Here is a 57,671-nt window from a genome sequence, read left to right on the forward strand (position 1 = left end):
AGCGCGCAGCGGCTGGAGATCCCGGTGATGCACCCGGGGCGGGCGGACGTGATCGGGGCGGGCGCGCTGGTGCTGCGGGTGATCATGGAGCGGGCCGGGATGCCCTCGGTGATCGCCTCCGAGCACGACATCCTCGACGGCATCGCCTGGACCCTCCAGCCGCCCTCGAACTAGTCGGCCTCAAGGCGTTGATCAAGAGGTTTGCGTCAGGAATCTCGCGGCGGGTGACGCAAACCTCTTGATCAACACGGCTGGGCGAGGCAGGGCGGCTGGGCGAGGCAGGGCGGCTGGGCGAGGCAGGGCGGCTGGGCGAGGCAGGGCGGCTGGGCGAGGCAGGGCGGGCTTGGGTGGTGCGTTCTTGACGGTACTGCGCATTGCGCAGTAGTGTGTGATGCGTGGACACCACACAACTGCTCAAGGGTGTGCTCGACCTGGCCGTGCTCGCCGTGTTGCGCGACTCCGACGGTTACGGCTACGACATCCTCCGCCGGCTCCGCGAGGCCGGCCTGGAGGAGGTCGGCGACGCCTCGGTCTACGGCACGCTGCGCCGACTCTTCGCCGCCGGCCTGCTCACCACGTACGTGGTGCCGAGCGAGTCCGGCCCGCACCGCAAGTACTACGCGCTCAACGCCGCCGGCCGTGACCAGCTCACCCGCTCCGGCAAGACCTGGCGCGCGTTCGCCACGACGATGGACCAACTGCTCGATGATCGGGGGATGGCGGCATGACCGTCAGTGGGCAGGAGATAACGGACTACGTGGAACGGGTGCGGGCCGCGCTGGCCGACCTGCCGCCGCAGTCCCGCGACGAGCTGACCGAGGACCTGCCGGAACACCTCGCCGAGGTCGCCGCCGAGGCCGACGGCTCGCTGGTCGACCGGCTGGGCACCCCCGAGGCGTACGCGGCCGAGCTGCGCGCCGCCGCCGGGGCGGGTGACCCGACGGCCGGCCGGCGGGCCCTGGAACGGCGGATCGCTGCCGCCCTGGGGCGGACCCGGGCCCGGGTCGCCCGGGTCGACGCCCGGGTCGGCCCACTGCTCGGGTACGCCACCGCGGGCGAGTTCCTCCGCCTGCTCCGCCCCGCCTGGTGGGTGGCCCGCGCCTACCTGGCCGCGATGCTGGTCACCGGCATCAGCACCGGCGGCCCGTTCGGCCTGTTGCCCCGGGTCGACGACAACGTGTTCGTCGGCCTGGCGCTGCTCGCCGGCCTGGTGTTCGTCTCCGTGTGGCTGGGCCGCCGCGCCGCCGAACTGCGTACCTGGCGGCGCTGGGCGTTGCACGCCAGCTCCGTGGGGTTGGCGCTGTTCGCGATCGGCGCGGTGGCCAACGTGGACGGCCACGCCCGCTCCGGCTCCGGCTACGGCTACGAGTCGATCTCCGTGCAGAACCCCTACGACCAGGTGCAGGACGTCTACGTCTACGACAGCGAGGGCCGGCTGGTGGAGAACGCCCGGCTCTTCGACCAGAACGGCACCCCGATCCGGCTCGGCTGGCCGGCCTGCGACGATCCTGCCCTGCCGGACGTCAACCCGGTGCAGCGCGGCTACCCGTACTGCCCGGAGCAGGCGCCGTTCCGGCCGCGTCCGCCGGCCGTCGCCCCGCTGCCGCCCGGGTGGACCAGCGCGACGGCCGACCCGAGTGCCTCGCCGACGCAGGCCCCGCCCCGGGTGCTCCCGACGACCACCGACCCGGGCGCTCCCGCTCCCACCGGGACGACGGCCTCGGTGAGTCCGTCCGCGACGCCGTCGGTGTCCGCGCCGCCGGCCGAGCCCACGGCCACACCCACCCGCTGACCGACCCTTCCTGGGAAATAGCTGAACGGACGATAGGAACGGGACAGCGCGCGCTGATCTTCGTCGCTACGGTGTCGTCTGCTCATTCACCCCTCGGAAGGAAACCCCGTGTCAGAGCAGGCCGCAACGCCCCCCGCCCCGCAGGCCGGGCAGCCCGAGCCGGTCGCCCCGGTGCCCGCCGTCGAGCCGCAGCCGGAGCAGCCGCAGCCGCAGCAGCCGGAGCAGCCGAAGGGCGGCGGCGCGAAGAAGGCGCTCGGCATCATCGTCGCGATCGTCGCGTTCCTGGTCGTCGCGGCCCTGAAGTTCGGTGTGGGCACGGCGATCGGCAACTTCCTCAACCCCGACGAGACGGCCGAGGCGAAGGCCGGCGACTGCATCGCCGAGCTGCCCGAGGTGACCGGCACCGAGGAGCGCTCGGTCAGCGACGCCAAGGTGGTCACGTGCACCTCGACGGAGGCCGTCTACAACGTGGTCGGCCGGGTGGACGACCAGACCGAGGCGCAGGCCAAGACGGGCAAGGCGTGCGAGCAGTACATCAAGGAGGGTGACGACGGCTACGTCTTCTACAACATCGCCCCGGGTGGCAAGGGCTACCTGCTCTGCCTGACCAAGAAGGTCTGACCGGCTGATCAGGAAGGCCGCGGAGCGGGCCGGAGCGGCGGCAACCGACGGCGGCGCGGAACCCCCGCGCCGCCGTCGACGTGTCCGGGGCTACCGGACGGTGAACGCGAGGTATATGCCACTGTTCCGGCATCTTCCCGGCGCGCTCACGGCGTGGCAGGCTACCGGCACGTAGGAACACCCTGCGACCAGCCAACGATGACTGACCGACAGGAGGACGGGCCGATGGGCGAGATGGTGAGCTACCGCAGCAACGGGGGAACCAGCGAGGGGTATCTCGCGATACCCGCCAGCGGTGCGGCCAGCCCGGCGGTCATCGTCATCCAGGACTGGTGGGGCCTGGTGCCGCACATCCGGTCGGTCACGGACCGTTTCGCCGAGGCGGGTTTCGTCGCCCTGGCCCCCGACTTCCGGCACGGCCAGCCGGCCAGCAAGCCGAGCGAGCCCCGGCAGATGCTGAACAGCACCCAGATGGACGAGGCGGCGGCCGACATCGCCGTCGCAGCGGAATACCTGGCCGGGCGGCCCGAGGTGACCGGCAAGGCCGGCTGCGCCGGGTTCTGCGCCGGTGCCAGCCTGGCCCTCTGGGCGGCCACCCGATCGGAGCGGATCGTCGCCACCGCCGCCTTCTACCCCCGTCTGCCGTGGGAGGGCATGGCCACCGAGTGGGCCGACTACGCGGGCAAGGCCGCCGTCGTGCACTGCTCCGAGGCCGACGGTCTGTCCGCCGCGGACGGCGTACAGACCGTTCGCCGGGCCGTCGAGCACGCCGGGGGCACCTGCCAGACGCACGACTACCCGGGCACCGCGCACGCGTTCTTCAACGAGGACCGGCCGGAGAACTTCGACCAGCGGGCCGCCGCCACCGCCTGGGCCCGCACCCTGGAACTCTTCCGGGCCAAGCTTGGCTGAACCCCGTACCCCCGACGAGGTGGTCGCCCGCGCCGCGCGGGCGACCGACCTGACCGACCTCGACGGCGCGGTCAGCGACTGCTTCGCCTGCCCGCGCCTGGTCACCTGGCGGGAGGAGGTCGCCCGGACGAAGCGGGCGGCCTTCCGCGACCAGGAGTACTGGGGCCGGCCGGTGCCCGGCTTCGGCGCGCCGGACAACCGCACCGGACCGGGCGGATCGGGCGCGCCCGCCGCGACGACGGCGGCCCCCCGGATCGCCATCCTCGGCCTGGCCCCGGCCGCGCACGGTGGCAACCGGACCGGGCGGATCTTCACCGGGGACCGCTCCGGCGACGTGCTCTTCGCCGCGCTGCACCGCGCCGGGCTGGCCAACCAGCCGACCAGTGTGGCCGCCGACGACGGTCTCACGCTGACCGACACCCGGATCTTCGCCGCCGTCCGGTGCGCGCCGCCGGACAACCGGCCCACCCCGGCCGAGCGGGACACCTGCGCCCCGTGGCTGCACCGGGAGATCGCGCTGATCCGGCCTACCCTGCGGGTGGTGGTCGCGCTGGGTGCCTTCGCCTGGGCCGCCTGGTGGCCGGTGCTACGCCAGGTGTACGGAATCCGCCCGCCCAGCCCGCGACCGGTCTTCGGCCATGGGGCACACTGGTCCGGGTCGGCCGCCCCCCAACTGCTCGGTTGCTACCACGTCAGCCAGCAGAACACCTTTACGGGACGGTTGACGCCGGAGATGCTGGACGATGTGTTCGCCCGGGCGAAACAGCTCGCCGGGGCGGACTGAGCTGCGTGGGGCGGTGGCGATGGACCTCGGCGTACTGCGCAGGTGGTGGCCCGTCGCCGCGGTGACGCTGCTGCTCGCCGCCGCCGCGCTGGCCGCCGGGCACTCGTCGATCGGGGCCAGCCGCATCCCGCCGGCCGCCGACAACATCCCGTACGTCCCGGACTACCCCACCGGTGAGCCGGCCGCGTCCATTCCGGTCGAACCACGTACCGGCGCGGAGCAGACCCAGCCGAGCGTGCCGCAGTGGATCGCGACGGCGGCGATCGTCCTGCTCGGGCTCGCCGTCCTGGCCGCCTTCGGCTACCTGGCCTGGACGCTGGTCCGGGGCGCGCTGCGCCGTACCACCCGGGCGATCCCCGCCGCCCGGGCCCGGCGTACCGCCGAGGGCACCGCCCGAGAGGTGGTGGCCGCCCTCGACGCCGGCCTGGAGGAGTTGGACGACGCCGACACCGACCCGCGCACCGCGGTCATCGCCTGCTGGGTCCGGCTGGAGGAGGCGGCCACCGAGGCCGGGGTGCCGAGGCGTACCGGGGACACCCCGACCGACCTGGTCACCCGGCTGCTGCGCGGCGACCCGGCGGCCGGTGTGCCCGCCATCGCCAGCGCCGACGTGCTGGACGGCTTCGCCCACGTCTACCGCGAGGCCCGGTACGCCACCCACACCGTCGACGCGCGGATGCGCGACCAGGCCCGGGCGGCGCTGCGCCGGCTGCGCGGCGAACTCACCGCCCTGGCCACCGCGGCCGGGGAGGCGCCGGCGTGACCGCCCGTGAGACCGGCCCCGGGGAGGTGCCGGCGTGAGCGAGCGGACCGGTCTGGACGACCTGCTCAGCTTCGAGGAGGAGCCGCCGGCCGCACCGGGGCGGGCCCGGGGCGGACGGGCCCGGTGGGTGTTCCGCGTCCTCGCCACCGCCGCCGCGCTGACCGCCGTGGTCCTGGTCTGCCTGCGCGCGGTCGGCCTCCAACTGTCGATCTGGATCGTGGTGGCCGGCGTGCTGGCGGTGCTCGCCGTCCGCCGGGTCACCGGCGCGCTGGCCCCGCCACCGCCGCCCCGGGCCGGCGGTCGGGCCCCCACCGGAGAGGAACCCGGCGCGTACAACTGGGGTGCCCGGGACGCGCTGCGCGCCGCCATCAACGGCTGGGAACGACCGCTGGACTGGTCCTCGGGCAACCGGGAGCGGTTCACCGAGCGGATCCTGCCCCGCCTCGGCGAACTGGCCGACGAGCGGCTGCGCCAGCGCCACGGCCTGACCCGGGACTCCGACCCGGCGCGCGCCCGCGCCCTGCTCGGGGACCCGCTGTGGAGCTTCCTGAGCACCCCCTCCCGCCGTCCCCCGTCGCCGCGCGACCTCGCGGCGATCGTCGCCGAACTGGAGAAGATCTGATGAACGACGTGGACCGCAGCATCCCCGCCACGGAGGTCGGCCACCTGGCCCGGGCGGTGCTGGACGCGGTCGGCACGGTCGTGGTCGGCAAGCGGGAGTCCCTGGAACTGGTGCTCGCCGGCATCCTGGCCGGCGGGCATGTGCTCCTGGAGGACCTGCCCGGGTTGGGCAAGACGCTGACCGCGCGCTCCTTCGCCCAGGCCCTCGGGCTGGACTTCCGCCGGCTCCAGTTCACCCCGGACCTGCTCCCCGCCGACGTCACCGGCTCGTTCCTCTACGACCAGCGCAGCGGCGACTTCTCCTTCCGGGCCGGCCCGGTCTTCACCAACCTGCTGCTCGCCGACGAGATCAACCGGACCCCGCCGAAGACCCAGTCGGCGCTGCTGGAGGCGATGCAGGAGAAGCAGGTCTCGGTCGAGGGCGTCACGTACCGGCTGGACGAGCCGTTCCACGTGCTCGCCACCGCCAACCCGATCGAGTACGAGGGGACGTACCCGCTGCCCGAGGCGCAGCTCGACCGGTTCCTGCTGCGGGTGTCGTTCGGCTACCCGGAGCGCGAGGAGGAGTGGGACGTGCTGCGCCGGCGGATGGCCCGCCGCCGCGAGGAGGCCGAGATCAAGCCGGTGGTCGACGCCGCCACCCTGCGGGCCATGCAGGCGGCGCTGGAGGACGTGGTGGTGGAGGACTCCGTCGGCCGGTACATCGTGGAGTTGACCGCGGCCACCCGGGAACACCCGTCGGTGCTGGTCGGGGCGTCCCCGCGCGGTTCGCTGGCGCTGCTGCTGCTGGCCCGGGTCCGGGCCGTCTTCGCCGGCCGCGACTACGTGGTGCCGGAGGACGTCAAGGAGGTGGCCGCCCCCGCGCTGGCGCACCGGATCACGCTGCGTCCGGAGATGTGGCTGCGCCGGGTCGACCCGTCCTTCGTGGTCGGCGAGGTCCTGGCGCAGACCCCGGCCCCGGCCAGCGGCGCGCTGCCCAGCCACGCGGCCGGCCGGTCGGGGCGCTGATGGTCGTGGCTGACCGTCCGGAGCCGGCGGCGGGCTGGGCGCCCACCTGGGCGCTGGGCCGCGCGGTGCTGCTCACCGGGTTGCTGCTGATCGCCGCCGTGCTGTTCGGCCGGGTCGACCTGGTCGTGCTGGCCGCGCCGTTCGCGTTGGGCACCGCGTACGCGCTGCGCCGCCGGCCCACCGCCGCGCCGCAGCTCGACATCGTCGCCGACGACGCGCAGTTGGTCGAGGGCGGCGCGCTGTCCGGCACCGTCGTGGTCGGCAACCCGGACACCGTGTCGTACGACGTGGCGGTGGTGCGTACCCGGATCTCCCCGTGGCTGCGGGTGCGGCGGGCCGGGTTCGGCGGCACCGGGGTGGACGTCAGCCGCTCCGGTGGCGCGGACCGGCCCTTCGTCACGTCCATCCCCACCGGCACCGCCGTCGACCTGGAACTGGCCGGCAGCGCGCTGCGCTGGGGCCGGCATCCGATCGGCCCGGCCGGCGCCCGGGTCGCCGCCGCCGACGGGCTGCTGCTCTCCCGTGCCGTGATCACCGAGCCGGTGCGGATGCGGGTGTACCCGAAAACCGAGCCGTTCGAGGCGGTGGAGGCGATGCCCCGGGCGGCCGGGCTGGTCGGCGCGCACCACTCCCGCCGGCCGGGGGAGGGCGGCGAACTGGCCGGCGTCCGGGTCTTCGGGCCGGGGGACCGGCTGCGCCGGATCGACTGGCGGGTGTCGCTGCGCGCCCGGCAACTGCACGTGGCGGCCACCCTCTCCGACCGGGACGCCGAGGTGGTCGTCCTGCTCGACGTGCTGGCCGAGGCGGGCCGCTCCGGTGGGGTGGGCGGCGCGGCGTCGGTGCTGGACACCACGGTCCGGGCCGCCGCCGCGATCGCCGAGCACTACCTGCACCGGGGCGACCGGGTGTCCATGTTGGAGTACGGGCCGGCGGCCCGCCGGCTCCGCCCGGCCACCGGACGCCGGCAGTACCTGACCGTCCTGGAGTGGCTGCTCGACGTGCGCGCCGAGTCCTCCCCGCACGAGCCGTACGACCAGGTGTTCGGCCCGCAACTGCTCTCCGCCGACGCGCTGGTGGTGGTGCTCACCCCGCTGCTGGACGAGCGGTCCGCGCAGATGCTGGCCCGGCTGGCCCGGGGCGGCCGGTTCGTGGTGGCGGTGGACACCCTGCCGGCCGACCTCTCCCCGCCGGGGGACCGGGGCTGGGCGCCGGTGGCGTACCGGCTGTGGCGGTTGGACCGGGACACCATGATCGCCCAGCTCCGTGAGCACGGCGTGCCGGTGGTGGGCTGGGCCGGCGCGGGCAGCCTGGACCAGGTGCTGCGGGACGTGGCCCGCCTGGCGACCGCCCCGCGGGTCGGTGCCCGGTGAGCGCGCGGAACGCGGTGCCCGCCGCCGCGACCGAGGACGGCTGGCGGTGAGCAGCATGGTGGGTCAGCTCACCGAGCGGGTCCGGGCGCTGCGGACGGCCGTGAACCGGGTGGCTCTGGTCCCGCTGCTGGTCCGCGGTGGCGTCTTCCTGGTGACGCTGTCGGGCCTGCTGCTGGCGTACCCGGTGCAGATGTTCAGCGGCCGGTCGCTGCTGCTGCTGACGGTGGTGGCGGTGCTGCCGGCGACGGCCCCGCGCCGGGTGTGGCCCACCTTCGCCGCCCTGGTCACGGTCGGTGGTTGGGTGATCGCGTCGGCCGGCTACGACCGGCCGATCGCGTTGTGGCGGCTGCTGGCCGTGGCGACCCTGCTCTACCTGGCGCACACCCTCTGCGCGCTGGTCGCGGTGCTGCCGTACGACGGGGTGGTCGACCCGGACGTGGTGCTGCGCTGGCTCGGCCGGGCCGGTGCGGTGGTGCTGGCGAGCGCGGTGATCGGCGTCCTGCTGGCCTGGTTGGGGGACTTCGGCCCGGATGACGGTTTCCAGGCGGCCACCGTGGCCGGACTGCTGGTGGCGGTGGGCCTGAGCGGGTTGCTGGGCTGGCTGCTGCGTCGCAGATAGCGGGACGCGCACGGGACGTCGTGCAGGTCACAGGTGTTGTGCTCCGTCACAGATGGGGGTCTCGAACGGGATTAGCGGAGCCGCCCGGGGAAAGATAGATGGCGTGAATCCGAAGCGGATCCTTGTCGTGGGTGCCGGGCACGTGGGCCTGTACGCCGCTCTGCGCCTGTCCAAGAAGCTGAGCTCCCGTGAGGCCGAGGTCGTCGTCGTCGACCCGCAGCCGCACATGACGTACCAGCCGTTCCTCCCCGAGGCGGCGGCCGGCAACATCTCGCCCCGGCACTCCGTGGTGCCGCTGCGGCGCGAGTTGCGCAAGTGCAAGGTCGTGGCGGGCACGGTGACTCGGATCGACCACGCCCGGAAGACCGCGGTGGTGCAGCCGATCGCCGGCCCGACCCGGGAGATCCCGTACGACCACGTGGTGGTGGCCCCCGGCTCGGTGTCCCGCACCCTGCCGATCCCCGGCCTGCACGAGCACGGCATCGGCTTCAAGACCATCGGCGAGGCCATCTACCTGCGCAACCACGTGCTGGACCGGCTCGACGTGGCCGCCGTCACGCCCGATGCGGACGTTCGGCGGTCCGCGCTGACGTTCACGTTCGTCGGTGGCGGCTACGCCGGCATCGAGGCGCTCGCCGAGATGGAGGACATGGCCCGGGACGCGCTGCGCTACTACCCGGAGTTGGAGCCGGCGGACATGCGCTGGGTGCTGGTCGAGGCGACCCAGCGGGTGCTGCCCGAGGTCGACCGGGACATGGGCGCCTACACCGTGCAGCAGTTGCTGAAGCGGAACATGGACATCCGCCTGGACACCCGGCTGGAGTCCTGCGTCGACGGCGTGGTGAAGCTCTCCGACGGCGACAGCTTCCGGTCGGACACCATCGTCTGGACGGCCGGCGTGAAGCCGTCGCCGATGCTCGACAAGACCGACTTCCCCCGGGACGAGCGGCGGCGGGTCACCTGCCTGCCGACCCTCCAGGTGGTGGACGGCGACCGGGTGGTCGACGGCGCGTGGAGCGCCGGCGACTGCGCCGCCGTGCCGGACCTGACCAAGGAGCCGGGGAACTACTGTTCGCCGAGCGCCCAGCACGCGGTGCGGCAGGCGGCCCGGATGGCCGACAACATCGTCAACGTGGTCCGGGGTCGTGAGCCGGTCGACTACAAGCACAAGCACGCGGGCAGCGTGGCCAGCCTCGGCCTGCACAAGGGCGTCGCCCAGGTGTACGGCGTGAAGATGAAGGGCTGGCCGGCCTGGTTCATGCACCGGACGTACCACATGAGCCGGATCCCGTCGTTCAACCGCAAGATCCGGGTCGTGGTCGACTGGTCGCTGGCCTTCTTCCTCAAGCGCGAGGTGGTCGCCCTCGGCCAGCTCCACGACCCGCGTGAGGAGTTCGCCGAGGCGTCGCAGCCGATCGCCGTCATCCGCAAGGCGGCCTGACGGCCGCAGCGGTCGTGGAAAGCCCCTCCCCGGACCGGGGAGGGGCTTTCGGCATCACCCGGCGGTCGGCCGGCGCGGGCAGGCCGGTGGCCGGGTCGCGGTCGGTCGCCGTCCGGGCGTGCCGCGACAGCGGTCGCGGGGTACGCCGGGTCGGCCCGGAACGGCTACGGTGACACTGCACCGTCGCGTGTCGACGCGGTGCGGCACCCCGCCCGGGTGGTGGAACGGCAGACACGGCCGCCTTAAAAGCGGCTGCCGCAAGGCGTGCGGGTTCGACCCCCGCCCCGGGCACCCCACACTCTCAGCTTTCCCACAGCTTCCCGGTCGTACCGGCCTGGACGCGGCCGTTTACCCTGGAAGCGCACGTTTGCGTGCGACGAGACCCCCTGAGGGAGGCCTGACAGTGAAGACCTCGAACCCGGTGCTCGCCCGGCTCGGCCAAGCGGCCGAGCGGGAGCGTTCCGCCGGGTACGCCCAGCCCGGGCCGTCCGGATACGGACAGCCCGGCATTCCCCAGCAGTATCCGGGGCAGCCCGGGTACCCGGTCGCCCCGACGGTGTCGGGCACGATGACGGTCGACGACGTCGTCGTCAAGAGCGTCGCGCTCCTGGCCATCCTCGGCGTCTCCGCCGCAGCCGCCTGGATCATGGTGCCGGACGCGCTGCTCGGCGTCGCCTGGATCGGCGCCGCGGTGGTCGGCCTGGTCCTCGGCCTGATCATCTCGTTCTCCCGGATCGCCAACCCGGCGCTGGTCGTCGCGTACGCGATCGTCGAGGGCGCCTTCGTCGGCCTGGTCAGCAAGGTCTACGAGACCGCCTACCAGGGCATCGTGCTCCAGGCCGTGGTGGCCACCTTCGGCGTCTTCTTCGTGATGACCATGCTCTACAAGGCCCGGGTCATCCGGGCGACCCCGAAGTTCGTCAAGGGCATGATCGCCGTGATGGCGGGTCTCTTCGCCGTCATGCTGATCAACCTCGTGCTGTCCCTCTTCGGGGTCAACAGCGGCCTGCGCGACGGCAGCCCGCTGGCCATCGGGTTCAGCCTGGTCTGCATCGTGGTCGCCGCGCTGAGCTTCGTGCTCAGCTTCAAGGAGGTCGAGGACGGCGTCCGGATGGGGCTGCCGGCCCGCTATTCCTGGACGGCCGCGTTCGGCATCGTGGTCAGCCTGGTCTGGCTCTACCTGGAGCTGCTCCGCCTGATCAGCTACTTCCAGGGCGACGACTGACGGTTCTTCGCACCCGACGCCCGCCACCGCGACCCGCGGCGGCGGGCGCCGTCGTCTGCCCACCCCGCCGCCCCGGTCACCGCCGTCCGACCGTCCCGGCCGTTTGCCCGCCGCCGCCGGGCCGTCCGGGGCAGAGTGACACCAGGGGTACGCCGGGCGAGGAGGTGACGGTGCGCAGCGCCAATCCCGTACTGGACCGGCTGGACGACACCAGCCGGGCGCACCGGCTGCCGGCGGCGGGCGGCGCGGCGGCGGTCACCGTCGATGACGTGGTGGCGCGTACCGTCGGGCTGCTGCTGCTCACCGGGGTCACCGCGGCGGTGGCGTGGGTGGTCGTACCGCAGGCGGTGTGGCTCCCCGCCGCGCTGGCCGGCATCGCGCTCGCCGGCATCGCGCTGGTGCTGGTCATCTCGCTGCGGGGCCTCACCCACCCGGCCCCGATCATCGGGTACGCGCTGCTCCAGGGGCTGCTGCTCGGGGTGGCCAGCCGGGCGTTCGAACTGGTCTACCCCGGCATCGTGGCGCAGGCCGTGATCGGCACCTTCGGGGTGTTCCTCGGCATGGCGGTGCTCTACCGGGCCCGGGTTGTCCGGGCCACCCCGCGACTGGCCCGGCTGGTCGTCGGCACCCTGCTCGGCCTGCTCGCGGTCGTCGTGGCCAACCTCGTCGTCCGGCTGGTCACCGGCGGCCGGGGCCTGGACATCTACAGCCTCACCGGGGACGTCGGCTGGCTGTCGTACGCCTTCTCGGCGGTGGCGATCGTCGCGGGCGCGCTCAGCTTCGTCCTCGACTTCGACATGGTCGAGCGGTCGGTCCGTACCGGCCTGCCGCGCCGGTACGCCTGGCTGTGCGCGTTCGGCCTGCTGGTCGGGCTGGTCTTCCTGTACTGGCAGGTGCTGCGGCTGCTCAGCTACGTGCGCCGCTGACCGGGCCGGTGCGTAGACTCGCCGACGATGAGCGCAGCGGAGTTGGACCGGGCGGTGGACCTGCTGGTCCGGCAGGTGAGGCACTGGCAGCAGCCGCGCTGGGCGGCGAGCGCCGAGGGTGGCAACGTGTCCCGCGCCGACCTGGTGCACAAGCTGGTGCAGGAGATCGCCGACCTGGCGGCGGACGCGGAGGGCCAGCCACGTCGGGACGTACCCCGGTCGGTCAACCCGCTGGCGCTGCCCGACCAGCTCCGGGTGGTCGCGGCGGACCTGGTCGCCGCCGGCCCGCCGGAGCCGGTGCTGGCCGGGGCCGCCGCCACCGTGGCGGCCACCCGCTCGGTGCTCTGAGCCCCGGCCCACCACCGCCGTCAGGTCGGGCCCGGCGTCCCGGTCAGCTCAGCCGTTCGAGGACCATCGCCATGCCCTGGCCGCCACCGACGCACATGGTCTCCAGTCCGATGGTCCGGTCGTGCCACTCCAGGGCGTTGAGCAGGGTGCCGGTGATCCGGGCGCCGGTCATGCCGAACGGGTGGCCGACGGCGATCGCGCCGCCCATCACGTTGACCTTCTCCTCGGGGATGCCGAGCTGCCGGTAGGAGGGGATCACCTGGGCGGCGAACGCCTCGTTGATCTCGACCAGGTCCACGTCGGCGACGGTCATCCCGGCCCGCGCGAGGGCCTGCTTCGACGCCTCGACCGGGCCGAGCCCCATGATCTCCGGCGACAGGGCGGTGACGCCGGTGGAGACGATCCGGGCCAGCGGGGTGAGCCCCAGCTCCCCCGCCCGCTGGGCGCTCATCACCACCACGGCGGCGGCCCCGTCGTTGAGCGGGCAGCAGTTGCCGGCGGTGATCCGGCCGTCCGGGCGGAACACCGGCTTCAGGCCGGCCACCGCCTCCAGGGTGACCCCGGGACGCGGGCCGTCGTCGGTGCCGACCACGGTGCCGTCCGGGGTGGTGACCGGGGTGATCTCGCGGGCCCAGAAGCCGTCGGCGATCGCCTTCTCGGCGAGGTTCTGGCTGCGTACGCCGAACGCGTCCATGTCCTCCCGGGTGACGTCGTGGACCTGGGCGAGGTTCTCGGCGGTCTGTCCCATCGCCAGGTAGACGTCGGGGAGCTGGCCGTCCTCGCGCGGGTCGGTCCAGGTCGGCGCGCCGCCCTGGGCGCGGGCCTTCGACCGCTCGTGGGCGTCGGCGAACCGGGGGTTCTCCCAGCCGCCGCCGACCAGGGCCTGCGCCTCCGGTGGCAGGGTGTCGGAGTTGCCCCGGGCGTACCGGGACACCATCTCCACCCCGGCGGAGACGAAGACGTCGCCCTCGCCGGCCCGAATCGCGTGCATCGCCATCCGGGTGGTCTGCAACGACGACGCGCAGTAGCGGGTCAGCGTGGCGCCGGGCAGGCCGTCCAGGCCCATCAGGGTGGCGACCACCCGGGCCAGGTTGAAGCCCTGCTCGCCGCCGGGCAGCCCGCACCCGAGGTAGAGGTCGTCGATCGTGGTCGGGTCGAGCCCGGGGACCTTGTCCAGCGCGGCCTGGACGATGGTGGCGGCGAGGTCGTCCGGGCGGACCTCGCGCAGGGAACCCTTGAACGCGCGGCCGATGGGGGACCGGGCGGTGGCGACGATGACGGCGTCGCGGGACGACTCAATCGGCATGAACCAACGTTAACTCGCCGGTAACTTGGCGCGGAAGCGGGCCGCCCGGCGGGAAATGTCACCCCGGCGCGGCGGTCGGTGCGGGCGGGCCGCCCGGATCGGGGCGGCCGGCGGGGCGGATCAGTGGCGGGAGGCGACGTTGGCGGCGGCGGCGACCGCCGGCAGCAGGGCGTGCGCCCAGACCCGGTAACCGTCGGCGGACGGGTGGAAGCCGTCGTGGCACAGCGTCCCGGCGTCGGCCCGGAACACCGGCCCGGTCTCCGCGCCCAACTCGACCACCGTGCCACCGGCGTCGAGCACGGCGGCGGTCTGCGCCCGGGCGATCCGCCGGCCGGACCAGCCGATCACCTGCCGCAGCGGCGGGGCTACCGCCCGCACCGCGCCCAGGTCGGGACAGGTGCCGACGACGACCTCGACCTGCGCCTCGCGGAGCCGGCGTACCGCCGAGGCGAGGTACGCCGCGGCCTCGGCCGGGCGGCGCATCGCCGTGGCGTCGTTCGCGCCGATCAGCACCACCGCCACGTCCGGCCGGTCGCCGAGCAGCGCCCGGGCCACCTGGGTGGCCAGGTCGGTGGAGCGGGAACCGGAGACCCCGACGCTGGAGAGCTGCACCCGGCGACCGGTCGGACCCTCGGCCAGCAGGTGGGCGAGCTGCCCGCCGACCGTCTCGTCGAACCGGGCCACCCCGACGCCGAGCGCCGAGGAGTCGCCGAGCAGCACCAGCCGCAGCGGCGGGGCACCGGCCCGGCCGACCGTGGCCCGCAGGGCCAGGCCCAGCTCGGGCTGGGCGTAGCTGCGGTTACGGGCCGCCACCGCCTGGCCGGCGAGCACCGCCGCGCCGCCGATCGTCCCGGCGACCAGGGAGACGGCCGCGGCCTTGCCCAGCCGTACGGCCAGCGCGGCGCCGGCCGAACGCCCGGTCATGCTGTCACCACCTGGGGGCCGGTGTCGGTGGGGGCCGGTCCGGCGTCGCGCCCGGTGGTTCGCTCGTTGCGCTCGCTCATGCCAGTCCCTCCAGTTGGGGTGAGTCGGCGGGGCCGGGTTGCGGCACCGGGCCGACGCCGAACAAGGCTCGCCGGCGAAGCTGCGCCCAGCGGCCGAACGGCCCGTGGTCGCGGCCCCGGACCTGGATGCCGCTGACCTCCGTGCCGGCGTGCCGGGCCGCCTCCTGAGCGGCCTGCGGCAGTGACCGTACCCCCTCGCCCCGGGCCAGCACCGGCCTGCGCTCCCCGCCGGTGCCGAGCGCCGCGAGCACGGTGGGCAGCAGCGCGGCGGCGGCCACCGCGTAGCCCTCGGCGGAGGGGTGGAACCGGTCCCAGGCGAACATCCGGGTCGGCTCGGCGGCGAACCGGGGGCCGAGTATGTCGCCGAGGGAGACCGTCCAGCCGCCCGCCTCGACCACCGCGACCGTCTGGGCGGCGGCGAGCTGCCGACTCCAACGCCGGGCCAGCCAGCGCAGCGGAGGCTGGATGGGTTGGATCGCGCCCAGGTCGGGGCAGGTGCCGACGATCACCTCACAGCCGGCGGCGCGCAGCGTGCGGACCGCGTCCACCAGGTAGCGGACCGCCACGGTGGGCGGCGTGCGGTTGGTGACGTCGTTGCCGCCGACCAGGATCACCGCCACGTCCGGTGCGCACTCCAGCGCCGCCTCGACCTGCGGCCTGAGCCCGGCCGAGAGCGCGCCGACCACGGCGAACCGGCGCACCCGGACGGACCGGTGCAGCCGGCGGGACAGCCCGGTGGCCAGCAGCGAACCCAGGGTCTCCCGGCGGCGCAGCACGCCGTAGCTGGCCGCCGAGGAGTCGCCGAGGATCACCATGGTCAGCGCCGACCCGGGGATCTTGGCACCGTAGAGGCCGTCGCAGCGGGGCGGCGGCGCCTCCGCCATCGGGATGGTGCGGCGGGCCTGCCGTGCCTGGCCGAGCAGCACCCCGCCGGTCGCGGCGAAGGCCGCCGCGGTGGCACCCGTGCCGATCGCCGCCATCCGGACGATCTGCCGGGCGCGTTGCCAGCGCGGACCAACAGGTACGACGGAACCAGCCACCCCCATACCGCGACATTATCGCGCCGGAACGACACCCCGCTTCCGTCAGGAAGCCCAGTTCATGGCTGGGCGACGGCGGTTCTGGGTACCCCGTCCCGTGACGGGCCACGGCGCGCGGCCGGGCCGCCGCAGGTGACGACGGCTTGCGCCGGGGCGTCACGCTGTTCGGTGGAGAGGGGCTTGACACGATGGGTAAGACGTTGAAGCGGAGCGCGGCCTTCACCGCGCTGGCCCGGGCGCTGGCGGCCGGGGCCCGGGGTGGCCCGTCGCTGGGCACCCGGTTGGCGGCGCTGCCCCGGATGATCCGGGCCACCGCCCGGGGCGAGTACGACGGCGGGCTGCGGATCGCGCTGATGACCGCAGCGACGGCGTACATCGTCTCGCCGATCGACCTGATCCCGGAGTTCCCGCTGGGGATCTTCGGCCTGGCCGACGACGCGGTCATGGTCACCTGGCTGGCCGGCAGCGTGCTCGCCGAGACCCAGCGCTTCCTGGAGTGGGAGGCACACCGCAGCTCCGTGGTCCCGGGACAGGTGATCCCCTGACGGGACGTACCCTGGGCGTCGAACGAACACGTCTGCCAGGCCGCCGTCGCCGGCGCCGCAACGAAGGGCACAACGAGGTGCAGTACTACGACAACGTCGTCGACCTGATCGGCAACACCCCGCTGGTGCGGCTGCGCAACGTCACCGAGGGCATCCGGGCGACCGTGCTGGCGAAGGTGGAGTACCTCAACCCGGGCGGCTCGGTGAAGGACCGGATCGCGCTGCGGATGGTGGAGGACGCCGAGGCCGCGGGCATCCTGAAGCCCGGGGGCACCATCGTCGAGCCGACCAGCGGCAACACCGGCGTCGGCCTGGCCCTGGTGGCCCAGCTCAAGGGCTACAAGTGCGTCTTCGTCTGCCCGGACAAGGTCAGCCAGGACAAGCAGGACGTGCTGCGCGCGTACGGCGCCGAGGTGGTGGTCTGCCCGACCGCCGTCGCGCCGGAGGACCCGCGTTCCTACTACAACGTCTCCGACCGGCTGGCCCGGGAGATCCCCGGCGCGTGGAAGCCCGACCAGTACAGCAACCCGGCGAACCCGCGCTCGCACTACGAGACCACCGGCCCGGAGCTGTGGAAGCAGACCGAGGGGGAGATCACCCACTTCGTCGCGGGCGTCGGCACCGGCGGCACCATCTCCGGCATCGGCCGCTACCTGAAGGAGGCCTCCGACGGCCGGGTGAAGGTCGTCGGCGCGGACCCGGAGGGCTCGGTCTACTCCGGTGGCACCGGCCGGCCGTACCTGGTCGAGGGCGTCGGTGAGGACTTCTGGCCGCAGACGTACGACCGGGGCGTCGCCGACGAGATCATCGAGGTCTCCGACAAGTCGTCCTTCGAGATGACCCGGCGACTGGCCCGCGAGGAGGGGCTGCTGGTCGGCGGCTCCTGCGGAATGGCCGTGGTGGCCGCGCTGGAGGTGGCCCGCGCCGCCGGGCCCGACGACGTGGTCGTGGTGCTGCTGCCGGACAGCGGCAAGGGCTACCTGTCGAAGATCTTCAACGACGACTGGATGGCCCGGTACGGCTTCCTGGAGCACTCCGGCAGCGAGCCGACCGTGGCGGACGCGCTGGCGAGCAAGCCGGGTGGGCTGCCCGAGCTGGTGCACGTCCACCCGACCGAGACCGTCCGGGACGCCATCGACTACATGCGCGAGTACGGCGTCTCCCAGCTCCCGGTGCTCAAGGCCGAGCCGCCGGTGGTCACCGGTGAGGTGGCCGGCTCGATCGCCGAGCGGGACCTGCTCGACGCCCTCTTCACCGGGCAGGCGCACCTGCACGACACCCTCGAACGGCACATGGGCGCGCCGCTGCCGATGATCGGTGGCGGGCAGCCGGTGAGCGAGGCGGTCGGCCTGCTGGAGAAGTCCGACGCCGCGCTGGTGCTGGTGGACGGCAAGCCCAAGGGCGTACTGACCCGGCAGGACCTGCTCGCCCACCTCGGCGCGCACTGACCCGACGGATCCCGACGAGGGGCCTCTTCCGCAGGGAGGGGCCCCTCGTCGCGTCCGCCCCACTGGCCGGCTCGGCCGGGCGCGGCGCTCAGAGCGGCCGGGCGTAGCGGAGCTGCGGGACGTACGCCGGGCCGATCCGCTCGTCGCGGGCCGCGCCGGTGGCCGACCAGCCGCCGCGCTCGTAGAACCGCCGGGCCGGTGTGTTGTCCCGCAGCACCCAGAGCACCGCCCCGGACCAGCCCCGCGCCCGCATCGCCGCCAGCGCGTCGGACATCAGCGCCCGGCCGGTGCCCCGGCCCCGTTCGGCCGGTTCGAGGTGGATGGCGTTGAGTAGCCCGGTCGTCGGGTCGCCCTCGTCGTCGGGCCCCAGGTAGCTGAAGCCGATCAACCGGCCGTCCCGTTCGGCGACCGTCATCCGGTGGTCGTCGCGCTCCCAGGCCCAGCGTTCCACCCAGTAGCCGCCCATCGCCTGCTCGGTCGGCTCGGCCAGCGCCTCCGCCGGCAGGAACGACGAGTACGCCGCCACCCGGGATCGCTGGTGCAGCGCCCCCACCGGCATCAGGTCGGCGACGGTGGCGGGACGGAACGTGACGGTCACCCGGCCGAGGCTACCCGCCGGGGCGGGACCGGCACGGTCATCAGGTCGTCGGCGATCACCAGGTCGCCGGCGAAGTGCTCCCGGGCCTCGTCGTGGAAGCGACCCGGGTCGGCGTACCGCTGGGAGAAGTGGGTGAGCACCAGCGTGCGTACCCCCGACTCGGCCGCCACCCGGGCGGCCTGGCCGGCGGTCAGGTGGCCGACCTCGGCGGCGAGCGCCGCCTCCGACGCCAGGAACGTCGACTCGATGACCAGCAGGTCGGCGTGCTCGGCCAGGGCGTACACCCCGTCGCAGAGGCCGGTGTCCATCACGAAGGCGAACCGCTGCCCCGGTCGGGTCACGCTCACCTCGTCCCGGGTGACGCGGCGTCCGCCGACCTCCAGGTGCCCGGCGCGCAGCAGCTCGCCCACCGCCGGCCCGGCGATCCCGTACGCGGACAGCCGCTCCGGCAGCATCCGGCAGCCGTCCGGCTCGACCAGCCGGTAGCCGTACGTCTCGACCGGGTGCCGCAGCCGGCGGGCCTCCAGCGTGCCGACACCGAGGGTGATCCGCTGCCCGTCGGCCTCGATCGGCGCGACGGCCAGCTCGGCGGTCTCGTGGAAGGAGCTGGCGTGCCGCAGCCGGGCGAAGTACTCGGCCCCGCCGGCCGGGAAGTGCACCGCCACCGGGTGTCGCACCCGGTCCAGGGAGAGCCGCTGGATGGTGCCGGGCAGGCCGAGGCAGTGGTCGCCGTGAAAGTGGCTGACGCAGATCCGGGTCAGGTCGGTGGCGGTGACCCCGGTGTGCAGGAGTTGCCGCTGGGTGCCCTCGCCCGGGTCGAAGAGGATGACCTCGTCGTCCCAGCGCAGCACGTACCCGTTGTGGTTGCGCCGCCGGGTGGGTGCCTGGCTGGCCGTGCCGAGCACCACCAGCTCACGCATGGACACGGAACTCTCCCCGGAGCTGAAGCGACCCCCGGGGCTTCCGCGCTCGCGCGCGGGCCGGCTGGACTGGGCCGGCACCCCGGGGGTCGGATGGCTGTCGTGGTTTCGCCGCACCGCTGCCACACGGTCTCGACGATGGTGCATCTTTGCCCGCCTCGCGGCGGACGGTTTCACTGTCGAGGACAGCGGCTAGCGGACAGCCACCTCACGAGTCCGATTGCTATACAAGTCTGGACCACCTCCTTTCCCGTGTACCGCCACGCTATCCACTTCCCCGGGGCGGCGGCAACGGATTTAGATCACCGGGCGGGCCGGAATCATCCGCCCTGGCCAGGACGCCCGGTCCGGGGCGTCAGGAGGGCTCGACGATGCCGATCGGGTCCTCGCGGGGGCCGTCCTCGTTGGCCGGCTGCACCGCCAGGGACGGAAAATCGGCCAGGTCACCCGCCGGCTCGGCGTCCCACTCCGGGAAGCGTGCTCCCGGGACTGCTGCCCGGGGGCGACCACCGCCGCGTCCACCGAGACGATCTCGGCGACGTCCGGGTCGAGGCCGTGGCTGGCCCCGTGGCCGATCTCCTCGGTGACTTTGACCAGCAGGTGCGCGGTGACCGCCGGGGTGACCCCGGCGTCGACCATCGCCTTGAACGCGGTCAGCACCGCCGCCACGCCGGCCTTGTCGTCCAGGTGCCGGGACTTGACGTACCCGCTCGGGGTGGCCGTCGGGTCGGGCAGCAGCGCGACGAAGTCGCCGGCGTCGATGCCGAGGTCGCCCAGCCCGGCGACGTCCTCCACCGGCTCGTCGACCCGGACCTCGACCTGCGCCCAGCCGACGCCCTGGAGGTCGACGTCGTCGTTGTAGCGGTGCCCGCTCGCCTTGAGCGGCAGCACCTGGCCGGTGATCATCCGCTCCAGGTCGTCGGTGAAGATCCGCACGTGGGCGCCCTCCGCGAACCGGGCGCTGTGGGTGCCGATCGACTTCGGCTCCAGCCGGCCGTTCTCCTTGAGCCGCTTGACCATCCCGCCGATGGTGTCGGTGTGCACCACGATCGCCCGGTCCGCGCCGGTCTGCCGGGGACCGGGCAGGCAGGCGCTCAACGCCCCGCGCCGGGTCAGCGTGGAGGAGATCCCCAGCGCGGAGAGGCGTTCCCCCACGTACTGCTGCACGTGGTCGGTACGCCCCGACGGGCTCGGGATCTCCAGCAGCTCCACCAACACCTGGCGCAGGTAGTCCAGGTCGATGTCCAGTGGCGTGGGGCTCACGCGCCCCCTCCGGGCCCGGCCGGGGTCCACAGCCGCCGGGGGGCACGGGTGCCGGGGAAGAGCAGCCCGACGATCCCGCTCCTGGACCGGCCGGTCCGCCTCGGCGGTGCGCTCCTGGGCCCGGCAGGCCCGGCACCGATACTCGGTGCCGGGCCTGAGGCGCTCGGTCGGTCTGCCTCAGCCGGCGGTACGGGCCACGCCCACCGGGCAGCTCAACCCGTTCGGGCCGTGGTTGCAGTAGCCGTTCGGGTTCTTCGTCGGGGCAAGGTACTGCTGGTGATAGTCCTCGGCGAAGTAGTAGTCGCCCAACGGCGCGATCTCCGTGCTGATCTCACCCTTGCCGGCCCGCGCCACGATCGGCGCGAACGCGTCCCGGGACGCCTGCGCGGTGGCCAGTTGCTCTTCGGTGCTGGTGTAGATCGCCGAGCGGTACTGGGTGCCGACGTCGTTGCCCTGACGCATGCCCTGGGTTGGGTCGTGGTTCTCCCAGAACACCTTGAGCAGATCCTCGTAGCTGATCAGGGCCGGGTCGTAGACCACCTGGACCACCTCGGCGTGCCCGGTCATCCCCGAACAGACCTCCTCGTACGTCGGGTTCGGCGTGACGCCGCCCGCGTAGCCGACGGAGGTGGTCAGCACCCCGGGCAGGGTCCAGAACAGCCGCTCGGCACCCCAGAAACAGCCCATGCCGAAGACCGCGACCTGAGCTCCCTCCGGGAACGGACCCTTCAGCGACGACGCCAGCACCTCGTGCCGGTCACCGATCGGCATCGCGATCGGGCGACCCGGCAGGGCCTGGTCGGGAGTGGGCAACTCGGCCTTCATGCGGCGAAGGAACACGGTGGGACTCCTCTCGTACCTCTCCCCGCGTGCAACGCGAGTCGGCCCGACTTCCTTACCCGCTGGGCCGCGCCTCTCGCCCGTCCCGCCCGGCGGATCCCGACGCCCCGAGACAGGCGGGCGACGCCGGGCGCGGGTGCCGGGGGCGGGTGTGGGGGCCGGGCGTGGAATGTCCGTGTCCGTGTCTGTGTCTGTGTCCGTGTCCGTGTCCGTGTCCGTGTCAGGGTCCGGGTGCTCCGGGTGCTCCGGGTGCTCGGGAGGTGCGGGGTGCCCGGGGTGCCAGGGGGTGCAGGGCCGGGCGCGGGTGCGCGGGGTGCCAGGGTGCGGGGCCGGGCGCGCGGGGAGCCAGGGTGTCAGGGTGCGGGGCCGGGGTGGGGTGCGCAGTTAGGTGAGGGCGGCGGTGATGCGGGCGGCGTAGGACTCGGCCTCGGTGTCGTCGGTGTAGCGGGTGCGGGGCCAGAAGAAGCCGCGTAGGCCGTCACCCTTCGTCCTCGGCACCACGTGCGTGTGCAGGTGTGCCACCGACTGCGACACCCGGTTGTTCAACGCCACGAACGTGCCGCCGGCCCCCAGACCGGATTCCACCGCCACCGCCAGGCGCTGTACCAGCCGGAAGTAGCGGGCAGGGCCAGCGCCGGCAGGTCGGACAGGGTGACCAGGTGGGCGCGGGGCACCACCAGCAGGTGCCCTCTGAATACCGGCCGGGTGTCCAGGAAGGCGACCCCGTCCGGCTCGTCGGCCACCCGGAACGCCGGCACCTCACCCGCCACGATCCCACAGAACACGCACCCACTCACCCGGGCAGCCTATTGCCGCCCGCCGCCCGCCGCCCGCCGCCCGCCCGCCGCCCGCCCGCCGCCCGCCCGCCGCCCGCCCGCCGCCCGCCCGCCGCTCGCCCGCCGCTCGCCCGCCGCTCGCCCGCCGCCCGCCGCCGCTCGCCGCTCGCCGCCGTTTCCCGCCCCCGTCTGCCGCTTCCCCCTGCTTGCTGTATGCCGCTTCCTGCTCGCTCCCCGCCGCCGCCTGCCGCCTGCGCCGAGCGTCGCCTCCGCTCCTGGCCTCGCCGACCGTTCGCCCGCGTGCCTCGTTCGTCGGCAGCCCACCTGCGCGCCCCCGGCCGCCTGCCGCTTGGCGCTCTGGGTGCACTTGTTGTCGCTTTAGCGACAACAAGTGCACCCGAAGGTGGTTCCCGCCGTGCAGGCGGGCGGCGACGGCGAGTGCTCGGCCGAGAGGCAACGGGTTGGTGGCGCTGTCAGGCCGAGCGACGACAGGACGGGAAGTGGTGGCGCTGTCCGGTCAAGCGACGACAGGACGGGAAGTGGTGGCGCTGTCCGGTCAAGCGGCGACGGGTCGGGACGGACGGTGGCGTTGTCGCGTCGAGCGGCGACGGAGCGGAGCGGGGCGGGGCGGGCAGAGGAGCGGCGACGGGGAAGGGGAAAGGAGTGGAGCAGCGACGGGGCAGGGAAGTGGAGCGGCGACGCGGTAGGGAGTGGTGCGGCGACGGATAAAAGCCAGGAAGTGGGGCGGCGACAAATAAGCCAGGAAGTGGAACGGTGACGGGTGGAAGACGGAGTGGGGCGGGGCTGGGGAAGGGGAGGTGGGGACGGGCGGCACGGTGGCCGGGTGTGATCGGCTGCCGGGTTCTGCCCGGCCGCCGAATGCGGCGGACTAACGTCTGCGGAATGAGTCACGGCTTCGAGACGCTCGCCATCCACGCCGGCCAGGACCCGGAGGCCCGGACCGGCGCGGTGATCCCACCGATCTACCAGACCAGCACCTATGCCCAGGACGCCGTCGGCGCACCCCGGCAGGGCTACGAATACAGCCGTTCCGGCAACCCCACCCGGGACGCCCTCCAGGAGTGCCTGGCCGCGCTGGAGGGTGGGCGGGTCGGCCTCGCCTTCGCCAGCGGCCTGGCCGCCGAGGACACCCTGCTGCGCGCCGTCTGCAAGCCCGGTGACCACGTGGTGATCCCGGACGACGCGTACGGCGGCACGTACCGGCTCTTCGCCCGGGTCGCCGAGCGCTGGGGGTTGGACTACACCCCGGCGAAGGTCTCCGACGTCGACGCGGTGCGGGCGGCGATCCGTCCCGGCAGCACGAGGATCGTCTGGGTGGAGACGCCGACCAACCCGCTGCTCGGCATCGCCGACATCGCCACCCTCGCCGGTGCCGCGCACGACGCCGGCGCGCTGCTGGCGGTCGACAACACCTTCGCCTCGCCGTACCTTCAGCAGCCGCTCGCGCACGGCGCGGACGTGGTGGTGCACTCCACCACCAAGTACGTCGGCGGCCACTCCGACGTGGTCGGCGGCGCGCTGGTGGTGGCCGACACCGGGCTCGGCGACGAGCTGCGCTACCACCAGAACGCGATGGGCGCGATCAACGGCCCGTTCGACGCCTGGCTCACCCTGCGCGGCATCAAGACCCTCGGGGTACGGATGGACCGGCACTGCGACAACGCCGAGCGGATCGCCGGCTACCTGGACGGGCACGCCAAGGTCGCCCAGGTGATCTACCCGGGCATCCCGTCGCACCCCGGCCACGAGGTGGCCGCCAAGCAGATGCGCCGGTTCGGCGGCATGATCTCCTTCCGCGCGGCCGGCGGCGAGGAGCACGCGGTGGAGATCTGCAACCGGGCCAAGCTCTTCGTCCTCGCCGAGTCCCTGGGTGGCGTGGAGTCCCTGATCGAGCACCCGGGCCGGATGACACACGCAAGTGCTGCCGGCTCGCCGCTTGAAGTTCCCGGCGATCTCGTGCGACTGTCTGTCGGCATCGAGACGGTCGACGACCTGCTCGCCGATCTGGAGCAGGCGCTGGGCTGACCGCTGGCTGGGGAGGGTGGCCGTGCAGGACATCATGCCGACCTGGGTGGGGGCGACCGCCAAGCAGATCGCCCGGGGGGTGCGTCGGGGCGACGTCTCCGCCACCCAGGTCGTCGCCGACCACCTGGACCACATCGCCCGGGTCGACGCCGACCTCGCCGCGTTCCGTGCGGTACGCGGCGGGGAGGCGATCACCGAGGCGGAGAAGGTCGACGAGCAGGAGGAGCTGGCGAACCTTCCGCTGGCCGGGGTGCCGGTCGCGGTGAAGGAGAACACCCCGGTCGCCGGGCTGCCCACCTGGAACGGCTCGGCCGCCGCGCGTACCCCGGTGGCGGAGGCCGACCACGAGGTGGTCCGCCGGTTGCGCGGCGCCGGTGCGGTGATCCTCGGGGTGACCCGGATGCCGGAGCTGGGGCTCTGGGCGCTCACCGACGACGCCTCCGCGGTCACCCGCAACCCGTGGGACGCCCGGCGTACCCCGGGTGGCTCGTCCGGCGGGGCCGCCGCCGCGGTCGCGGCCGGGCTGGTGCCGATCGCGCACGGTAACGACGGGCTCGGTTCGATCCGTATCCCGGCGGCCTGCTGCGGCCTGGTCGGGCTCAAGCCGGGCCGGGGCGTCGTCCCGTGCCAGCTCGGCGCGGAGGACTGGTTCGGCCTGACCGAGCACGGCATGCTCACCACCACGGTCGCCGACGCCGCCGTGGGCTTCCAGGTGCTCGCCGGTCGCCGTCCCGACAAGCTCGTCCCGCCGCAGCGGCTGCGGGTGGGCGTCTCGCTCCGCTCGCCGGTGCGCGGGGTGTCCCCGGACGCCCCCAACCGGGACGCGGTGACGGCCGCCGGCAGGTTGCTCGCCGCCGCCGGGCACGACACCGTGCCCGCCGACCCGGTCTACCCGACCGCGCTCGGTCTCCAGGGGATCGCCACCTGGTTCGCCGCCGCCGCTGCCGACGTGCGCGCCGCCGGCATCGAGCGGCGTGGGCTCCAGCGGCGCAGCCGCCGGCACGTCGCGCTGGGCGACTGGGCGCGCCGCCGGGGGTACGTCCGGGAGGCCGACCGGGCCGCCTGGCGGGACCGGTCCATCGGCTTCTTCACCGACCACTCCGTCGACCTGCTGCTCACCCCGGCGCTGGCCGGGCCGCCGCCGGAGGCCACCGCCTGGTCCAGCCGGTCCTGGTTGGCGAACATGAAGGCCAACATCCGGTACGCCCCGTACGCGGCACCGTGGAACATCGCCGGCCTGCCGTCGATCGTGGTGCCGGTCGGCCGCCGGCCGGACGGTCTGCCGGTCGCCGCGCAGCTCGTCGGCCCGCCCGGTTCGGAGCTGCTGCTGCTCGGCATCGCCGGGCAGTTCGAGATGCTGGCACCGTGGATCCGGCACGCCCCCGGCTATCCCCGGGTCGGCACGGGGTCGCCCGCCGTCGCATGATCGTCCCCCGGGTCCGCGTACCTGCACGCGGACCCGGGGGGCCATCACCCGCCGGCCGATCGGCGGTGGACCGGTCGACTTCGGGGGCTCCGGGGTCGGGTGGCACGATCGGGGCATGACGGAACTGGTCGGTCTCGCCGACGTACGGGCCGCGCGGGAACTGCTCGCCGGGGTCACTCGGACCACCCCGCTGGAGCCCTTCCGGCCGCTGAGCGCCGCGCTGGCCGGGCCGGTGTGGCTGAAGTGCGAGAACATGCAGCGCGCCGGGTCGTACAAGGTGCGCGGCGCGTATGTGCGGATCTCCCGGTTGTCGGCCGAGGAACGCGGCCGGGGTGTGGTCGCGGCCAGCGCCGGCAACCACGCCCAGGGCGTCGCCCTCGCCGCCGGCCTGGTCGGCACCCACGCCACGGTCTTCATGCCGGTGAACGCGCCGCTGCCGAAGGTGGCCGCCACCAAGGGGTACGGCGCCCAGGTCGAGCTGGTCGGCAACACCGTCGACGAGTCGCTGGTGGCCGCCCAGACCTACGCCGAGCGGACCGGGGCGGTGTTCATCCACCCGTTCGACCACGTGGACGTCATCGCCGGCCAGGGCACGGTCGCGCTGGAGATCCTGGAGCAGTGCCCCGAGGTGAAGACGATCATCACGGGGGTCGGTGGCGGCGGCCTGATCTCCGGGATGGCGGTGGTGGCGAAGGCGCTCCGGCCCGACGTGCGGATCGTCGGCGTGCAGGCGGCCAGCGCGGCTGCCTTCCCGCCCTCGCTGGCCGCCGGTGAGCCGGTCCGACTGCCCGCCTTCGCCACGATCGCCGACGGCATCGCGGTCGGCCGGCCGGGGGAGATCACCTTCACCCACGTCCGCAAGTTGGTCGACGAGATCGTCACCGTCACCGAGGAGGACATCTCCCGGGCGCTGCTGATGCTGCTGGAGCGGGGCAAGCAGGTGGTGGAGCCGGCCGGCGCGGTGGGGGTGGCCGCGCTGCTCGCCGGTGCCGTCGAGGTGGCGGCCCCGGTGGTGGCGGTGCTCTCCGGCGGCAACATCGACCCGCTGCTGATGCTGCGGGTGATCGAGCACGGGCTCGCCGCCGCCGGACGCTACCTGCGGGTCACCGTGCGCTGCTCGGACCGTCCCGGCCAGCTCGCCTCGCTGCTCGCCGAGATCGCCGAGCACCGGGCCAACGTGGTCGACGTCGAGCACCAGCGGGCCAACCCGCGCCTGGGGCTCGGCGAGGTGGAGGTGGCGCTGTCGGTGGAGACCCGGGGTGTCGAGCACTCCGACACGCTGATCAGCGCGTTGCGGGCCAGCGGCTACCAGGTGGTCTTCGCGGCCGAGGCGTGACACCGGTCGGGTGGCACGCCTCGGCCGTACGCGGATCCGGCCCGCCGGGTGCAGCCGACGGGAACGGTCTCAGCCGGAGAAGGGCTCGAAGCTGACCACGGTCACCTTGATGTCGGCGCCGCTCGGCGCCGTGTAGGTGCAGGTCTGGCCGGGCCGGCCGTGCAGGATCGCCTTGCCCAGCGCCGACTCGGGGCTGTAGACCGTCAGGTCGGTGGTGGCGGCGATCTCCCGCGACCCGAGCAGGAACGTCTCGGTGTCGTCCTTGTCGTCGTCGAAGTAGATCGTCACGACCATGCCCGGCGACACCGAGTCGGCCGTCGGCGCCTCGCCGACCTGGGCGGTGCGGAGCAGCTCCCTGAGGTAGAGGATCCGGCCCTCGGCCTTGCCCTGCTCCTCGCGGGCGGCGTGGTAGCCGCCGTTCTCCCGCAGGTCGCCCTCCTCGCGCCGGGCGTTGATCTCGGCGGCGATGACCGGCCGGTTGGCGATCAGCTCGTCGAGCTCGCCCTGGAGGCGGTCGTGCGCGTCCTGGGACAGCCAGGTGGCGGGCGCCTTGTTGTCATTGGTGGACACAGGCGTACTCCTCGGATGTGCGGACTGGCTGACAGGTGAGTTACCAAGTTACCAGTGGCGCGCACTCCCGGGTGTCGTCGATCACCGGGCGGGGGACGACCGGCGGCGCTCAGCCCACCGGCCGGCAGCGCAGCACCTCACCGATGAACGGGCGTTCGGTGGTGGTGATCCGGTGCCGGGTGGTGACGTGCCGCTGGCCGGCGGCCGCGGTCACGGTGACCTCGTCGTGGCCCACCTCGGTGCCGTCGTGCGAGCGGGCCCGCACCAGGCACACCGCCGAACCGCCCTCGGGCACGGTCACCCGGAAGTCGACCTGCACGCCGGTGTCGCTGATCCCGGTGTAGGTGATCACCTCGGCGTCGTACTCCGGGTCGCCGTAGCGCTGGTAGAGCTGTGTCGCGGCCAGGACCAGCCCGGCGACCAGGGCAGCCACCAGCAGCCAGAGCAGGAACGGGCGGCGGCTTCCGGGCTCCCGGCGGCGTCCGTACCGGCCGGGCGGGAACACCGGCGCGCCCGAGGGAATTGTGGCGTGCGTCTCGGTCACCGGCGGGTATCTCCTGGCGTTGTTGTCGGCGGCATCGGCAAGAATGGCAGGGACCATCTTCCCAGCCCGTGGCTGAGTCAAGGATGGCAGGTCAGCCGCCGCGCTGACAGGTCACCGCGGCAGGTCAGGCGGGCGGCCCCGGCCGGGTCCCCGTGGGCACAGACGAGGAGCGCCCAAGTTGGCAGAGCAACTGCGTCTCATGGCCGTGCACGCGCACCCGGACGACGAGTCGAGCAAGGGCGCCGCGACCACGGCGAAGTACGTCGCCGAGGGGGTGGACGTGCTGGTCGTCACCTGCACCGGAGGCGAGCGGGGCAGCGTGCTCAACCCCAAGCTGGACCGCCCCGACGTGTGGGCCAACATCGCCGAGATCCGGCGCGCCGAGATGGACGCCGCCCGGGCGATCCTCGGCATAGAGCAGGCCTGGCTGGGCTTCGTCGACTCGGGTCTGCCCGAGGGTGACCCGCTGCCGCCGCTGCCCGAGGGGTGCTTCGCCCAGCAGGACGTCGAGGTGGCCGCGGGGCCGCTGGTGAAGCTGATGCGGGAGTTCCGTCCGCACGTCGTCACCACGTACGACGAGGAGGGTGGCTACCCGCACCCCGACCACATCATGTGCCACAAGGTCTCGGTCGCCGCGTTCGAGGCGGCCGGCGACCCGGCGCGCTACCCGGAGCTGGGCGCCGCCTGGCAGCCGCTGAAGCTCTACTACGACATCGGCTTCTCCCGAGGCAAGATCCTGGCCCTGCACGAGGGCATGCTGGCGGCGGGTCTCGCCTCGCCGTACGAGGAGTGGCTCAAGCGCTGGGAGGACCGGCCGGACAAGGGCCCGCGGATCACCACCCGGGTGGAGTGCGCGGAGTACTTCCCGGTCCGCGACGACGCGCTGCGCGCCCACGCCACCCAGGTCGACCCGGACGGCTTCTGGTTCCACGTGCCGATGGAGCTGCAACAGCGGGCCTGGCCCACGGAGGACTACCAACTCGCCCGCTCGACGGTCGACAGCCCGCTGCCGGAGTCCGACCTGTTCGCCGGGGTGCGCGAGACCGCCCATGCCCGCTGACCGGGCGCCGGGGCTACGCTGAAGCCCCACCGCACATCGGAGAATCACCATGCTGACCGCTGCCCAGGTGCTCGCGGAGAACAACTTCGGTGACACCCGCACGGGTGGTCTGGCCGGGCCGATGGGCCTCTTCCTCATCGTGCTCCTGGCCACCGCCACCGTCCTGCTGATCCGCAACATGAACTCCCGGCTGCGCCGGCTGCCCGACCGGTTCCCGCAGCAGGGGCGCGCCGTCGACCTCGACCGGGCCGACTCGTCGGCCACCGGTCCGTCGGACGGGACGGCGGGGCAGGAATCACGTACGGACGCGCCCAACGGCCACCAGCAGCCCTGAAACGGGTAGTTGGCACGTGATTCACGCCGATCCGGGTCGTCGCCCCCTGTTGCGGCCACCCGGATTGGCTTAGCCTTCCGCCGGGGGGACGAAAGTCCCTGAGCCGTGCGCGGGAGGGGGCGCCATGACCGTCGCAGCCGCGTCCGTCCGCCGCGCCATCCGCCCGGCGAACGGAGTCGGGCGGTGACGTCCGGCAGGGCCGGCGACCCCGCCGACCCGCCCAGCACCCGCGACGAGTCATCGCGGGTGCTGGCGCTGACCGCTGCCATGGCGCTGACCGCGCTGGTGGCGGTCGTGATCGGCCTACTCCTCCCGGCCGCCCTGCCGCCGGACGACCCGCTCCCCGCGCCGGCCCGGTTCGGCATCGCCGTCGGCGCGTTCGCCCTCGCCCAGCTCGCCCGGCTGCGGTTCCGTACCGCCACCGGCATGGTCAGCATCACCTGGGGCGAGGCCGCCCTGATCATCTGCCTGTACCTGATCCCGGCCGGGTGGCTGCCGGCCGCCGTGCTGCTCGGCGCCGGCGGCGCGTGGACGGCGATGTCGGTGGCCGGGGACCGGCGGAGCCCGCTGGAACTGATCCGGATCGCGGCGTCGCTGACCGCGGCCACCGCGCTCGCCGTCGCCGTCGCCACCGCACTGGGCGAGCCGCTGCTGGCGGCCCCCACCCCGGCGCTCGCGCTGGCCCTTATCGCCGGTTCGGTGACGTACCTGTTCGCCACCGCCTGGCTGGGCGGGGCCACGCTGGCGCTGCGGCACGGCGTGGCGGTCGGCCCGCCGGTGCTCACCGCGCTCCGTGGCAAGCTGCTGATGTTCGTCGGCAACGTGGCGGTCGGCCTGGTCGTGGTCGCGCTGCTGGAGCTCGACCCCCGGTGGCTGCTGCTCCTCCCGCCGCCGCTCTGGCTGCTCCAGCAGACGTACCGGCACCGGCTGCGGGCCGAACAGGAGCGGCGTACCTGGCGGGCGTTCGCCGAGGCGACCGCCGCCCTCAACCAACTCGACGAGCGGGGGGTGGCCACCGCCGCGGTGACCGGCGCGCTGACGCTCTTCGGCGCCGAGCTGGTGGACGTCGACGTCGCCCGTGGTGACGGGCGGTGGCGTCGCTACCGGGGGGACACCTCGGGTCGGGTGCGCGACCGGGAGGTGGCGGCGCCCGGTGGAGCCGCCTCCGACGAGCACGAGCTGGCCCGCTCGCTCGCCGTCGGCGACGTCCAGGTCGGACAGTTGCGGGTCCGCTTCCCGGCCTCCGGGCCGCCGAGCGCCCGGGAGCGGGACGCGGTGGCGGCCTTCTCCGACGCGTTGGCCGCCGCGCTGCACGACGCGGCCACCCACCGGGAGTTGCGGCTGGTCAGCGCCCGATCGTCGTACGACGCGGTGCACGACGCGCTGACCGGGCTGGTCAACCGGGCGGCCATGCTGAGCAAGGGCGACCAGGCGTTGCGGCAGCTCGCCCACGACCATCCGGTGGCCCTGCTGCTGCTCGACATCAACCAGTTCAAAGAGGTCAACGACACTCTCGGGCATGCGGCCGGTGACCAGCTCCTCCGGCTCACCGCGAACCGGCTGGGCCTGCTGACCCGCGCCGGTGACCTGCTCGGCCGGCTCGGCGGGGACGAGTTCGCCCTGCTGCTGACGTCGGTCCCGGTGATCGGCGACCGGGCCGCGCCGATGGCGTACGCGCTGCGCCAGGCCCGGGAGATCGCCGAGCGGCTGGCCGCGCCGACCGAGGTGGCCGGGGTGCGGATGTCGGTCGAAGTGGCGGTCGGCGTGGTGGTGGCCGGTGCGGGCACCGCCGACCTGACCGAGCTGCTGCGCCGGGCCGACATCGCCATGTACCAGGCGAAGGAGGGCGGGGGCAGCGTCGCCGCGTACGACAGCGCCCGGGACGCCGCCAGCACCGACCAGTTGGCGTTGCTGGCCGAGCTGCGGGAGGCGTTGCAGGCCGACGACCAGCTCGTGCTGGCGCTGCAACCGGCGGTCGACCTGGCCACCGGCGCGCCGACCGGGGTGGAGGCGCTGATCCGCTGGCGGCATCCCCGGCGGGGCTGGCTCGGTCCGGCGGACTTCATCCGGCCGGTGGAGAACAGCGAGCAGCTCGGCACCTTCACCCGGTACGTGCTGGACAAGGCACTCTCGGTGGCCGCCGAGTGGGCCCGGGACGGGTTGGACGTGCCGATCTCGGTGAACCTCTCGGCGCGCAGCCTGCTCGACCCCCGGCTGCCGGCCGAGATCGCCGACGCGCTGCGCCGGCACCAGGTGGCGGCGCACCGGCTCGTCCTGGAGATCACCGAGACGGTGGTGATGAGCGAGCTGGAGGTGATCGACGAGGTGCTGGCCACGCTGCGCGGGATGGGCGTCCAGTTGGCCGTCGACGACTTCGGCACCGGGTTCTCGTCGTTGACCTTCCTGACCCGGATCGCGGTCGACGAGTTGAAGGTGGACCGGTCGTTCGTGATCCGGATGGCCGACTCGCCGGAGGCCGCGGCGATCGTCCGGACCACGGTGGGGCTCGCCCACGAGCTGGGGCTGCGGGTGGTGGCCGAGGGGGTGGAGACGGCCGAGCAGCGGACCGCCCTGGCCGAGTTGGGCTGCACCGCCGCCCAGGGGTACCACTTCTTCAAGCCGATGCCGGCCGACAAGATCGGCGCGGTGCTCGGCTCGCTGCGTGACTCGGCCGAGTCGAACGTCTTCCCGCTGCGCGCCGACGGTGCGTCCTGACGGTGGGTGCCCGAGCCCGCTCCGCACGCGTTGTCACCACCGCCACCGCCACCGCCACCGCCACCGCCCCCGCCACGCCACCACCCGCACCGCTTGCCCCGCCCGCTGCGGTGACCTCTGACGTTGACCGGATGCGGCGCTGATAGCCCGAGCTGGTCGTCGAGCCCTTCGTGCGGGTGGAGCTGGTGGCCGCCCCCGGCGAACATGCCCGTTCAGGCGAGTATGCCGCTCCGGCATAAATATGCCTGAGCGGCATATCGGTGTCCGGTGTACTCGCGGTCGGCGGGGGAAACGCCGGCCGGCGCACTCGGGTGGCCGGCGTGCCACCGCGACCACGCGCACACCCCCTCCTCCGGCCGGACCGGCCCCGCCGCCAGGCAGCGACGCACAGCCTGGCCTGCGCCCCCCACGCGGTTGGCCTGCGCCCCTCACGGGGTTGGCCTGCGCTCCGCGCGGGGGTGGCCTGGCGTCCCGCACGGCCTGAGCGCGGCGCGGACGGGAGTGGTCCGCGTCCCGCACGAGAGTGGCCCGCGTCCCGCACGGGGGACGCGGGCCACCGGCTGGCGGGTCAGCCTCGGGGCAGCACCTCGCCGACGACGGCCGGCAGCGCCGCCCAGTCGGCCGAGGCGACGCTGGCGTGGGCACGGGCGAGCTGGGCGAGGCGGGCCCGCGCGGCGTCCGGGTCGGTGTTGCCGACCGCCGGCGGGACGTTCTGCGCGTCGGTCATCACCAGCAGGTAGTGGTTGGTGTCGTACCAGGAGGTGTCGATCCCGCCGGTGACGTACGCGCTCGCGTCACCGTCGAAGAGGACGAACCAGGGGCGCAGGCTGGTGTCGGCGTACCGGCTGCGCGGGTCGCCGGCCTGGGCCCGGTGCACCGCCGGGAACGCCTGGGCCTGGCCGAGGGTGCCGGCCGCCGCGAGGCCGGCCAGGTACTGGGCGTACTCCACGTCGGTCCAGAGGGTGTCGGTCGGGTTGCCCTCCTCGACGGTGCCGGGGATCAACTCCACGATGACCTTGCCGGCGAGCTGCTGGCGGGTCGGCCAGGCGTTGGCGCGGGCGGCGGCGTCCAGGGTGGCGTAGCCGCCGCGCAGGTCGGCCGGGCGGAACACCCGGCTGCCGAGCCGGGCGGCGAGCACGGCGTCGAGCTGGGCCGGGCCCTGCCCGGTGCGGCTGCTGAAGCCGGTCTTCAGCTCCAGCTTGAGCTGGAGCGGTCCGGCGTCGGGGTGGGCGTCGAACCAGAGCCGGATGTCGTCGAGGCAGTTCTCCAGGTTCTTGTTCCGGGTGCCGGTGTAGAGCTGGGCGGCGCTGGTGGCGGCGACGCAGTTGTTGTCGTTGCCCAGCGGGTTGGAGTGGCTGACCCGCCACTGCTTGGTGATGATGTCCGGCCAGACGTCCAGCTCGATCATGCCGGGCCGGGCGTCGAGGGCCTGGGCCAGGTAGGCGTAGGTGCCACGTTCGTACGCGTTGTGGGTGCCGACCACGGTGGTCGCCGAGACCCGGGTCCCCGGGTCCACCGCGGCCGAGGCGGGCTGGGCGGCGGTGACCACCGCCGCGACCGCCGCGACCGACGTGAGCGCTGACAGGAGACGGGATCCGCGCATGCGTACCTCCTCGCAGGACCGGTGACGTTCACCGGGCACGAACAGATCAAAGTCGATGAATGTGAACGAGGGAAGACCCGGTTGCGGCCGGACGGTTGCCCCGGCGGGGTGGTGCGGGGCTGGATAGGGTCGTCGGGTGAACCGACTCGCCAAGGCCACCTCCCCGTACCTGCTCCAGCACGCCGACAACCCGGTCGACTGGTGGCCGTGGTGCGACGAGGCGTTCGCCGAGGCGAAGCGGCGGGACGTCCCGGTGCTCATCTCGGTCGGCTACGCCGCCTGCCACTGGTGCCACGTGATGGCCCACGAGTCGTTCGAGGACGAAAAGGTCGGCGCGCTGGTCAACGCCGGCTTCGTGGCCATCAAGGTGGACCGCGAGGAGCGGCCGGACGTCGACGCCGTGTACATGACCGCCACCCAGGCGATGACCGGCCAGGGCGGCTGGCCGATGACGGTCTTCGCCACCCCCGACGGCACCCCGTTCTTCTGCGGCACCTACTTCCCGAAGCCCAACTTCGTCCGGCTGCTGGAGTCCGTCGGCACCGCCTGGCGGGAGCAGCGGGAGGCGGTGCTGCGGCAGGGCGCCGCCGTGGTCGAGGCGATCGGTGGTGCCCAGGCCGTCGGCGGCCCCACCGCCCCGCTCACCGCCGAACTGCTCGACGCCGCCGCCGACCAGCTCGCCGCCGAGTACGACGAGACGAACGGCGGCTTCGGTGGCGCGCCGAAGTTCCCGCCGCACATGAACCTGCTCTTCCTGCTGCGCCAGCACCGGCGTACCGGCTCGGCGCGGAGCCTGGAGATGGTCCGGCACACCGCCGAGGCGATGGCCCGGGGCGGGATCCACGACCAGCTCGCCGGCGGGTTCGCCCGCTACTCGGTGGACGCCCACTGGACCGTGCCGCACTTCGAGAAGATGCTCTACGACAACGCCCTGCTGCTGCGGGTCTACACCCAGCTCTGGCGGCTCACCGGGGACCGGCTGGCCCGGCGGGTGGCCCGGGACACCGCCCGGTTCCTCGCCGACGAACTGCACCGGCCCGGGGACGGCTTCGCCTCCGCGCTGGACGCCGACACCGACGGCGTGGAGGGGCTCACCTACGCCTGGACCCCGGACCAGCTCGTCGAGGCGCTGGGCGAGTCCGACGGCCGGTGGGCCGCCGACCTGTTCGGCGTCACCGCCGACGGCACCTTCGAACACGGCCTGAGCGTGGTGAAGCTGGCCCGGGACGTCGACGACGCCGACCCGGAGGTCCGCGCCCGCTGGCAGGACGTGGTGGGTCGGCTGCTGGCCGCCCGGGACGCCCGTCCCCAGCCGGCCCGCGACGACAAGGTGGTGGCCGCCTGGAACGGCCTGGCGATCACCGCCATCGTCGAGTTCCTCCAGGTGGCGGCGCTGCACGTGGCCCCCGACGACGAGGACGCCAACCTGATGGAGGGGGTCGTCATCGTCGCCGACGGGGCGATGCGGGACGCCGCCGAGCACCTGGCCGCCGTGCACCTGGTGGACGGCCGGCTGCGCCGCGCCTCGCGGGACCGGCTGGTCGGCGAGCCGGCCGGCGTGCTGGAGGACTACGGCTGCGTGGCCGAGGCGTTCTGCGCGCTGCACCAGCTCACCGGCGAGGGTCGCTGGCTGGAGCTGGCCGGCGGGCTGTTGGACATCGCGCTGGCCCGGTTCGCCGCGCCGGGTGGTGGCTTCTACGACACCGCCGACGACGCCGAGCGGCTGGTCGCCCGGCCGGCCGACCCGACCGACAACGCCACCCCGTCCGGCCGGTCCGCGATCGTGGCGGCGTTGGTGGCGTACGCGGCGCTGACCGGGGAGACCCGCTACCGGGAGGCCGCCGAGGCGGCCCTGTCGACCGTGGCGCCGATCGTCGGCCGGCACGCCCGGTTCACCGGGTACGCGGCGACCGTGGGCGAGGCGCTGCTCTCCGGGCCGTACGAGATCGCGGTGGTCACCGACGACCCGGCGGGCGACCCGCTGGTCGCCGCCGCGCACCGGCACGCCCCGCCCGGCGCGGTGGTGGTGGCCGGTCGGCCGGACCAGCCCGGCGTGCCGCTGCTCGCCGACCGGCCGCGGGTCGACGGGCGGCCCACCGCGTACGTCTGCCGGGGCTTCGTCTGCCAGCGCCCGGTGACCTCGGTCGACGAGCTGGTCGCCCAGCTCACCTGAGCCGGACCGCCACCCCCGGCCCTCCGCACCGGGGGTGGGCCGGCCCCGGATAGGCTGGCGGCGCTATGGATTCCCGTACCGGTCTGCCCGTCGTCGGCATGGTGGGCGGTGGCCAGCTCGCCCGGATGACCCACCAGGCCGCCATCGCCCTCGGCCAGTCCCTGCGCGTGCTGGCGCTCGCCCCCGACGACGGTGCGGCCCTGGTCGCCGCCGACGTCCAGTACGGCGACCACACCGACCTCGCCGCGCTGCGCACCTTCGCCAAGGGCTGCGACGTGGTCACCTTCGACCACGAGCACGTCCCGACGGAGCACATCCGCACCCTCGCCGCCGAGGGGGTGAAGCTCTTCCCGCCCGCCGACGCGCTGCTGCACGCCCAGGACAAGCGGGTCATGCGGGAGCGCCTGGGCGAGCTGGGCGCCCCCAACCCGGCCTGGCGGCCGGTGACCCAGCCGGCCGACCTGCTCGCCTTCGGCGCGGAGCGGGGCTGGCCGGTGGTGCTGAAGGCGGCCCGGGGCGGCTACGACGGCCGGGGTGTCTGGCTGGTCGACGACGCCACCCAGGCGGTCGAGCTGGCGACCACCCTGCTCGCCGGGGGCACCCCGTTGATCGTCGAGGAGCGGGTGGCGCTGCGCCGGGAGCTGGCCGTGCAGGTGGCCCGCTCGCCGTTCGGGCAGGTCGCCGCGTACCCGGTGGTGGAGACGGTGCAGCGGGACGGGATCTGCGTCGAGGTGCTCGCCCCCGCGCCCGGCCTGCCGGAGGAGCTGGCGGTCGCCGCCCAGCAGCTCGCCATCGACCTGGCCACCGCGCTCGACGTGGTCGGCCTGCTGGCGGTGGAGCTGTTCCAGACCGACTCCGGCCTGGTCGTCAACGAGCTGGCGATGCGCCCGCACAACTCCGGGCACTGGACCATCGAGGGCGCCCGTACCTCGCAGTTCGAGCAGCACCTGCGGGCGGTGCTCGACTACCCGATGGGGGACACCGCGCTCACCGCGCCGGTCGTGGTGATGGCGAACGTGCTCGGCGGCGAGCCGGGCGGGATCTCCATCGACGAGCGGCTGCACCACCTCTTCGCCGCCGAGCCGGGCGCCAAGGTCCACCTGTACGGCAAGCAGGTGCGTCCCGGCCGCAAGATCGGCCACGTCACGGTGCTCGGCGACGACCTGGACGACGTACGGGCGCGGGCCGGGCGGGCCGCCCGCTGGCTGCGGGAGCGGCACGAGTGAGCACCGTAGGGCTGATCATGGGCAGCGACTCGGACTGGCCCACCATGAAGGCCGCCGCCGAGGCGCTCGACGAGTTCGAGGTGCCGTACGAGGTGGCGGTGATCTCGGCGCACCGTACCCCGGTCAAGATGATCGAGTACGGCCGCGCCGCCGCCGACCGGGGGATCAAGGTGATCATCGCCGGGGCGGGGGGTGCCGCCGCCCTGCCCGGCATGGTCGCCTCGGTCACCCCGCTGCCGGTGATCGGCGTCCCGGTGCCGCTGAAACACCTGGACGGGATGGACTCGCTGCTGTCCATCGTGCAGATGCCCGCCGGCGTGCCGGTGGCCACCGTGTCGATCGGCAACGCCCGCAACGCCGGGCTGCTCGCCGTACGCGTCCTGGCCGCCGCCGATCCGGCGCTGCTCAAGCGGATGGCGGCCTACCAGGCGAGCCTGGCGGACCTGGTGGCCGAGAAGGACGCCGCTCTGCGCGCCTCGCTCGGCTGACCGACTCGCCCCGCCCGGCACGCACCGGCCGACTCGCCCACCGGCACCCGCCGGCCGACTCGCCCCGCCCGGCACGCCCACCGCACCCACCGGCCGGCGCGCACCGCCCGCGCCGGCACCTACCCCGGGGTGACCCTCGAACTCACCTCATGCCGCGCAGCGCCGTCTGCAACCGCTCCTGGGCCCGGCGGCGACGTTCGTTGCTCGCGCCCAGCACCAGCAGCACCAGACCGACCGGGATGAGCACCAGCCACGGTCCGAGGCTGAACAGGGCGTGCACGGCCGCGACGGCGGTCACCGCCGCACCGACGATCACCGGTGCCTGCTGCCGGCTGGCCGAGCCGAAGACCAGCACCGCCACCGCGCCGAGCAGCAGGAGCACCTGCCGCAACATGCTGGAGTCGGTGGCCAGCACGATGGCCAGCGTCGGCACGAACGCCGCCAGCAGCGCCGGGCCGTACGCCACCCAACTGGACAGGTCCGGGCGGTGCCGGAGTTCCAGCACGCCCACCAGCAGGGCGAGCGCCGCGAACGGTAGGGTGTACGCCTCCGGCAGCGCCACGTCGGCCACCCGCATCAGGATCCACCAGGCGACGATCTCGCAGGCGACCACCGCCCAGAACAGGATCTGCCGTTCCACCGGCCGCCGGCCCGGTCGGGTGGCGGCCACCCCGAGGACAGCGCCCCAGGCGGCCAGCAGGGCGGCGATGTGCCGGGGAGAGTCGAACGCCAGCGCCAGGGCGATGAGCGCGGCGGCGTACCCGCTCCACTCGACCGTGGCGGCCTCGCGTTGCGCCTCCGGCCGGCGCAGCCGGGGCAGCGTCGCCGCGAAGACCTGCAACGCCGCGCCCACGGCGAGGACCCCGAACGCCGACCAGACCGCCGCGAACCCGGCCACCAGTCCGGCGGTGAGCACGAAGAGCTGCGCCATCAGCGAGGCGAAGAGCCAGCCCAGGATGCGGGCCCGCTGGGTGGTGCCGAAGAACGCGGCGACCACGCCGACCCCGACCGCGCCCCCCAGGGTGAACAGGGTCAACCCCCGGCTGGCCAGGCTGCCGGCCAGCCCGGCACCGCCGGCCGCGAGCCCGATGACGAAGACCAGCACCCGGGTGACCCGCAGCGACCGGGCCCGCTCGGCCAGCGGGGGCGGCGGGGTCAGCGCGAGCCCCAGCATCGAGATGGTGAAGACCGCGAGGGCGGCCAGCGCGTTCTGCGGCCAGGCCAGCCCCAGGGCGATCGGCGTGATCAGCAGCGTGACCGCCAGTCCGGGCAGCACCACCGGCACCGCCCGGGACCGGCGTCCGCCGCTGAGACCCGTGGCCGCCAGGGCGGCGGTGCCGGTCAGCAGCAGCGCGGTCAGCACGTGCGTCGGGTCGACCGCGTCCGGCGGTGCGGTGCGCAGCTCCGGCGGTGGCCCCTGCCAGATGTGGGCGAGCATCCGGTGCGGCTCGACCAGCGCCACGAACAGCAGCGGTGCGAGCGAGGCCAGCGCCAGCACGGTGGGCACCGCGGCGGCGGCGAGCGCCCCGGCGGCCGGGCTGATCCGCCAGCGACGCTCCTCGCCGTCGTCGGGCAGCCGGCGCAGCGCCCCGTCCAGCAGCACCGACCAGCGGCGCGTCGGCTGGGCCGAACCGGCCGGCGGTACGGTGGCCGCCCGGACCAGTTCGGCGAGCACCCCGAGCAGCGCCGCCGCGGCGGCGAACACCCCGGACGGCAGCTTGACGAAGATCGCGGCCAGCGCGCTGATCGTCGCGCCACCGGTGATCGCCGCGCTCGCGTACGGCAGGTACTGCGGCACCTGGCGGCGGACGGCGGCCACCCCGGCGAGCCCGAAGCTGGACGCGGCCAGCGCGGCGGTCAGCACCACCTGCGCGGAGTGGCCGAACTCGGCGGCGAGGGCGGCCACCGCGCCGGGGAACGCGAGCAGCGCGGCGGCCGTCGCCGCGCCGCCGATCTGCACCAGGTGCGGCGGCATCCCCTCGGTCTCGACGTCCGCCACCTGCGACCCGGCGAGCGACCGGGCCAGTCCCGCCACGGTCAGCCCGATCAACGCGATACCGCCGAGGGCGAGCGCGGTGGTCCACGGGCGGACCAGCCCGGCCCCGGCCGCGTGCAGCGCGATCGCCCCGGCCACGGTGGCCCGGGACAGCCCGGCGCGCGGGTCGGCGGAGGCCGCCGCCGCCATCCCGAAGGCGGTGGCCACGGTGAGGCCCACCAGCACCGGCGACCACCAGGGCAGGTCGAAGGCGGCCGGTACGCCGACGGTGGCCAGCACCGCCGCCACACCCGCCACGTCGTACTTCCAGGGCGCCGGGAGCAGGATCGCGGCGGCGACCCCGAGCAGGGCCAGCGCGACCGGGGCCTGCCAGGTCGCGCCGCCGGTCGGCGCGGCCGGCCAGCCGGTCAGGTCGCCGGCCCAGATCGGCCCCGGGGTGGCCAGCGCGCCGACCCCACCGCGCAGCGCCGACCAGGCGGCCAGGACCCCGATCAGGGTGGCACCGACGGCGATGCCGAGCACCGGACCGCGTCGCCACTCGTCGGGCATCGCGCGGGCGGCGACGGCGACCACCAGCACCAGCACGGCGGCGACCACGAGCTGCCCACCGGGGGAGATCACCGCCGCGATCCGGGCCAGGGTGGCGATCAGGGCCGCGGTGGCCGCCGCGGCGGCCAGGTCGGCGCCGTCCAGGGCCAGGTCCGACCGCCGGCCGGCGTCGATCCGGCCGGCGAAGAGCAGCAGCAGGGTGGCGATCAGCAGCAGCCCGCCCACCCAGGCGTCGGCGGCCGTCCGGCCCGGGGCGACGAAGGCCGCGCCGACCACGGCCAGCGCGCCCAGCCCGGTGCCGACGGCGTGCGGCACGCTCAGGTGCCGCTGCGACACCTGTTCCATGGCCGCGTAGCCGAGGGTGACGCAGACGGCCAGGAAGCTCGCCGCCAGGATCGGCACGGTCAGCTCGCGCAGCACCGCCGGGGTGAGCGCCGGCCCGGACGGCTCGGTGGCCGCGACGAACGCGGCGACCGCGCCCGGCAGCGCGAACGCCGCCCCGCCGGCGGCCCAGCCGGAGAGCGTGTCGGCGGCGGCCGGGGCGATCCGCACCCGGGGGGCCAGCGCCACCAGTACCCCCGCCAGCACCAGGGCGACCAGGGCGGCGGCGGTCGACGCCGGCCGGCTCAGCGCGGCACCGGCCCCGATGACGCCGACCGTCGTGGCGGTGACGGCGTGCACCACGGCGGCCCGGGGCGTGCCGGCGGAGAGCCCGACGATGCCGATCCCGACCGCCGCCAGCACCATCGGCCACGGCGCGGCCACCCAGCCCAGGCCGAGGGAGGCGGGTACGGCCAGCGCGGTCAGCGCCGCGCCGACCACCGCGAACTCGCGGCGGATCTCCGGCGGCAGGGCCAGCACCGCCGCGACGGTGAGCAGCAGGGCGCTGGCGGCGAGCTGACCGGCCGCCGGGCCGGCCGTCGCCGACACCTCGGCGGGGAACCGGGCCAGGTCGGCCCGCCAGGCCGGCAGCGCCGCCTGGACCGGGGCCAGCCCGGCCCGCAGCGCGCCGCCGGCCACCACCAGGCCGCTGACCGTCAGCGCCGCGGCCGAGGCGAGCTGCGGCCCGCGCCGGGCCGCCTCCGGTACGGCCCGCACCGCCAGCCCGGTCAGCGTGATGACCGCGGCGATCAGCAGCAGCGCCCGACCCGGGAAGGCGACCGAGGCGATCCGGCCCAGCGCGCCGATCACGGCCAGGGTGAGGATGCCCGCGCCCACGTCCGGCAGGGGCGGCCGGCGCAGCAGCAGTGTCCCGGCCAGCGCCACCGCCGCGGCCAGCAGCAGGGCCGCGCCCGCGCCGGTGGCCGTCGGCACGGCCTGTGCCCGCAGCAGCGCGGCGACCGCGTACGCCAGGGCGAGGGCCACCGCCGCGCCGTGCAGCAGCCAGGTCAGCTCGGGCAGCCACGGCACCGGCCGGGCCCTCCCGGCCGGGCTGGCCGCCGCCGCGCCGAGCACCTCGGCCGACTCCTCGGGCGCACCCTCCGGCCGGCCGTCCGCGCCGACCCGCTGCCGGGGCGTGGGCGGGGTCGCCGGCGGCGGCAGGTCCCGGCGGACCGGACGTTCCCGCATCACGCCCGAGCGGACCAGCCCCAGGTCGAGCACGGCCACCACGGTGAGCGCCACCGCCCAGCCACCCGGGCCGTTGATCCACTCGTAGGCGAGCAGCGGCACCACCGGCTGGGCGGCGAGCACCGCCGCGAACCGGGGGGCGCGCAGCCCGGTCCCGGCGGCGTAGGCCAGCGCGACACCGGTGGTGACCGCGAAGATCACGCCGGAGAAGACCGCGCCGGAGGCGGCGCTGTCGCCGATCCGGTCCACCGCCCAGAGGGCGTACCCGGCCAGCGGCACCAGCAGCAGGCCGACCGTGGAGATCGTCTCGGCGGTGGAGGTGAGCCCCCGCTTCGCCAGCACCGGCGGGGCGAGCAGCAGCAGGACGGTGGCGACCAGCAGGATGCCGAGCCGGGCCAGGGCGTCCATCGAGCTGGTGGCGACGGCGGCGAAGACCACCGCGGCCACGGCCAGCACCAGCGCGCCCAGCCCCAGCGGGATGTTCTGCACCTCCCGGGAGGACGCCTCCGGTGGGTGCTCCGGGTCGTCCGCGTCCAGCCAGGCTGCGGTGGCCCGGGGCGGCGGCGGTTCGTCCGGGCCGGGCGGCGGGTTGCCCTGCCGGGGAACCCGGGGCGGCGCGCCGGTGGTGGCGGTCGGCGGTCGGCGGCCGGGCTTGCGGCGCAGCACCCGGCGGGGCCGGGTGGCCTGCTTGATCCGTTCCTCACCGGCGTGGGCGAGGATGTCCCGCTGGAAGAGGGCCGCCTGCATCTTCGCGGCGATCTGGCGCTGCTCCTTGGCGATCTCGGCGTCGCGCGCCTTCATCTCCGCGATGGAGCGCTCGATCTCCGCCAGGTGTTCCCGCCACTGCGGCTGCTCGGCCCCGCAGTTCGGGCAGCGGGCGGCCGGTTTGATCTGCCGCCCGCACGAGGGGCACTGAAAGCTCTCCACGACACCCTCCACCCGGGCCGGCCGCACTGTGGACGCCGTCCCCCCGCAGCATGCCTTGAGCGGGCGCGGATTTCGACACCCGGGGCGTCGTTCCGGGCAACAAAAACGCGCCGGCCGGGGAGCGGTGCTCCCCGGCCGGCGCGGCCCGTCGTCGTCAGGGGCGGCCCATGCCCCGGTACTCCCAGCCGGCCTTGCTCCACAGTGCCGCGTCCAGGCAGTTGCGCCCGTCGACCACCTTGCGGCCGGCGACCAGCTCGCCGAGGGCGACCGGGTCGGCGTTGCGGAAGTCGGCCCACTCGGTGAGCACGCAGACCAGGTCGGCGCCGGTCACCGCCTCGTTCATGCTGGCCTCGTAGGTCAGTTCGGGGGCGACCCGGCGGGCGTTCTCGGCGCCCTGCGGGTCGTACACGTGCACGTCGGCGCCGGACTTGGCGAGCAGCGCGGCGACGGCGAGCGCCGGAGCGTCGCGGACGTCGTCGGTGTTGGGCTTGAAGGTCGCGCCGAGCACCGCGACCCGGGTGCCGGAGAAGTCCGGGCCGGCCGGGCCGGAGCGGCGGCCGAGCAGGTCGGCGGCGAGTTGGAGGACCCGGGTACGGCGGCGCATGTTGATCAGGTCGACCTCGTGCAGGAAGCGCAGCGCCTCACCGGCCCCCAGCTCCTGCGCGCGGGCCTGGAAGGCGCGGATGTCCTTGGGCAGGCAGGCGCCGCCGAAGCCGAGGCCGGCCTGGAGGAACCGGTTGCCGATCCGCGGGTCGTAGCCGATGGCCCGGGCGAGCTGGGTGACGTCGCCGCCGCTGGCCTCGCAGACCTCGGCCATCGCGTTGATGAAGGAGATCTTGGTGGCCAGGAAGGCGTTCGCGGCGACCTTGACCAGCTCGGCGGTGGCGAAGTCGGTGACCACCAGCGGGACCTCCCGGTCCTCGGTGGCGGCCAGGTCGAAGACGCCCTTGTGGGCGGCGTAGAGCATGGCGTTGGCCCACTCGCTCTTGACCCCGACCACGATCCGGTTCGGGCGCAGCACGTCGTCGACGGCGAAGCCCTCCTGGAGGAACTCGGGGCTCCACGCCACCTCGACGCCCAGGTCGACCTGGGTGTGCTTGCCGACGAGCTGCTCCACCCAGTCGGCGGTGCCGACCGGGACGGTGGACTTGCCGACGATCAGCGCCTTGCGGGTCAGGTGCTGGGCCAGGCTGGTCACCGACGCCTCGACGTAGGACAGGTCGGCGCCCATCCCGTCGGCGCGCTGCGGGGTGCCCACGCAGATGAAGTGCACGTCGCCGAAGTCGGCGGTCTCGGAGATGTCGGTGCTGAACCGCAGCCGGCCGGCGGCCAGGTTGCGGCGGAGCAGCTCGTCCAGGCCGGGCTCGTGGATCGGCACCTCGCCGGCGTTCAGCTTGGCGATCTTCTCGGCGTCGACGTCGTAGCCGAGGACCTCGTAGCCCAGTTCGGCGTAGCAGATGGCGTACGTCGCGCCGAGGTAGCCGGTGCCCAGGAAGGTGACCCGGGGACGCGGCGCACCCGACGGGGGCGTCACCGGGGAGATCGCCGGTGCCGGCTGGATGTTCGGGTACGGGATCGTCACGCCTGTCTTCTCCGCTCGCACTGGCGGCGCTTCACTGCGTCGCAATCGGCTGCGGCGCCTGGCCGGGCACCGATAGGAAACTTGTTCTACTGGTGAGGGTAGTTGTGCTGTGTCGACGCCTGTCGGGCGCGAGCCTACCCGCCGGTAAGGTACGCCGGAACCAGGATGGCTATCCTTCAGTCTGCGGCAGTCGGCGGTCCCCGGACGGCACCAGACTGCGCATGATAGCGGTGAAAGGGGATGGCCGACATGGCCGCAGAACAGTCGTTCGACGTCTACCGGTTGCCCGAGGAGCACGACGCGGTCCGCGCGGCGGTCCGCGAGGTCTGTGCCGCGAAGGTGGCCCCCCACGCCGCCGAGGCGGACGAGACCAGCGAGTTCCCCAAGGCGTCGTACGACGCCCTGCGGGCCGCGGACTTCCACGCCCCGCACATCCCGGTCGAGTACGGCGGCGCCGGGGCGGACGCCCTGGCCACCGCGATCGTGATCGAGGAGGTGGCCCGGGCCTGCGCGTCGTCGTCGCTGATCCCGGCGGTGAACAAGCTCGGCACCATGCCGCTGATCCTGGCCGGCGCGGAGGAGCTGAAGCAGAAGTACCTGACCAGGGTCGCCGCCGGCGACGCGATGTTCTCGTACTGCCTCTCCGAGCCGGAGGCGGGCAGCGACGCCGCGTCGATGACCACCCGGGCGGTCCGGGACGGCGACCACTGGGTGCTCAACGGCGTGAAGCGGTGGATCACCAATGCCGGCGTCTCGGAGTTCTACACCGTATTCGCTGTGACCGATCCCACAGCCCGGTCGCGCGGCATCTCTGCGTTCGTGGTGGAGAAGTCCGACCCCGGGGTGAGCTTCGGCGCCCCGGAGAAGAAGCTCGGCATCAAGGGCTCGCCGACCCGCGAGGTCTACCTCGACAACGTCCGCGTCCCGGCGGACCGGATGATCGGCGCCGAGGGCACCGGCTTCGCCACCGCGATGCAGACCCTGGACCACACCCGGGTCACCATCGCCGCCCAGGCCGTCGGCATCGCCCAGGGCGCGCTGGACTACGCCAAGGGCTACGTCCAGGAGCGCAAGCAGTTCGGCCGGCCGGTCGCCGACTTCCAGGGCGTCCAGTTCATGCTCGCCGACATGGGCATGAAGCTGGAGGCCGCCCGGCAGTTGACGTACGCCGCCGCCGGCAGGTCCGAGCGGGGTGACGCCGACCTGACGTACTTCGGCGCGGCGGCGAAGTGCTTCGCCTCGGACGCCGCCATGGAGATCACCACCGACGCGGTGCAGCTCCTCGGCGGCTACGGCTACACCCGGGACTACCCGGTCGAGCGGATGATGCGCGACGCCAAGATCACCCAGATCTACGAGGGCACCAACCAGGTGCAGCGCATCGTGGTGGCCCGCCAGCTCCTCAAGGGCTGAGCGGCCGGCCCGTACGGGTGGGCGGGCCGGTTCCCCGGCCCGCCCACCGGCGGTCAACGGTTCTCGGTGCTGCTCTCCGGCTTGGCGCCGTAGCGCGGCGGCGCGGACCACGGCGACTCCGTCCCGGCCCGCCGGGGCAGCGGTTCGGTGGGGGTGTCGAGGGCGGGGTAGCCGAGGGTGGGCGGGGCGGTGTCCGCCTCGCTCCGGGCCGCCGCGCCGGCCGGCGGCCAGTCGCCCAGCGTGAAGGTGTTGGTCGGCGGGGTGTCGTCGGCCGGGGTCAGCTCCACCCCGGTCGCCGGCTGTGGCCAGCGCCGCCACCGTTGCACGCTGAAGGCCGCCATCAGCAGTAGCAGGCCGATCAGGAACAGGGTGCCGTCCTGTACCGGCTGGCGCAGCGGCAGTGGGTCGCCGAGCACCTTCCAGTCCTGCGGGATCCAGTCGAGCACGGTGAACGGGGCGATGAACATCCCGACGTACGGGGTGACCAGCAGCAGCCCGGCGACGAGCGGGCCGAGCGGCGAGCTGCGCAGCGTGCCGAGCAGGCCGAGCAGGATGCCGGCGACGCCGAGGTAGACGGCCGGCTCGATCAGGTTGGCCGTGCTGTATGTGCCGATCTCCACCCAGCGGTCGACGGTCCGGCCCGACCCGTCCTGCCCGAGGGTGACCAGCACCCAGGTGATGGGCGCCACCACCAACCCGGCGAGGAAGCTCCAGAGATGTCGCATCCGCGCACCGTACCGTTTCCGCCATGACCGAGCACCCCGCCGCCCTGTCCGGCAAGCCGACGTCGTACTCCCGCGTCACGCTGAGTCGCATCATGACCGCCGTCGATGTCAATCTGTACGGGACCGTGCACGGTGGGGTGCTGATGAAGTTCGTCGACGACGTGGCGGGCGCGGCGGCGGCCCGGCACAGCGGCGGCACGGCGGTCACCGCCTCGATCGACGAGATCGTCTTCTCCGAACCGGTGCGGGTGGGTGACCTGGTGCACGCCCACGCCCAGGTGAACTGGACCGGCAACACCTCGATGGAGGTGGGGGTGCGGGTGGTCGCCGAGCGGTGGGACTCGGCCGAGGACGAACCGGTCCGGGTCGCCACCGCGTACCTGGTCTTCGTGGGGGTGGACGTGAGCGGCGCCCCCCGGCCGGTCCGCCCGGTGCTGTCGGAGACCCCCGAGGACGAACGACGCTTCAAGGAGGCGGAGATCCGCCGCGCCCACCGCCTGGCCAAGCGCCGCGCCATCCAGGCCCACCGCGCAGGCTGACCGACACCCCACCCGACCCCCCAACCCGTTACCCCCGCACCAGGCTGCCCGGCTGCCCGGCTGCCCGCCTGACTGGCGCGTCCGCCCCGGTGATCAAGAGGTTTGCGGCAGCTCCACACCGAATGTTGACCTGAACTTCTTGATCACCGGCCCCGGCCCCCAGGGGTGGGGGCCTGGCGCCAGGGGGTGGGGGCGGGGGTGGGGGGCGAATGTGTGCGTGGGGCACGTTTCGGGGCTGGGCCCCGGTGTGGATGATGGCGCTGCGAGGTAGGCAAGATGGCGTCACGGCCCGGGCACAGTGTCGTGCGGGGCCTGGAGGAGGGTGGAGCGGTGGGTGACGTGCTGTGGACGCCGCCGGCGGACGTACGCGAGCGGTCCCGGATCGGGGGCTACCTGCGCTGGCTGCGGGAGCACCGGGGGCTGGACTTCGCCGACTACGACGCGCTGTGGGAATGGTCGGTCACCGACCTGGACGCCTTCTGGCGGTCGATCTGGGACCACTTCGAGGTGGTGGCGCACACCCCGCCCACGGCGACCCTGACCGACCCGGCGATGCCGGGCGCCCGGTGGTTCCCCGGCGCGACGCTCAACTACGCCGAGAACGTGCTGCGGATGCCCGGCCGGGCCGACGACGACCCGGTGGTGGTCGCGCACGGCCAGACCCGCCCGCCGGTCACCCTGACCGCCGCCGGGCTGCGCGAGCAGGTCCGCCGGGTGGCGGCCGGGCTGCGCCGGCTCGGCGTGGTCGCCGGGGACCGGGTGGCCGCGTACGCCCCGAACATCCCCGAGACGTACGTGCTGCTGCTGGCGACCAGCAGCCTCGGCGCGATCTTCTCGTCCTGCGCCCCGGAGTTCGGCACCCGCAGTGTCGTCGACCGCTGGCAGCAGATCGAGCCGAAAGTCCTGGTCGCCGTGGACGGCTACCGGTACGGCGACAAGCCGGTGGACCGGCGCGCCGAGGTGGCCGCCATCCGGGCCGCCCTGCCCTCGGTCCGGCACACCGTCGGCATCGCCTACCTGGACCCGGCCGGCCCTGCCTCCGTGCCGCCCGGCGACACTCCGGCCCGCCCGAAGGACCCGCGTGAGGCCGCGCCGGAGGGCACGTTGGCCTGGGCCGACCTGGCCGCGCCGACCGACGAGCCGCTGACCTTCACCCCGGTCCCGTTCGACCATCCGCTCTACGTGCTCTACTCCTCCGGCACCACCGGGCTGCCGAAGCCGATCGTGCACGGGCACGGCGGCATCCTGCTGGAGCACCTGAAGATGCTGGCCCTGCACCACGACCTGGGCCCGGCCGACCGGTTCTTCTGGTTCACCACCACCGGCTGGATGATGTGGAACTTCCTGGTCTCCGGCCCGGCCGTCGGCGCGACCATCGTGCTGTTCGACGGCAACCCCGGGCACCCGGACCTGGGCGCGCTGTGGCGGCTGGCCGAGGAGACCGGCACCACCTACTTCGGCACCTCGGCGCCGTTCCTGCTGGCCTGCCGCAAGGCCGGCCTGGTGCCGAAGGAGATCGCCGACCTGTCCGCGCTGCGCGGGGTCGGGTCGACCGGGGCGCCACTGCCCGCCGAGGGCTTCACCTGGGTGTACGACACGGTCGGCGACGACCTCCAGCTCCAGTCACTGTCCGGTGGCACGGACGTCTGCACCGGTTTCGTCGGCGGGGTGCCGCTGCTGCCGGTGTACCCGGGTGAGATCACCTGCCGGGCGCTCGGGGCGAGGGTGGAGGCCCGATCGGCGGACGGCACCCCGGTCATCGGGGAGCTGGGCGAGCTGGTGATCACCGCCCCGATGCCGAGCATGCCGGTGGGCTTCTGGAACGACCCGGACGGCCGTCGCTACCGGGAGGCGTACTTCGAGGTCTATCCCGGGGTGTGGCGGCACGGGGACTGGATCACCATCAACGAGCGGGGCGGCTGCGTGATCACCGGGCGTTCCGACGCCACCCTCAACCGGGGCGGGGTCCGGCTCGGCACTGCCGAGTTCTACTCGGTGGTCGAGGGCCTGGACGAGGTCGTCGACTCGGTGGTGGTGCACCTGGAGGACGACGAGGGCGGTGCCGGTGAGCTGCTGCTCTTCGTGGTCCTCGCCGACGGTCTGGCGCTCGACAACGCCCTCCGGAAGAAGATCGCCCGCGAGCTGCGCACCGCCCTCTCCCCCCGCCACATCCCCGACGAGATCCACCAGGTCAAGGCGGTTCCCCGCACGCTGTCGGCCAAGAAGCTGGAGGTCCCGGTCAAGAAGATCCTCACCGGCACCCCCGTCGACTCGGCGGCGGCCAGGGGCGCCCTGGCCAACCCCGAGTCCCTCGCCGCCTTCGCCGCCTTCGCCCAGACCCGCCCCACCCCTTGATCCCGCCCGACCGCGTCGACCATCGAGTGAGGATGCCTCGTAAAGGGGCGGAAGGTCATCTTCCGCCCACCGCGCCTCCGTGATCCACGCCGTCAGGTGAGGGTGCGGGTGGTGTTCTCCGTGGTGGCGCGGGTGGGCAGCAGAGCAGGGGTGAGGTTGGCGCAGAGCACGATGGAGGCGGCCCGGGTGAGGGGGGCCAGCAGCCAGTCGGTGGGGTCGGGGTAGGCCGCCGCGTCGATGAGGAGGCGGTCGCCGGGGGAGATGCCGAGGGCCGTCGCGCGGGCCTCCGCGCGGGCCAGCAGCGCCGCGTCGGCGGGACCGCCCTGGGCGGACGGGGTGAAGTGGTCGCCGTGGCCGCGTACCTCGACGACGTAGTCGGCGAAACCGGCCGGCACCGCACGCAGCGGGGCGGCGAACGGGGCGAGCGCGAGGGCGTACCGGTCGCCGGCCGGCCAGGCGTCCGCCTCGGCGACCCGGTCGGCGGCGGCGAAGAGCACGTCCACGTCGCCCGGCGTGTCGGCCACCGTCAATCCGGCCGACCAGCAGCCGAGCAGCACCGCGGCGGTCTGCCAGTGCGGCGGGAGCAGCACCCCGGCCGGGTCGCCGGGCGAGCGGGCCAACTCGTCGACGAGCAGGTTGGCGGTCTTGGCCACCCAGTTCGCCAACGTCGTGCCGGAGAGTTCGGTGCGCTCGCCGGTGGCGTCGTCGTACCAGGTCAGCAGGGGTCGGGTGGGGTCGGCCGCGATCGCGGCGGCGAAGACCCGGGCAATGTTGTCGGCCATCGACGCGAACGATACGCCGTCGCGGTCCGTACCCGATGACGATGACAAGTCGGCGTACCGTCGGGTCGCAGTCAGCGTCCGACCCGGGCTCCGGCGTAGGCTTGCCCGAAGTGTTGTTTCCCACAGACCCGCCAGTTTCAAGGAGTCGCCCCGTGACCGCCGGTCGCCCGCCCCGCGTGCTCATCGACGCCACGAGTGTCCCCGCCGACCGTGGCGGCGTCGGCCGATACGTCGACGGCCTGCTCGGGGCCCTCGGCACCGTCTGCGGGGAGACAATCGACCTGGTCGTCGTCAGCCTCCGCACCGACCTGGAGCGCTACACCCGGATGCTGCCCGGCGCGGAGGTCATCCCCGCCCCGGCCGCGGTGGCCCACCGTCCGGCCCGGCTCGCCTGGGAGCAGACCGGCCTGCCGCTGCTCGCCCAGCAGGTCGGCGCGGAGGTGCTGCACTCGCCCTTCTACACCTGCCCGCTGCGGGCCGGCTGCCCGGTCACGGTCACCGTGCACGACGCGACTTTCTTCACCGAACCGGAGCACTACGACAAGTCCCGCCGGACGTTCTTCCGCAGCGCGATCAAGACGTCGCTGCGCCGGGCCAGCCGGGTGATCGTGCCGAGCAAGGCCACCCGCGACGAGCTGATCCGGCTGCTCGACGCCGACCCGACCCGGATCGACGTGGCCTACCACGGGGTCGACCACGAGGCGTTCCACGCCCCGGGCGAGGAGGAGAAGGCCCGGGTACGGGCCCGGCTGGGGCTCGGTGGCAGCAGCTACGTCGCCTTCCTCGGGGCCAAGGAGCCACGCAAGAACGTGCCCAACCTGATTCGCGGCTGGGTGCGCGCGGTGGCCGACCGGGAGGACCCGCCGGCCCTGGTGGTCGCCGGTGGTCAGGGCCACGACGACGACATCGACCGCGCGGTGGCCGAGGTCCCCTCCCACCTGCGGCTGCTGCGCCCCGGCTACCTGCGCTACGCCGACCTGCCCGGCTTCCTCGGCGGGGCGCTGGTCGCCGCGTACCCGTCGTACGGCGAGGGGTTCGGCCTGCCGATCCTGGAGGCGATGGCCTGCGCCGCTCCGGTGCTGACCACGCCCCGGCTCTCGCTGCCCGAGGTGGGTGGCGACGCGGTCGCCTACACCAGCGAGGACCCGGAGCAGATCGCCACCGACCTGGCCGCCCTCCTGGACGACGAGCAGCGCCGGCTGTCGCTGGCCAAGGCGGGCTTCGACCGGGCCAAGGAGTTCACCTGGGAGTCCAGCGCCGAGGTGCACATCGCGGCCTGGAGCCGAGCGCGTTCCTGAGTGGTCGGCGACCGTACGGCCGAGCCGTCGTCCCAACTGGGATGGTTCGGGCATGATGTGCTGATGCTCTACGCCGTCATCCCGGCGGGTGGCAGCGGCACAAGGTTGTGGCCGCTGTCCCGCGCGGGGCACCCCAAGTTCCTCCATCCGCTCACCGGCACCAGCGCCTCACTGCTCCAGGCGACCGTGGACCGGTTGGCGCCGCTGACCACACCGGAGCGCACCCTGGTGGTCACCGGCGCCGCGCACGCGGCGGCGGTGGCCCGGCAACTGACCGGTGTGCCCGAGGAGAACATCCTGGTGGAGCCCTCGCCCCGGGATTCCTGCGCGGCGATCGCGCTGGCGGCTGCGGTGATCGCGCGGCGTGACCCGGAGGCGGTGATGGGCTCCTTCGCGGCCGACCACCTGATCCGGGACGCCGCCGCCTGGGTGGAGACCGTCCGCGCGGCGGTCCGGGGCGCCGCGCAGGGGCTGCTGATGACGGTCGGGATCACGCCCACCCGGGCCGAGACCGGCTACGGCTACCTGGAGACCGGCGAGCCGACCGGCGACGGCCCGCTGCGACCGGTGGTCGAGTTCAAGGAGAAGCCGGCCGCGCCGGTCGCCGAGGCGTACCTGCGCTCGGGTCGGCATCTCTGGAACGCCAGCATGTTCGTCTGGCGGGTGGACGTCTTCCTCACCGAACTGGCCCGCCAGCAGCCGGCCCTGCACGCCGGGGTCGCCTCGATCGCGGCGGCCTGGGGCACCCCGGAGCAGGACGACGTCCTCGGCGCGGTCTGGCCGACCCTGCCGAAGATCTCCGTCGACTACGCGGTGATGGAGGGCGCGGCCACCGCCGGCCGGGTCGCCACCGTGCCGGGTGACTTCGGCTGGAACGACGTCGGCGACTTCCACACCCTCGGCGAGGTGCTCCCCGCCGACCCGTCCGGCAACGTGGTGCTGGGCACCGACGCCAAGCCCGGCGTACTGCTGCACGACGCGCACGACCTGGTGGTGGTGGCACAGTCCGGCCGGCTGGTGGCCGCCCTCGGGGTCCGCGACCTGATCGTGGTGGACACCCCGGACGCGGTGCTGGTCTGCCCCCGCGACCGGGCCCAGGACGTGAAGACGCTGGTCGACGAGCTGAAGGCCCAGGGCGAGGAGGGCCTGGTCTGACGGTCGGGGCCGTGCCGGTCAGCCGGGGCGGCGGGCGTGCGCGGCCAGTGCCGGGGCGACCAGCCGCTCCGTCCCGCCGGCCAGCGGCTCCGGCAGCCGGTCCGTCGGGAACCAGCCGAGTGCCTCGGACTCGTCGCTGACCCGCTCGACCGCGCCGGCCGGTGCGAAGACCGCGAACCGGACGTCGTGGTGCAGCGAGCCGCCCTGGCAGGCCACCGGATGGATGTCCACGTCGATCGGGACCGGGTCGACGACCAGACCGGCGATGCCCGACTCCTCGGTCGCCTCGCGCAGCGCGGCCCCGGCCAGCGTGCGGTCGGTGGGCTCGCAGTGCCCACCCAACTGCACCCAGCGGTGGAACTTGCCGTGCAGGCAGAGCAGCACCCGGGTGCCGGTGACGTCGAGCACCAGCGCGCTCGCCGTGAGGTGGCCGGGCAGGTGCCCGTGTTCCAGCGCCGTCGGGCCGTCGGCCAGCAGGGCGAGGGTGCGGTCCCGGGACTCGGCGGCGGCCGGCCCGGTCGGCGTCCAGCCGGTCAGCACCGCGACCGCGTCCGCGTGCAGCGCCGCGTTCCCGCCGCCCCGGGGCGGCGGTTCGGCTGCCGGCCCGCTCCCGGCCGTGGTCGGGCCGGCATCCTGATCCGGTACGACCATCTCCGCCGATCCGGCCCGCGCCGTCGACGCGGGCGGTGTCCCGGGGACGGGCGGGTGGGTCGCCGGGGAAGGGGTCTGCCGGGTCGCTGGGGTGGGGGTGCGCCGCTGCTCGGCGGGGGACGACGGGGCAGGGCTGGTGGCGGGCATCCCGACACTCTACGAGCGTGTGCTCCGTACCCTGGCGCGGTGAGCCTGAGACTCGTCGAGTTCGTGGTGGCCGGCAACGAGGCCAGCGACCTGCTGCCGGTCCGGTCCCCGGCGTTGCTGCGGGCGTACGGCGCCACCCGTGGTTTCTGGACGGTGCTGGACGAGGGCCCGGTGGAAAGCTGCCTGGCCCTGCTGCTGGAGCGCACCGACGGCGAGTGGGTCGCGCACCATGTGCCGGCCGACGCCGGGGCGGAGAACGGCCGCACCGAGGACGGTGAGGCGCTGGCCCACCACGACGGCTGGGTGTACGTCTTCGGGTCGCACTTCGGCTCGAAGGCCGGCCCGCTGCGCCCGCGCCGGGCGTTCGTGGCCCGGTTCCGCGAGGACGACGCCGCCACCGGGACGCTGCCGGTGCGGGTGGTCCGCAACCGGTTCCGGGTGCACCGCGCGATCAACGACGCGTTGGCGAAGGCGCCGTTCACCCCGCTGCCGCCCGGCGACCGGGTGCGGGACCGGTTCATCGTCGAGACGGTGGCCCGGGGCACCGCCAGGGCCAAGGGCTGGGTGAGCCGACTGGCCGGGGACGACCTGCCGCTCAACGTCGAGGCGGCGGCGTTCCACCCGGACGGCACGGTGCTGCTGGGGCTTCGCTTCCCGGTCACCGTCGACGGTGAGCCGGTCCTGGTCGAGCTGGCCGGGGTGCCGGAGATGTTCGCCCCGGGCGGCGGGTGGCCGCGCGCCGGCCGGGCGTACGCGCTGACCGGGGTGACCCCGCCCGGCGAGCTGGTCGGCTTCCGCGCGCTCACCCCGACCGCCGACGGCGGGTACGCGGCGGTGACCGGTTCGATCGACGCCCTCGGCAAGGGCTCGGTGCTGCTGGACGACCATCCGGCGGGCGGCGAGGTGACCTCGCGGCACGTCCGGTTCCGGTGGGAGCCGACCGACGACGGCCGGATCCCCGCCGAGCTGGTGGCCGAGCTGGCGCCGTTCCGGCACGTGGAGGGGCTGGCCGAGCTGGACGGGCGCTGCTTCTACGTCACCGACGAGGACCATCGGGTGGCGCTCTGGCTCGGCTGACGGCCCGTCGGGACGGACGGTACGCCCGGGTGACACCTCTGCGGAACCAGGGCCGCAGACCCTCGTGGTGCCTCCCGGGCGCCACGTTTCCCCTGGGCCCCAGGTCGCCCGGATACTCGTACCCGGCAGTAAGGAGCATGCCAAGCGGGGGCCCGGCCGTCGAGGTCTTTCAGTCCACGCTTAAAAGTGGAGATAAGTGCCGCCCGGTACAGTGCAGGGGGACCGGTGGGCGTTCCCCTGCCCGCCCCAGGAGCGCTCCATGCTGACCATCCACTTCTCCCAGGAGGACATCCTCCGGACCCGGGTCGCCCCCGCCGCCGACCCGGTCTGGGAGTTGGTCCTCAGCCTGCACCTGCTCCAGGGGCGCAGCCGTGATCCGCTGCTGGCGCACTGGCGCCGGGGGGTCGCCGCCAGGCTGCGCCGGGACACCGCCGCCGACCAGTTCCGGTTGCTGTTCGCGCTGAACCCGCCGCGCGGCTACTTCCCCGACTTCCTCACCCCGTACGAGAGCGTGGCGGGTTTCGAGGCGGGACTGGACGCGGTCCGGTCCACCCCGTCCGCGCTGCTGCGCCGGGACCTGACGGTGCTGGCCGGGGCGAACCCGCTGCCGTCGTCCGCCGCCGCACTGGCCCGGGGCGAGCCGGAGGTGATGCGGCACCTGACGGACTCGATGACGCAGTACCGCTCGGTGGCGATCGACCCGTACTGGGGGCGGATCCGGGCCGCCGTGGAGGCCGACCGCGCGGTGCGGGCCCGCGCCCTGCTCGACGGCGGCGCGGAGGGGCTGTTGGCCAGCCTGCGGCCGGGGATGCGCTGGGAATCCGGCGTCCTCCAGGTCCTGGACTACCCGGACCACCGGGAGTTGCATCTGGACGGCCGGGGTCTGCTGCTGGTGCCGTCGTTCTTCTGCGCGCGTACCCCGGTGGCCCTGCTCGATCCGGCGCTGCCCCCGGTGCTCGTCTATCCGGTGGACCGGCTCGGTGGCCTGGCACCGGCCTCCGGCGAGGGGGCCCGGCCGACCCTCGACGGCAGTCGGGCGGCGCTGGCCGCGTTGCTCGGCCGCACCCGGGCCGCGGTGCTCGAAGCAAGCGACGACGGTGCCACCACGGGTGAGGTGGCCCGCCGGCTGCACATCTCCGCCGCCGCGGCCAGCCAGCACACCGCCGTGCTGCGCAATGCCGGGCTGCTGGTCAGCCGGCGGGACCGCAACACCGTCCTGCACACCCTGACCCCACTCGGCCGCGCCATGCTCGACGCCTGACCCTCCGCCCCGGCCAGTGCCCGCTCGCAGCCCGGCACGTCCCCGCAGACCACCGTCGCGCCCTGCCCCCGTGCCCCCGTGCCCTGGCCCCGTGCCCGCGCCCTGGCCCCGTGCCCGCGCGCCCTGGCCCCGTGCCCGCGCGCCCTGGCCCCGTGTCCGCGCCCTGGCCCGGGCCCCATGCCCCGCGCGCCCGGGCTGGGTGCGTGGCGGGCGTTGATCGACTCCGGATCGCCGAAATGGCGGTATCCGGGGCCTTCGGATACCGCCACTTCGCCGATACGGAGTCGACCATGGCTGGGCTGCTGGGCTGCTGGGCGCGCTGGGCGGTCGGGCGGTCGGGCCGCCCGGGGCGGTGGGTGCTCGGGCCGTCGGGGTGGGTGGGTCAGACCGCCAGGCAGGCGCTGGCGGTGGTGCCCGCCGGGGGTGGCAGCAGCGCCGACGGGACGCCCTCGGCGGCCAGCGCGGTACGCAGCCGTTGCAGGTCGGCGCCGAAGCGCACCAGATCGGGCTGGTCGACGGGGGTGGGCGCGGCACCGAGCACCAGACCGGTCGCCCCGGCCGGCCAACCCTCGACGGTGGCCACCAGCCCGGCGCGTACCTCGTCGTCGGTGACCTGGGTGAAGGTGGTGCCGGGGGCGACCACCTCGGCCACCACGGCGATCGCTCGGTCGACCGCCGCCGGGTCGGCCGGTGCCTCGCCGGTGCCGTCGGCCAGGGTCGCGGCGGCGCGCAGTCCGGCCGCCGTCGCCTCGGCGGTGCCGAGGGAGAACAGGTCCAGCGCGCTCTCCCGGATTAGCACGGCGGCCCCGGCGTCCTCGTCGGCCGGGCGGCTCGCCGGCAGGTAGCCACGGACCACGGCCACCGGCACCTGGTCGCACTTGCCCTTGATCAGCTCGCCGGCGCCGGCCAGCTCGTCGACCACGGCCATCTGGGTCAGTTGCAGCTCGTTGCCGTACGGGTCGACCTCGCCCCGGTGGTCCCGGATGGCGGCCATCCCGGCCACGCCGAGCGCCACGTCGGTCAGCCCGTTGCGCCAGGGCCGGCCCATCGTGTCGCTGATGATCACGGCGACGTCCACCCGGTAGCGGTCGCGCAGCGCGGCGCGCAGCGCCCGGGCCGAGGCGTCCGGGTCCTCCGGCAGCAGCACCAGCCGGGTCTTGTCGACGTTCGAGGCGTCGATCCCGGCGGAGGCCATCACGAAGCCGTGGTGGGTCTGCACGATCCGGGTCTGGCCCCGGGTCGCCACCACCCGGGCGGTCTCGGCGGCCAGCACCTCGTCCCGGGCGGCGAGCCGTTCCGGACCGTCGGCCGGTACGTCCACCAGCCGCCCCTCGGCCTTCGACACGATCTTGCTGGTCACCACCAGCACGTCGCCGTCGCGCAGCCACGGCGCGGCGGTACCGATCAGCACCGCCAGGTCGTCGCCCTCGGTCACGTCGCCGATGCCCGGCACCGGCAGGATCTCCAGCCTCACACCAGCTCCATCGCGGCCCGCACCATCGCCGCCGTCGCCGCCTCGTCGGTCATCCGCAGCGGGACCGACCGGACCGTCACCCCGGGCACCGTTGTGTCGTCGTCCTCCGGCGCGACCAGCCAGCCGTCGAGCAGGCCGCCCTCGCTCCGGCCACCGTACAGCCGGCCCACCCCGGCCGCGCTGCAGTCCACGCCGAGCACCGACAGGCAGCGGTCGGCCATCCCGCGCACCGGTGCGCCGCCGATGATCGGGGACACCCCGACGACCGGGGCGGAGCCGCCGGCGACCGCGTCGCGCAGCCCGGGTACCGCCAGCACCGGGGCGATGCTCACCACCGGGTTGCTCGGCGCGACCAGCACCACGTCGGCGGCGGCCAGCGCCTCGGTGACCCCGGGGGCCGGCTTGGCGCTCTCCGCGCCGACGAAGACGAACCGGTGGGTGGGGACGGCGGCCCGGTACCGGACCCACCACTCCTGGAAG

Annotated in this window: 48 protein-coding genes, 1 tRNA gene and 3 pseudogenes (2 of these 52 cut by a window edge); 34 read left to right on the forward strand and 18 right to left on the reverse strand. The window is 74.3% G+C overall.

Features of this window, described 5'->3' with window-relative positions; translation table 11 throughout:
* The 16 genes from ACIQG9_RS03820 to ACIQG9_RS03895 form a co-directional block, all read left to right on the forward strand.
* On the forward strand, positions 1-174 hold the 3' end of the coding sequence (locus ACIQG9_RS03820; RefSeq protein ID WP_400398786.1) for an exopolyphosphatase. The gene continues 768 nt to the left of window position 1, outside the view; only the last 174 of its 942 coding nucleotides appear in the window; the start codon falls outside the window, past its left edge; the stop codon is at positions 172-174.
* Between the two features lie 221 nt (positions 175-395).
* On the forward strand, positions 396-728 hold the full coding sequence (locus ACIQG9_RS03825) for a PadR family transcriptional regulator (protein WP_067307540.1): 333 nt from the start codon (positions 396-398) through the stop codon (positions 726-728).
* A complete protein-coding gene (locus ACIQG9_RS03830) occupies positions 725-1,792 on the forward strand; it encodes an HAAS signaling domain-containing protein (RefSeq protein ID WP_400398141.1) in 1,068 nt (355 codons plus the stop codon). The genes ACIQG9_RS03825 and ACIQG9_RS03830 overlap by 4 nt, the downstream gene beginning before the upstream one ends.
* Positions 1,793-1,900: 108 nt before the next feature.
* Positions 1,901-2,413: a hypothetical protein gene (locus tag ACIQG9_RS03835; protein ID WP_400398143.1), complete on the forward strand. Its 513-nt coding sequence runs from the start codon at positions 1,901-1,903 to the stop codon at positions 2,411-2,413.
* A gap of 225 nt (positions 2,414-2,638) precedes the next feature.
* A complete protein-coding gene (locus tag ACIQG9_RS03840) occupies positions 2,639-3,325 on the forward strand; it encodes a dienelactone hydrolase family protein (protein ID WP_400398787.1) in 687 nt (228 codons plus the stop codon).
* Positions 3,318-4,109 carry a uracil-DNA glycosylase gene (locus tag ACIQG9_RS03845; RefSeq protein ID WP_400398144.1) on the forward strand — a complete coding sequence of 264 codons (792 nt, stop codon included), beginning with the start codon at positions 3,318-3,320 and terminating at the stop codon, positions 4,107-4,109. Before ACIQG9_RS03840 ends, ACIQG9_RS03845 begins: the two co-directional genes overlap by 8 nt.
* A gap of 19 nt (positions 4,110-4,128) precedes the next feature.
* Entirely contained in the window at positions 4,129-4,872 is a 744-nt protein-coding gene (locus ACIQG9_RS03850; RefSeq protein ID WP_400398788.1) for a DUF4129 domain-containing protein, read from the forward strand.
* A gap of 34 nt (positions 4,873-4,906) precedes the next feature.
* Positions 4,907-5,494: a hypothetical protein gene (locus ACIQG9_RS03855; protein ID WP_400398146.1), complete on the forward strand. Its 588-nt coding sequence runs from the start codon at positions 4,907-4,909 to the stop codon at positions 5,492-5,494.
* The gene (locus ACIQG9_RS03860; protein WP_400398147.1) at positions 5,494-6,501 is read left to right on the forward strand and encodes an AAA family ATPase; all 1,008 of its coding nucleotides are present in this window, start codon (positions 5,494-5,496) and stop codon (positions 6,499-6,501) included. The genes ACIQG9_RS03855 and ACIQG9_RS03860 overlap by 1 nt, the downstream gene beginning before the upstream one ends.
* Positions 6,501-7,871, forward strand: coding sequence for a DUF58 domain-containing protein (locus ACIQG9_RS03865; RefSeq protein WP_400398149.1), 1,371 nt, complete (start codon positions 6,501-6,503; stop codon positions 7,869-7,871). Before ACIQG9_RS03860 ends, ACIQG9_RS03865 begins: the two co-directional genes overlap by 1 nt.
* A gap of 58 nt (positions 7,872-7,929) precedes the next feature.
* Positions 7,930-8,490 carry a hypothetical protein gene (locus ACIQG9_RS03870; protein WP_400398789.1) on the forward strand — a complete coding sequence of 187 codons (561 nt, stop codon included), beginning with the start codon at positions 7,930-7,932 and terminating at the stop codon, positions 8,488-8,490.
* 52 nt (positions 8,491-8,542) lie between these two features.
* On the forward strand, positions 8,543-9,931 hold the full coding sequence (locus ACIQG9_RS03875; RefSeq protein ID WP_400398150.1) for an NAD(P)/FAD-dependent oxidoreductase: 1,389 nt from the start codon (positions 8,543-8,545) through the stop codon (positions 9,929-9,931).
* A 210-nt stretch (positions 9,932-10,141) separates the two neighbouring features.
* A tRNA-Leu gene (locus ACIQG9_RS03880) sits at positions 10,142-10,222 on the forward strand.
* Between the two features lie 112 nt (positions 10,223-10,334).
* The gene (locus tag ACIQG9_RS03885) at positions 10,335-11,156 is read left to right on the forward strand and encodes a Bax inhibitor-1/YccA family protein (RefSeq protein ID WP_400398152.1); all 822 of its coding nucleotides are present in this window, start codon (positions 10,335-10,337) and stop codon (positions 11,154-11,156) included.
* Between the two features lie 170 nt (positions 11,157-11,326).
* Entirely contained in the window at positions 11,327-12,082 is a 756-nt protein-coding gene (locus tag ACIQG9_RS03890; protein ID WP_400398153.1) for a Bax inhibitor-1/YccA family protein, read from the forward strand.
* Between the two features lie 27 nt (positions 12,083-12,109).
* Positions 12,110-12,430, forward strand: coding sequence for a hypothetical protein (locus ACIQG9_RS03895; protein WP_400398155.1), 321 nt, complete (start codon positions 12,110-12,112; stop codon positions 12,428-12,430).
* 43 nt (positions 12,431-12,473) lie between these two features.
* Here ACIQG9_RS03895 and ACIQG9_RS03900 read toward each other — a convergent pair whose 3' ends face one another.
* From ACIQG9_RS03900 to ACIQG9_RS03910, 3 genes and pseudogenes are all read right to left on the reverse strand, one after another.
* Entirely contained in the window at positions 12,474-13,736 is a 1,263-nt protein-coding gene (locus ACIQG9_RS03900; protein WP_400398157.1) for an acetyl-CoA C-acetyltransferase, read from the reverse strand.
* Positions 13,737-13,856: 120 nt separating this feature from the next.
* Positions 13,857-14,660 carry an SGNH/GDSL hydrolase family protein gene (locus ACIQG9_RS03905; RefSeq protein ID WP_400398159.1) on the reverse strand — a complete coding sequence of 268 codons (804 nt, stop codon included), beginning with the start codon at positions 14,658-14,660 and terminating at the stop codon, positions 13,857-13,859.
* Positions 14,657-15,786, reverse strand: a pseudogene (locus ACIQG9_RS03910) (SGNH/GDSL hydrolase family protein). The gene ACIQG9_RS03905 and the pseudogene ACIQG9_RS03910 overlap by 4 nt, the downstream one beginning before the upstream one ends.
* A 182-nt stretch (positions 15,787-15,968) precedes the next feature.
* Between ACIQG9_RS03910 and ACIQG9_RS03915 the strand changes: the two are divergent.
* Entirely contained in the window at positions 15,969-16,325 is a 357-nt protein-coding gene (locus ACIQG9_RS03915; protein ID WP_400398160.1) for a YkvA family protein, read from the forward strand.
* A gap of 77 nt (positions 16,326-16,402) precedes the next feature.
* Positions 16,403-17,773: a cystathionine beta-synthase gene (locus ACIQG9_RS03920; RefSeq protein WP_400398162.1), complete on the forward strand. Its 1,371-nt coding sequence runs from the start codon at positions 16,403-16,405 to the stop codon at positions 17,771-17,773.
* Between the two features lie 88 nt (positions 17,774-17,861).
* Here the strand turns inward: ACIQG9_RS03920 and ACIQG9_RS03925 are convergent, their stop codons facing one another.
* The 5 genes and pseudogenes from ACIQG9_RS03925 to ACIQG9_RS03945 all read right to left on the reverse strand — a co-directional run bounded on the left by ACIQG9_RS03925 (position 17,862) and on the right by ACIQG9_RS03945 (position 22,191).
* The gene (locus tag ACIQG9_RS03925) at positions 17,862-18,371 is read right to left on the reverse strand and encodes a GNAT family N-acetyltransferase (protein WP_400398164.1); all 510 of its coding nucleotides are present in this window, start codon (positions 18,369-18,371) and stop codon (positions 17,862-17,864) included.
* Entirely contained in the window at positions 18,368-19,297 is a 930-nt protein-coding gene (locus ACIQG9_RS03930) for a ribonuclease Z (RefSeq protein WP_400398166.1), read from the reverse strand. Before ACIQG9_RS03930 ends, ACIQG9_RS03925 begins: the two co-directional genes overlap by 4 nt.
* A 349-nt stretch (positions 19,298-19,646) precedes the next feature.
* A pseudogene (locus ACIQG9_RS03935) lies at positions 19,647-20,554 on the reverse strand (M20/M25/M40 family metallo-hydrolase).
* Positions 20,555-20,731: 177 nt separating this feature from the next.
* Positions 20,732-21,394 carry a peptide-methionine (S)-S-oxide reductase MsrA gene (gene msrA, locus ACIQG9_RS03940; RefSeq protein WP_400398168.1) on the reverse strand — a complete coding sequence of 221 codons (663 nt, stop codon included), beginning with the start codon at positions 21,392-21,394 and terminating at the stop codon, positions 20,732-20,734.
* 384 nt (positions 21,395-21,778) lie between these two features.
* Positions 21,779-22,191, reverse strand: a pseudogene (locus ACIQG9_RS03945) (HIT family protein).
* Positions 22,192-23,073: 882 nt separating this feature from the next.
* Between ACIQG9_RS03945 and ACIQG9_RS03950 the strand changes: the two are divergent.
* From ACIQG9_RS03950 to ilvA, 3 genes are all read left to right on the forward strand, one after another.
* The gene (locus tag ACIQG9_RS03950) at positions 23,074-24,216 is read left to right on the forward strand and encodes a cystathionine gamma-synthase (RefSeq protein WP_400398170.1); all 1,143 of its coding nucleotides are present in this window, start codon (positions 23,074-23,076) and stop codon (positions 24,214-24,216) included.
* 16 nt (positions 24,217-24,232) lie between these two features.
* On the forward strand, positions 24,233-25,642 hold the full coding sequence (locus ACIQG9_RS03955; protein WP_400398172.1) for an amidase: 1,410 nt from the start codon (positions 24,233-24,235) through the stop codon (positions 25,640-25,642).
* Between the two features lie 115 nt (positions 25,643-25,757).
* Positions 25,758-26,978 (forward strand): threonine ammonia-lyase, encoded by a 1,221-nt coding sequence (gene ilvA, locus ACIQG9_RS03960; protein ID WP_400398173.1) that lies wholly within the window; start codon positions 25,758-25,760, stop codon positions 26,976-26,978.
* A 69-nt stretch (positions 26,979-27,047) separates the two neighbouring features.
* Here ilvA and greA read toward each other — a convergent pair whose 3' ends face one another.
* Together greA and ACIQG9_RS03970 are read right to left on the reverse strand one after the other, a co-directional pair.
* Entirely contained in the window at positions 27,048-27,548 is a 501-nt protein-coding gene (greA, locus tag ACIQG9_RS03965; protein WP_400398175.1) for a transcription elongation factor GreA, read from the reverse strand.
* Positions 27,549-27,657: 109 nt separating this feature from the next.
* Positions 27,658-28,092 (reverse strand): DUF4307 domain-containing protein, encoded by a 435-nt coding sequence (locus ACIQG9_RS03970; RefSeq protein ID WP_400398177.1) that lies wholly within the window; start codon positions 28,090-28,092, stop codon positions 27,658-27,660.
* A gap of 178 nt (positions 28,093-28,270) precedes the next feature.
* Between ACIQG9_RS03970 and mca the strand changes: the two genes are divergently transcribed.
* From mca to ACIQG9_RS03985, 3 genes are all read left to right on the forward strand, one after another.
* On the forward strand, positions 28,271-29,152 hold the full coding sequence (gene mca / locus ACIQG9_RS03975; protein WP_400398179.1) for a mycothiol conjugate amidase Mca: 882 nt from the start codon (positions 28,271-28,273) through the stop codon (positions 29,150-29,152).
* A 49-nt stretch (positions 29,153-29,201) separates the two neighbouring features.
* Positions 29,202-29,486: a hypothetical protein gene (locus tag ACIQG9_RS03980; protein ID WP_400398181.1), complete on the forward strand. Its 285-nt coding sequence runs from the start codon at positions 29,202-29,204 to the stop codon at positions 29,484-29,486.
* A gap of 267 nt (positions 29,487-29,753) precedes the next feature.
* Complete coding sequence (locus tag ACIQG9_RS03985; protein WP_400398790.1) at positions 29,754-32,201, forward strand: putative bifunctional diguanylate cyclase/phosphodiesterase; 2,448 nt, start codon at positions 29,754-29,756, stop codon at positions 32,199-32,201.
* 568 nt (positions 32,202-32,769) lie between these two features.
* On the opposite strand, the gene ACIQG9_RS03990 is transcribed toward ACIQG9_RS03985, so the two are convergent.
* Positions 32,770-33,804: a phosphatidylinositol-specific phospholipase C domain-containing protein gene (locus ACIQG9_RS03990; RefSeq protein WP_400398182.1), complete on the reverse strand. Its 1,035-nt coding sequence runs from the start codon at positions 33,802-33,804 to the stop codon at positions 32,770-32,772.
* 136 nt (positions 33,805-33,940) lie between these two features.
* Between ACIQG9_RS03990 and ACIQG9_RS03995 the strand changes: the two genes are divergently transcribed.
* The 3 genes from ACIQG9_RS03995 (at position 33,941) to purE (ending at position 37,691) form a co-directional block, all read left to right on the forward strand.
* On the forward strand, positions 33,941-35,977 hold the full coding sequence (locus ACIQG9_RS03995) for a thioredoxin domain-containing protein (protein ID WP_400398184.1): 2,037 nt from the start codon (positions 33,941-33,943) through the stop codon (positions 35,975-35,977).
* A gap of 65 nt (positions 35,978-36,042) precedes the next feature.
* The gene (locus tag ACIQG9_RS04000) at positions 36,043-37,203 is read left to right on the forward strand and encodes a 5-(carboxyamino)imidazole ribonucleotide synthase (RefSeq protein WP_400398186.1); all 1,161 of its coding nucleotides are present in this window, start codon (positions 36,043-36,045) and stop codon (positions 37,201-37,203) included.
* On the forward strand, positions 37,200-37,691 hold the full coding sequence (purE, locus tag ACIQG9_RS04005) for a 5-(carboxyamino)imidazole ribonucleotide mutase (protein WP_400398188.1): 492 nt from the start codon (positions 37,200-37,202) through the stop codon (positions 37,689-37,691). Before ACIQG9_RS04000 ends, purE begins: the two co-directional genes overlap by 4 nt.
* A gap of 142 nt (positions 37,692-37,833) precedes the next feature.
* On the opposite strand, the gene ACIQG9_RS04010 is transcribed toward purE, so the two are convergent.
* A complete protein-coding gene (locus ACIQG9_RS04010) occupies positions 37,834-42,732 on the reverse strand; it encodes an SCO7613 C-terminal domain-containing membrane protein (protein WP_400398190.1) in 4,899 nt (1,632 codons plus the stop codon).
* A gap of 154 nt (positions 42,733-42,886) precedes the next feature.
* Complete coding sequence (locus ACIQG9_RS04015) at positions 42,887-44,314, reverse strand: UDP-glucose dehydrogenase family protein (RefSeq protein ID WP_400398192.1); 1,428 nt, start codon at positions 44,312-44,314, stop codon at positions 42,887-42,889.
* Between the two features lie 249 nt (positions 44,315-44,563).
* On the opposite strand from ACIQG9_RS04015, the gene ACIQG9_RS04020 reads away from it, so the two are divergent.
* Entirely contained in the window at positions 44,564-45,727 is a 1,164-nt protein-coding gene (locus ACIQG9_RS04020; protein ID WP_400398193.1) for an acyl-CoA dehydrogenase family protein, read from the forward strand.
* A 53-nt stretch (positions 45,728-45,780) separates the two neighbouring features.
* Here the strand turns inward: ACIQG9_RS04020 and ACIQG9_RS04025 are convergent, their stop codons facing one another.
* Positions 45,781-46,452: a hypothetical protein gene (locus tag ACIQG9_RS04025; RefSeq protein ID WP_400398194.1), complete on the reverse strand. Its 672-nt coding sequence runs from the start codon at positions 46,450-46,452 to the stop codon at positions 45,781-45,783.
* Between the two features lie 23 nt (positions 46,453-46,475).
* On the opposite strand from ACIQG9_RS04025, the gene ACIQG9_RS04030 reads away from it, so the two are divergent.
* Together ACIQG9_RS04030 and ACIQG9_RS04035 are read left to right on the forward strand one after the other, a co-directional pair.
* Complete coding sequence (locus tag ACIQG9_RS04030; RefSeq protein WP_400398196.1) at positions 46,476-46,991, forward strand: acyl-CoA thioesterase; 516 nt, start codon at positions 46,476-46,478, stop codon at positions 46,989-46,991.
* Between the two features lie 330 nt (positions 46,992-47,321).
* On the forward strand, positions 47,322-49,346 hold the full coding sequence (locus tag ACIQG9_RS04035; protein ID WP_400398198.1) for an acetoacetate--CoA ligase: 2,025 nt from the start codon (positions 47,322-47,324) through the stop codon (positions 49,344-49,346).
* A gap of 92 nt (positions 49,347-49,438) precedes the next feature.
* On the opposite strand, the gene ACIQG9_RS04040 is transcribed toward ACIQG9_RS04035, so the two are convergent.
* Entirely contained in the window at positions 49,439-50,128 is a 690-nt protein-coding gene (locus ACIQG9_RS04040) for a TIGR03089 family protein (RefSeq protein WP_400398200.1), read from the reverse strand.
* 152 nt (positions 50,129-50,280) lie between these two features.
* On the opposite strand from ACIQG9_RS04040, the gene ACIQG9_RS04045 reads away from it, so the two are divergent.
* Positions 50,281-51,426, forward strand: a complete 1,146-nt coding sequence (locus tag ACIQG9_RS04045) for a glycosyltransferase family 4 protein (RefSeq protein WP_400398202.1) — start codon at positions 50,281-50,283, stop codon at positions 51,424-51,426.
* Between the two features lie 63 nt (positions 51,427-51,489).
* Complete coding sequence (locus tag ACIQG9_RS04050; RefSeq protein ID WP_400398204.1) at positions 51,490-52,581, forward strand: mannose-1-phosphate guanylyltransferase; 1,092 nt, start codon at positions 51,490-51,492, stop codon at positions 52,579-52,581.
* An 18-nt stretch (positions 52,582-52,599) separates the two neighbouring features.
* Here the strand turns inward: ACIQG9_RS04050 and ACIQG9_RS04055 are convergent, their stop codons facing one another.
* Entirely contained in the window at positions 52,600-53,232 is a 633-nt protein-coding gene (locus ACIQG9_RS04055; protein ID WP_400398206.1) for an NUDIX hydrolase, read from the reverse strand.
* 186 nt (positions 53,233-53,418) lie between these two features.
* Between ACIQG9_RS04055 and ACIQG9_RS04060 the strand changes: the two genes are divergently transcribed.
* Both ACIQG9_RS04060 and ACIQG9_RS04065 read left to right on the forward strand, forming a co-directional pair.
* Positions 53,419-54,456, forward strand: coding sequence for a hypothetical protein (locus ACIQG9_RS04060; protein ID WP_400398207.1), 1,038 nt, complete (start codon positions 53,419-53,421; stop codon positions 54,454-54,456).
* 259 nt (positions 54,457-54,715) lie between these two features.
* Positions 54,716-55,717 (forward strand): transcriptional regulator, encoded by a 1,002-nt coding sequence (locus ACIQG9_RS04065; RefSeq protein ID WP_400398209.1) that lies wholly within the window; start codon positions 54,716-54,718, stop codon positions 55,715-55,717.
* Between the two features lie 382 nt (positions 55,718-56,099).
* Here ACIQG9_RS04065 and ACIQG9_RS04070 read toward each other — a convergent pair whose 3' ends face one another.
* Complete coding sequence (locus ACIQG9_RS04070) at positions 56,100-57,191, reverse strand: coenzyme F420-0:L-glutamate ligase (protein ID WP_400398210.1); 1,092 nt, start codon at positions 57,189-57,191, stop codon at positions 56,100-56,102.
* Positions 57,188-57,671, reverse strand: partial view of a 2-phospho-L-lactate transferase gene (cofD, locus tag ACIQG9_RS04075; protein WP_400398212.1) — the 3' portion only. The gene runs 464 nt beyond the window's last position; the window shows 484 of its 948 coding nt (coding positions 465-948); its start codon lies off the right edge, out of view; its stop codon occupies positions 57,188-57,190. Before cofD ends, ACIQG9_RS04070 begins: the two co-directional genes overlap by 4 nt.

Origin of the sequence: Micromonospora sp. NPDC092111, assembly GCF_044755745.1 — a bacterium.
GTDB lineage: Bacteria > Actinomycetota > Actinomycetes > Mycobacteriales > Micromonosporaceae > Micromonospora.

Bases quoted from the DNA above. Each gene is read 5' to 3' on its own strand.
- ACIQG9_RS03830 (WP_400398141.1), top strand. From the start codon at position 725: ATGACCGTCAGTGGGCAGGAGATAACGGACTACGTGGAACGGGTGCGG.
- ACIQG9_RS03840 (WP_400398787.1), top strand. From the start codon at position 2,639: ATGGGCGAGATGGTGAGCTACCGCAGCAACGGGGGAACCAGCGAGGGG.
- ACIQG9_RS03850 (WP_400398788.1), top strand. From the start codon at position 4,129: ATGGACCTCGGCGTACTGCGCAGGTGGTGGCCCGTCGCCGCGGTGACG.
- ACIQG9_RS03860 (WP_400398147.1), top strand. From the start codon at position 5,494: ATGAACGACGTGGACCGCAGCATCCCCGCCACGGAGGTCGGCCACCTG.
- ACIQG9_RS03865 (WP_400398149.1), top strand. From the start codon at position 6,501: ATGGTCGTGGCTGACCGTCCGGAGCCGGCGGCGGGCTGGGCGCCCACC.
- ACIQG9_RS03875 (WP_400398150.1), top strand. From the start codon at position 8,543: ATGGGGGTCTCGAACGGGATTAGCGGAGCCGCCCGGGGAAAGATAGAT.
- ACIQG9_RS03895 (WP_400398155.1), top strand. From the start codon at position 12,110: ATGAGCGCAGCGGAGTTGGACCGGGCGGTGGACCTGCTGGTCCGGCAG.
- ACIQG9_RS03900 (WP_400398157.1), bottom strand. From the start codon at position 13,736: ATGCCGATTGAGTCGTCCCGCGACGCCGTCATCGTCGCCACCGCCCGG.
- ACIQG9_RS03905 (WP_400398159.1), bottom strand. From the start codon at position 14,660: ATGACCGGGCGTTCGGCCGGCGCCGCGCTGGCCGTACGGCTGGGCAAG.
- ACIQG9_RS03915 (WP_400398160.1), top strand. From the start codon at position 15,969: ATGGGTAAGACGTTGAAGCGGAGCGCGGCCTTCACCGCGCTGGCCCGG.
- ACIQG9_RS03950 (WP_400398170.1), top strand. From the start codon at position 23,074: ATGAGTCACGGCTTCGAGACGCTCGCCATCCACGCCGGCCAGGACCCG.
- ilvA (WP_400398173.1), top strand. From the start codon at position 25,758: ATGACGGAACTGGTCGGTCTCGCCGACGTACGGGCCGCGCGGGAACTG.
- ACIQG9_RS03980 (WP_400398181.1), top strand. From the start codon at position 29,202: ATGCTGACCGCTGCCCAGGTGCTCGCGGAGAACAACTTCGGTGACACC.
- ACIQG9_RS03985 (WP_400398790.1), top strand. From the start codon at position 29,754: ATGGCGCTGACCGCGCTGGTGGCGGTCGTGATCGGCCTACTCCTCCCG.
- ACIQG9_RS03990 (WP_400398182.1), bottom strand. From the start codon at position 33,804: ATGCGCGGATCCCGTCTCCTGTCAGCGCTCACGTCGGTCGCGGCGGTC.
- ACIQG9_RS04000 (WP_400398186.1), top strand. From the start codon at position 36,043: ATGGATTCCCGTACCGGTCTGCCCGTCGTCGGCATGGTGGGCGGTGGC.
- ACIQG9_RS04020 (WP_400398193.1), top strand. From the start codon at position 44,564: ATGGCCGCAGAACAGTCGTTCGACGTCTACCGGTTGCCCGAGGAGCAC.
- ACIQG9_RS04025 (WP_400398194.1), bottom strand. From the start codon at position 46,452: ATGCGACATCTCTGGAGCTTCCTCGCCGGGTTGGTGGTGGCGCCCATC.
- ACIQG9_RS04030 (WP_400398196.1), top strand. From the start codon at position 46,476: ATGACCGAGCACCCCGCCGCCCTGTCCGGCAAGCCGACGTCGTACTCC.
- ACIQG9_RS04040 (WP_400398200.1), bottom strand. From the start codon at position 50,128: ATGGCCGACAACATTGCCCGGGTCTTCGCCGCCGCGATCGCGGCCGAC.
- ACIQG9_RS04050 (WP_400398204.1), top strand. From the start codon at position 51,490: ATGCTCTACGCCGTCATCCCGGCGGGTGGCAGCGGCACAAGGTTGTGG.
- ACIQG9_RS04055 (WP_400398206.1), bottom strand. From the start codon at position 53,232: ATGGTCGTACCGGATCAGGATGCCGGCCCGACCACGGCCGGGAGCGGG.
- ACIQG9_RS04065 (WP_400398209.1), top strand. From the start codon at position 54,716: ATGCTGACCATCCACTTCTCCCAGGAGGACATCCTCCGGACCCGGGTC.